Annotated in this window: 60 protein-coding genes and 1 other annotated feature (1 of these 61 running past the window's edge); of the genes, 56 read left to right on the top strand and 4 right to left on the bottom strand. The window is 47.6% G+C overall.

Annotated elements, in window-relative coordinates:
* From Q0785_RS04885 to Q0785_RS04725, 33 genes are all read left to right on the top strand, one after another.
* Positions 1-663, top strand: the 3' end of a protein-coding gene (locus Q0785_RS04885) for a penicillin-binding transpeptidase domain-containing protein (RefSeq protein WP_298826353.1). 1,686 nt of this gene lie to the left of the window's left edge; only the last 663 of its 2,349 coding nucleotides appear in the window; its start codon lies beyond the left edge, outside the window; it ends in the stop codon at positions 661-663.
* A 25-nt stretch (positions 664-688) separates the two neighbouring features.
* Positions 689-1,657, top strand: coding sequence for a phospho-N-acetylmuramoyl-pentapeptide-transferase (gene mraY, locus Q0785_RS04880; protein ID WP_298826350.1), 969 nt, complete (start codon positions 689-691; stop codon positions 1,655-1,657).
* On the top strand, positions 1,658-3,022 hold the full coding sequence (gene murD / locus Q0785_RS04875) for a UDP-N-acetylmuramoyl-L-alanine--D-glutamate ligase (protein ID WP_223633451.1): 1,365 nt from the start codon (positions 1,658-1,660) through the stop codon (positions 3,020-3,022).
* A gap of 19 nt (positions 3,023-3,041) precedes the next feature.
* Positions 3,042-3,827, top strand: a complete 786-nt coding sequence (locus Q0785_RS04870; RefSeq protein WP_298826347.1) for an FtsQ-type POTRA domain-containing protein — start codon at positions 3,042-3,044, stop codon at positions 3,825-3,827.
* A complete protein-coding gene (locus Q0785_RS04865; protein ID WP_223633447.1) occupies positions 3,805-4,530 on the top strand; it encodes a DUF881 domain-containing protein in 726 nt (241 codons plus the stop codon). Before Q0785_RS04870 ends, Q0785_RS04865 begins: the two co-directional genes overlap by 23 nt.
* Before the next feature lie 16 nt (positions 4,531-4,546).
* Positions 4,547-5,263, top strand: coding sequence for a DUF881 domain-containing protein (locus tag Q0785_RS04860; RefSeq protein WP_223633445.1), 717 nt, complete (start codon positions 4,547-4,549; stop codon positions 5,261-5,263).
* A 2-nt stretch (positions 5,264-5,265) separates the two neighbouring features.
* A complete protein-coding gene (locus tag Q0785_RS04855; RefSeq protein ID WP_146556527.1) occupies positions 5,266-5,628 on the top strand; it encodes a small basic family protein in 363 nt (120 codons plus the stop codon).
* Between the two features lie 102 nt (positions 5,629-5,730).
* Positions 5,731-7,014: a cell division protein FtsA gene (gene ftsA, locus Q0785_RS04850; protein WP_223633443.1), complete on the top strand. Its 1,284-nt coding sequence runs from the start codon at positions 5,731-5,733 to the stop codon at positions 7,012-7,014.
* Positions 7,015-7,073: 59 nt separating this feature from the next.
* Complete coding sequence (ftsZ, locus tag Q0785_RS04845) at positions 7,074-8,267, top strand: cell division protein FtsZ (RefSeq protein ID WP_223633441.1); 1,194 nt, start codon at positions 7,074-7,076, stop codon at positions 8,265-8,267.
* 110 nt (positions 8,268-8,377) lie between these two features.
* A complete protein-coding gene (locus Q0785_RS04840) occupies positions 8,378-9,049 on the top strand; it encodes a YggS family pyridoxal phosphate-dependent enzyme (protein ID WP_223634869.1) in 672 nt (223 codons plus the stop codon).
* Positions 9,046-9,525 carry a cell division protein SepF gene (locus tag Q0785_RS04835; RefSeq protein WP_223633439.1) on the top strand — a complete coding sequence of 160 codons (480 nt, stop codon included), beginning with the start codon at positions 9,046-9,048 and terminating at the stop codon, positions 9,523-9,525. Before Q0785_RS04840 ends, Q0785_RS04835 begins: the two co-directional genes overlap by 4 nt.
* A gap of 20 nt (positions 9,526-9,545) precedes the next feature.
* Positions 9,546-9,809, top strand: coding sequence for a YggT family protein (locus Q0785_RS04830; RefSeq protein ID WP_142826624.1), 264 nt, complete (start codon positions 9,546-9,548; stop codon positions 9,807-9,809).
* A 66-nt stretch (positions 9,810-9,875) separates the two neighbouring features.
* Positions 9,876-10,661, top strand: coding sequence for an RNA-binding protein (locus tag Q0785_RS04825; RefSeq protein WP_298826321.1), 786 nt, complete (start codon positions 9,876-9,878; stop codon positions 10,659-10,661).
* A 94-nt stretch (positions 10,662-10,755) separates the two neighbouring features.
* The gene (locus Q0785_RS04820; RefSeq protein WP_223633435.1) at positions 10,756-11,277 is read left to right on the top strand and encodes a DivIVA domain-containing protein; all 522 of its coding nucleotides are present in this window, start codon (positions 10,756-10,758) and stop codon (positions 11,275-11,277) included.
* A gap of 37 nt (positions 11,278-11,314) precedes the next feature.
* Positions 11,315-11,529 (top strand) — a binding site (T-box leader).
* A gap of 42 nt (positions 11,530-11,571) precedes the next feature.
* Positions 11,572-14,334 (top strand): isoleucine--tRNA ligase, encoded by a 2,763-nt coding sequence (ileS, locus tag Q0785_RS04815; protein WP_298826312.1) that lies wholly within the window; start codon positions 11,572-11,574, stop codon positions 14,332-14,334.
* A gap of 127 nt (positions 14,335-14,461) precedes the next feature.
* Positions 14,462-14,938, top strand: coding sequence for a signal peptidase II (gene lspA, locus Q0785_RS04810; protein ID WP_223633431.1), 477 nt, complete (start codon positions 14,462-14,464; stop codon positions 14,936-14,938).
* Entirely contained in the window at positions 14,938-15,849 is a 912-nt protein-coding gene (locus Q0785_RS04805) for an RluA family pseudouridine synthase (protein WP_298826304.1), read from the top strand. The genes lspA and Q0785_RS04805 overlap by 1 nt, the downstream gene beginning before the upstream one ends.
* A gap of 194 nt (positions 15,850-16,043) precedes the next feature.
* Positions 16,044-16,580, top strand: a complete 537-nt coding sequence (gene pyrR, locus Q0785_RS04800; protein WP_298827306.1) for a bifunctional pyr operon transcriptional regulator/uracil phosphoribosyltransferase PyrR — start codon at positions 16,044-16,046, stop codon at positions 16,578-16,580.
* Between the two features lie 27 nt (positions 16,581-16,607).
* Entirely contained in the window at positions 16,608-17,894 is a 1,287-nt protein-coding gene (locus Q0785_RS04795; protein ID WP_298826301.1) for a solute carrier family 23 protein, read from the top strand.
* Positions 17,895-18,027: 133 nt separating this feature from the next.
* Positions 18,028-18,897 carry an aspartate carbamoyltransferase catalytic subunit gene (locus Q0785_RS04790; RefSeq protein ID WP_298826298.1) on the top strand — a complete coding sequence of 290 codons (870 nt, stop codon included), beginning with the start codon at positions 18,028-18,030 and terminating at the stop codon, positions 18,895-18,897.
* Position 18,898: 1 nt separating this feature from the next.
* Positions 18,899-20,176 (top strand): dihydroorotase, encoded by a 1,278-nt coding sequence (locus tag Q0785_RS04785; protein WP_298826295.1) that lies wholly within the window; start codon positions 18,899-18,901, stop codon positions 20,174-20,176.
* Positions 20,173-21,270 (top strand): carbamoyl phosphate synthase small subunit, encoded by a 1,098-nt coding sequence (locus tag Q0785_RS04780; RefSeq protein WP_298826291.1) that lies wholly within the window; start codon positions 20,173-20,175, stop codon positions 21,268-21,270. Before Q0785_RS04785 ends, Q0785_RS04780 begins: the two co-directional genes overlap by 4 nt.
* Positions 21,263-24,451: a carbamoyl-phosphate synthase large subunit gene (gene carB / locus Q0785_RS04775; RefSeq protein ID WP_298826288.1), complete on the top strand. Its 3,189-nt coding sequence runs from the start codon at positions 21,263-21,265 to the stop codon at positions 24,449-24,451. Before Q0785_RS04780 ends, carB begins: the two co-directional genes overlap by 8 nt.
* Positions 24,448-25,215 (top strand): dihydroorotate dehydrogenase electron transfer subunit, encoded by a 768-nt coding sequence (locus Q0785_RS04770; RefSeq protein ID WP_298826285.1) that lies wholly within the window; start codon positions 24,448-24,450, stop codon positions 25,213-25,215. Before carB ends, Q0785_RS04770 begins: the two co-directional genes overlap by 4 nt.
* Positions 25,212-26,126 carry a dihydroorotate dehydrogenase gene (locus Q0785_RS04765; protein WP_298826282.1) on the top strand — a complete coding sequence of 305 codons (915 nt, stop codon included), beginning with the start codon at positions 25,212-25,214 and terminating at the stop codon, positions 26,124-26,126. The genes Q0785_RS04770 and Q0785_RS04765 overlap by 4 nt, the downstream gene beginning before the upstream one ends.
* On the top strand, positions 26,123-26,812 hold the full coding sequence (gene pyrF / locus Q0785_RS04760) for an orotidine-5'-phosphate decarboxylase (protein WP_298826279.1): 690 nt from the start codon (positions 26,123-26,125) through the stop codon (positions 26,810-26,812). Before Q0785_RS04765 ends, pyrF begins: the two co-directional genes overlap by 4 nt.
* Positions 26,809-27,432, top strand: coding sequence for an orotate phosphoribosyltransferase (pyrE, locus tag Q0785_RS04755; protein WP_298826276.1), 624 nt, complete (start codon positions 26,809-26,811; stop codon positions 27,430-27,432). Before pyrF ends, pyrE begins: the two co-directional genes overlap by 4 nt.
* A gap of 164 nt (positions 27,433-27,596) precedes the next feature.
* Positions 27,597-27,941 (top strand): PadR family transcriptional regulator, encoded by a 345-nt coding sequence (locus Q0785_RS04750; RefSeq protein WP_298826273.1) that lies wholly within the window; start codon positions 27,597-27,599, stop codon positions 27,939-27,941.
* A complete protein-coding gene (locus tag Q0785_RS04745) occupies positions 27,925-28,599 on the top strand; it encodes a DUF1129 family protein (protein ID WP_298826270.1) in 675 nt (224 codons plus the stop codon). Before Q0785_RS04750 ends, Q0785_RS04745 begins: the two co-directional genes overlap by 17 nt.
* 85 nt (positions 28,600-28,684) lie before the next feature.
* Positions 28,685-30,025 (top strand): D-serine ammonia-lyase, encoded by a 1,341-nt coding sequence (locus Q0785_RS04740; RefSeq protein ID WP_298827302.1) that lies wholly within the window; start codon positions 28,685-28,687, stop codon positions 30,023-30,025.
* Complete coding sequence (locus tag Q0785_RS04735) at positions 30,026-30,322, top strand: hypothetical protein (RefSeq protein WP_298826267.1); 297 nt, start codon at positions 30,026-30,028, stop codon at positions 30,320-30,322.
* Positions 30,322-30,603, top strand: coding sequence for a TIGR04104 family putative zinc finger protein (locus Q0785_RS04730; protein ID WP_298826264.1), 282 nt, complete (start codon positions 30,322-30,324; stop codon positions 30,601-30,603). The genes Q0785_RS04735 and Q0785_RS04730 overlap by 1 nt, the downstream gene beginning before the upstream one ends.
* A gap of 100 nt (positions 30,604-30,703) precedes the next feature.
* Entirely contained in the window at positions 30,704-31,114 is a 411-nt protein-coding gene (locus tag Q0785_RS04725; protein WP_298826262.1) for a VOC family protein, read from the top strand.
* A 41-nt stretch (positions 31,115-31,155) separates the two neighbouring features.
* Here the strand turns inward: Q0785_RS04725 and Q0785_RS04720 are convergent, their stop codons facing one another.
* The 3 genes from Q0785_RS04720 to Q0785_RS04710 form a co-directional block, all read right to left on the bottom strand.
* The gene (locus tag Q0785_RS04720; RefSeq protein WP_298827299.1) at positions 31,156-31,836 is read right to left on the bottom strand and encodes an ABC transporter permease subunit; all 681 of its coding nucleotides are present in this window, start codon (positions 31,834-31,836) and stop codon (positions 31,156-31,158) included.
* A 12-nt stretch (positions 31,837-31,848) separates the two neighbouring features.
* On the bottom strand, positions 31,849-32,670 hold the full coding sequence (locus Q0785_RS04715) for a transporter substrate-binding domain-containing protein (RefSeq protein ID WP_298827296.1): 822 nt from the start codon (positions 32,668-32,670) through the stop codon (positions 31,849-31,851).
* A gap of 236 nt (positions 32,671-32,906) precedes the next feature.
* A complete protein-coding gene (locus tag Q0785_RS04710; RefSeq protein ID WP_298826259.1) occupies positions 32,907-34,571 on the bottom strand; it encodes an NFACT RNA binding domain-containing protein in 1,665 nt (554 codons plus the stop codon).
* A 122-nt stretch (positions 34,572-34,693) separates the two neighbouring features.
* On the opposite strand from Q0785_RS04710, the gene Q0785_RS04705 reads away from it, so the two are divergent.
* The 13 genes from Q0785_RS04705 to Q0785_RS04645 all read left to right on the top strand — a co-directional run bounded on the left by Q0785_RS04705 (position 34,694) and on the right by Q0785_RS04645 (position 47,271).
* The gene (locus Q0785_RS04705; RefSeq protein ID WP_223633350.1) at positions 34,694-34,963 is read left to right on the top strand and encodes an extracellular matrix/biofilm biosynthesis regulator RemA family protein; all 270 of its coding nucleotides are present in this window, start codon (positions 34,694-34,696) and stop codon (positions 34,961-34,963) included.
* 1 nt (position 34,964) lies between these two features.
* Positions 34,965-35,585, top strand: a complete 621-nt coding sequence (gmk, locus tag Q0785_RS04700; RefSeq protein ID WP_298826255.1) for a guanylate kinase — start codon at positions 34,965-34,967, stop codon at positions 35,583-35,585.
* Positions 35,585-35,809, top strand: coding sequence for a DNA-directed RNA polymerase subunit omega (gene rpoZ, locus Q0785_RS04695; RefSeq protein WP_223633335.1), 225 nt, complete (start codon positions 35,585-35,587; stop codon positions 35,807-35,809). The genes gmk and rpoZ overlap by 1 nt, the downstream gene beginning before the upstream one ends.
* Before the next feature lie 74 nt (positions 35,810-35,883).
* The gene (gene coaBC, locus Q0785_RS04690; protein ID WP_298826247.1) at positions 35,884-37,089 is read left to right on the top strand and encodes a bifunctional phosphopantothenoylcysteine decarboxylase/phosphopantothenate--cysteine ligase CoaBC; all 1,206 of its coding nucleotides are present in this window, start codon (positions 35,884-35,886) and stop codon (positions 37,087-37,089) included.
* A complete protein-coding gene (priA, locus tag Q0785_RS04685) occupies positions 37,079-39,475 on the top strand; it encodes a primosomal protein N' (protein WP_298826244.1) in 2,397 nt (798 codons plus the stop codon). Before coaBC ends, priA begins: the two co-directional genes overlap by 11 nt.
* 19 nt (positions 39,476-39,494) lie before the next feature.
* Positions 39,495-40,004, top strand: a complete 510-nt coding sequence (gene def, locus Q0785_RS04680) for a peptide deformylase (protein WP_298826241.1) — start codon at positions 39,495-39,497, stop codon at positions 40,002-40,004.
* Positions 40,001-40,933 (top strand): methionyl-tRNA formyltransferase, encoded by a 933-nt coding sequence (fmt, locus tag Q0785_RS04675; protein WP_298826238.1) that lies wholly within the window; start codon positions 40,001-40,003, stop codon positions 40,931-40,933. Before def ends, fmt begins: the two co-directional genes overlap by 4 nt.
* A complete protein-coding gene (rsmB, locus tag Q0785_RS04670; protein WP_298826235.1) occupies positions 40,930-42,282 on the top strand; it encodes a 16S rRNA (cytosine(967)-C(5))-methyltransferase RsmB in 1,353 nt (450 codons plus the stop codon). Before fmt ends, rsmB begins: the two co-directional genes overlap by 4 nt.
* Before the next feature lie 33 nt (positions 42,283-42,315).
* Positions 42,316-43,065: a Stp1/IreP family PP2C-type Ser/Thr phosphatase gene (locus Q0785_RS04665; RefSeq protein ID WP_298826232.1), complete on the top strand. Its 750-nt coding sequence runs from the start codon at positions 42,316-42,318 to the stop codon at positions 43,063-43,065.
* Positions 43,066-43,067: 2 nt separating this feature from the next.
* Positions 43,068-45,041 carry a Stk1 family PASTA domain-containing Ser/Thr kinase gene (gene pknB, locus Q0785_RS04660; RefSeq protein ID WP_298826229.1) on the top strand — a complete coding sequence of 658 codons (1,974 nt, stop codon included), beginning with the start codon at positions 43,068-43,070 and terminating at the stop codon, positions 45,039-45,041.
* A gap of 25 nt (positions 45,042-45,066) precedes the next feature.
* Positions 45,067-45,963, top strand: a complete 897-nt coding sequence (gene rsgA / locus Q0785_RS04655) for a ribosome small subunit-dependent GTPase A (RefSeq protein WP_298826227.1) — start codon at positions 45,067-45,069, stop codon at positions 45,961-45,963.
* Positions 45,956-46,621, top strand: coding sequence for a ribulose-phosphate 3-epimerase (rpe, locus tag Q0785_RS04650; RefSeq protein ID WP_298826225.1), 666 nt, complete (start codon positions 45,956-45,958; stop codon positions 46,619-46,621). Before rsgA ends, rpe begins: the two co-directional genes overlap by 8 nt.
* Entirely contained in the window at positions 46,618-47,271 is a 654-nt protein-coding gene (locus Q0785_RS04645; RefSeq protein WP_298826222.1) for a thiamine diphosphokinase, read from the top strand. The genes rpe and Q0785_RS04645 overlap by 4 nt, the downstream gene beginning before the upstream one ends.
* Positions 47,272-47,413: 142 nt before the next feature.
* Here Q0785_RS04645 and rpmB read toward each other — a convergent pair whose 3' ends face one another.
* The gene (rpmB, locus tag Q0785_RS04640) at positions 47,414-47,602 is read right to left on the bottom strand and encodes a 50S ribosomal protein L28 (protein WP_049693306.1); all 189 of its coding nucleotides are present in this window, start codon (positions 47,600-47,602) and stop codon (positions 47,414-47,416) included.
* 220 nt (positions 47,603-47,822) lie between these two features.
* Between rpmB and Q0785_RS04635 the strand changes: the two genes are divergently transcribed.
* From Q0785_RS04635 to Q0785_RS04590, 10 genes are all read left to right on the top strand, one after another.
* A complete protein-coding gene (locus Q0785_RS04635; protein ID WP_146556566.1) occupies positions 47,823-48,185 on the top strand; it encodes an Asp23/Gls24 family envelope stress response protein in 363 nt (120 codons plus the stop codon).
* Positions 48,186-48,203: 18 nt separating this feature from the next.
* Positions 48,204-49,856 carry a DAK2 domain-containing protein gene (locus Q0785_RS04630; RefSeq protein WP_298826188.1) on the top strand — a complete coding sequence of 551 codons (1,653 nt, stop codon included), beginning with the start codon at positions 48,204-48,206 and terminating at the stop codon, positions 49,854-49,856.
* 134 nt (positions 49,857-49,990) lie between these two features.
* Positions 49,991-50,653, top strand: coding sequence for an L-serine ammonia-lyase, iron-sulfur-dependent subunit beta (gene sdaAB, locus Q0785_RS04625; RefSeq protein WP_223633299.1), 663 nt, complete (start codon positions 49,991-49,993; stop codon positions 50,651-50,653).
* A 17-nt stretch (positions 50,654-50,670) separates the two neighbouring features.
* Positions 50,671-51,570, top strand: coding sequence for an L-serine ammonia-lyase, iron-sulfur-dependent, subunit alpha (gene sdaAA / locus Q0785_RS04620; RefSeq protein WP_223633297.1), 900 nt, complete (start codon positions 50,671-50,673; stop codon positions 51,568-51,570).
* Positions 51,560-53,602 (top strand): ATP-dependent DNA helicase RecG, encoded by a 2,043-nt coding sequence (gene recG / locus Q0785_RS04615; RefSeq protein WP_298826181.1) that lies wholly within the window; start codon positions 51,560-51,562, stop codon positions 53,600-53,602. The genes sdaAA and recG overlap by 11 nt, the downstream gene beginning before the upstream one ends.
* Positions 53,603-53,692: 90 nt before the next feature.
* Positions 53,693-54,277, top strand: a complete 585-nt coding sequence (fapR, locus tag Q0785_RS04610) for a transcription factor FapR (RefSeq protein ID WP_298826178.1) — start codon at positions 53,693-53,695, stop codon at positions 54,275-54,277.
* Positions 54,274-55,272 carry a phosphate acyltransferase PlsX gene (gene plsX / locus Q0785_RS04605; protein ID WP_298826176.1) on the top strand — a complete coding sequence of 333 codons (999 nt, stop codon included), beginning with the start codon at positions 54,274-54,276 and terminating at the stop codon, positions 55,270-55,272. The genes fapR and plsX overlap by 4 nt, the downstream gene beginning before the upstream one ends.
* A complete protein-coding gene (fabD, locus tag Q0785_RS04600) occupies positions 55,262-56,200 on the top strand; it encodes an ACP S-malonyltransferase (RefSeq protein ID WP_298826174.1) in 939 nt (312 codons plus the stop codon). The genes plsX and fabD overlap by 11 nt, the downstream gene beginning before the upstream one ends.
* Positions 56,197-56,943, top strand: a complete 747-nt coding sequence (gene fabG / locus Q0785_RS04595) for a 3-oxoacyl-[acyl-carrier-protein] reductase (RefSeq protein WP_298826169.1) — start codon at positions 56,197-56,199, stop codon at positions 56,941-56,943. Before fabD ends, fabG begins: the two co-directional genes overlap by 4 nt.
* Before the next feature lie 40 nt (positions 56,944-56,983).
* Complete coding sequence (locus Q0785_RS04590) at positions 56,984-57,220, top strand: acyl carrier protein (protein ID WP_223633286.1); 237 nt, start codon at positions 56,984-56,986, stop codon at positions 57,218-57,220.
* Positions 57,221-57,671: the final 451 nt, after the last annotated feature.

The raw sequence follows: 57,671 nt of genomic DNA, 5'->3' as shown, positions 1-57,671 counted from the left end.
CTGCCAGCTGATGAATATGGTTCGGTGCCGGTTGCGAAAATCTTTACTTCCGTCATGGAAAACAGTTTGAAGTACTTGAACATAGAGCCGGAAAACATGGCTGAAGCGACAACAAGGCCAGTTGATGATTATACAGGGAAATCAGCCGCTGAAGCTTCTGAAGCGTTGAATGGCTTAGGGCTCGAAGCTGTCGTTTCCGGAGATACAGATAAAGTCATCTCCCAATACCCGGCGGCTGGCGATACCGTACTTGAAGGCGGACTGGTCATCCTGAAGACGGAGGGGAAAACTACCTTGCCTGATTTTACAGGATGGTCTAAGCGGGAACTCCTTGCGTATCAATCCTTGAGTGGCTTAGCGTTGGAAATTGCTGGTCAGGGATATGTTTTGACGCAAAGCATTGCAGAAGGTGAAGTAATAACGGATAATGAGCCAGTAGTAATCGAACTCCATCCACCTGAGATCTATTACCCTGCACGGGCGAAAACCGAAGCAGCTGAAGAGGGTGCAGAAGAAGATCAGGATGCGTTGGAAGAATCCGATTCTCAAAATAATGAAGAAGCAACAGAAACAGAAACATCAGCTGAAGAACCAACAGAAACACCGACAGAGGAAACAATAGAAGAAACAACAGAAACACCGACAGAAGAAACAACCGAGTAATCTCGTGTTTAAAGGAGCTCTCTAAATGAACGTATATATAGTAATGGGTCTTGGAATTGCTTTGCTCTTAACAGTTGGATTGATGCCGATTTTTATTCCGTTGTTGAAACGGATGAAATTCGGCCAAAGCATCCGCGAAGAAGGGCCTGAATCACATATGAAGAAAACGGGCACTCCCACTATGGGCGGGTTGGTTTTCTTAATCTCCATCATCATCACAGTCCTGCTAGTTGCCTGGGTTGCTGGTCTATTGACCGCTAAAGTACTTATTCTATTGCTGGTGCTTTTCGGATATGGAATGATCGGCTTTTTGGATGACTTCATCAAAGTTGTATTAAAGCGGAATCTGGGATTGACTTCTTTACAGAAGTTGATCGCGCAGATCGTCATAGCGGTCATATCTTTCTTTGTTTTAAGCGGCATCGATTTTGAAACGGGACTCAGCATCCCTTTTACAGCTATTACAATTGAGTTATCATGGCTGTATGTGTTCTTTATTGTCTTTTGGCTGGTTGGATTTTCTAATGCAGTCAATTTAACGGATGGCCTCGACGGCCTGGTTGCCGGTACTGCTTCTATTGCGTTTGCTGCATTTGGAGTATTGGCGATCCATCAGGATGAAATCGGTATTGCGATTTTCACTTTTTCCGTAACAGGCGGTTTGCTTGGGTTTTTGATCTTCAATAAATACCCTGCAAAAGTCTTTATGGGCGATACAGGTTCACTGGCTCTAGGTGGCGCACTCGCAATGGTTTCCATCTTGTTGAAACAGGAATTGCTGCTGTTGCTGATTGGACTTGTTTTCGTCATTGAAACAGCGTCAGTCATTTTGCAGGTTGGCAGTTTTAAATTGCGGCAAAAACGAATTTTTAAAATGAGCCCAATTCACCATCATTTCGAATTGAGCGGCTGGTCAGAGTGGAAAGTAGTCATTGTATTCTGGACAGTCGGTCTAATCAGTGCGGCAATCGCAGTCTTTTTGGAGGTAATGTAAATGAAAGAGGTGCCACAATTATATCAAAAGAAAATCCTGGTTCTCGGATTGGCAAAAAGCGGTTTTACAGCCGCCCGCATTCTTCATAAGCTTGGTGCATTTGTAACTGTCAATGATTCCAAGCCATTTGAAGCGAATCCGGAAGCACAGGAATTATTAAATATGGGCGTTACCGTCATTTGCGGTAGACATCCCGAAGATTTACTTGAGGAAGGTTTTGAGCTGGTTGTCAAAAACCCAGGAATTCCCTATACTAATATATTGATTGAATCAGCTATCGAAAAAAATATTCCGGTATGGACTGAAATTGAATTGGCTTATTTAATCAGTGAAGCTCCATTTATCGGCATCACCGGTTCTAACGGCAAAACAACAACGACCACTCTACTGTTCCATATGCTCAATCAGGATAATAAGAATCCGCTGATTGCCGGAAACATCGGAACTGTAGCGAGCGGTGTGGCAGAAAAAGCGAAAGCGAAAAATGTCATCGTCACTGAACTGTCTTCGTTCCAGCTGAAGGGCACTGTCGCTTTCCGGCCAGAAATCGCGATCATCACGAACTTATACGAAGCGCATTTGGATTACCATGGAACGATCGAGGATTACCGTGCTTCCAAAATGAAGCTTACAGAAAATCAAACAGCTCAGGATTATTTCATCTACAATGCTGATCAGCCATTATTGGTTGAACATGCGAAAAGCTGCAAAGCGCAGCTGGTGCCTTTCACATTGAAAGGTCGTACCGCCACCAGCATCAGTGCAGATGCTGAATTTGTATACTGGCAAGGCGAAAAATTGATTGAACGTTCAAGAATCATGTTGGGCGGCCAGCACAATCTGGAGAATATTCTAGCCGCAACGGCAGCGACTTTGCTTTGTGGGGGAACCAAAGAAACCATTATCCGTGTGCTGACTTCATTTACAGGCGTGAAGCACCGTTCCCAATTTATAGTGGAATGGCAAGGACGTAAATTCTACAACGACTCGAAAGCCACCAACGCACTGGCAACGAAAAGTGCGTTGGAAGCTTTTCCCGAAAAAATCATCTTATTGGCAGGCGGATTAGAACGTAATCATTCTCTGGAAGAAATCCGGCCATTTATGGACCGCGTCAAAGTCCTGGTCACGTTTGGTGAAACTGCACAACGCTTTAAAGCATTTGCAGAGGACTGTGGTGTATCGGTAATTATTCAGGCGGGCAAGATGGACGATGCAGTGGAGAAAGCGATCAAGCAGTCCGAGAACGGAGATACGATCCTATTATCCCCTGCCTGCGCAAGCTGGGACCAATACGATAGTTTCGAAATTCGGGGAGATGCTTTCATATCCGCAGTCCAGCAGATGACGGAAGCGAATGAATAAAAGATAAGGGGCAGCAATTATGGACAAAGTGATTGACATCGAAGAACGCATCCCGACGCTCCGCGAGCGCCGGAAAAAAAGAACCAATCGCAAGTTCGTGACGCTGCTGTTCATTTTTCTCACTTTGCTTGCCGTACTTTTATACAGCCAGTCGAAGTACAGTGAAATCCAGACCATCACTATCGACGGCGCTGTTCTTTTCGACCAGGAAAGCTACCAGGCAGCGAGTGGATTGAACATCGGGGATTCGATGTGGTCCTTTGATGCGGGAACTGTTGCGCAGCAATTGGAAAAGCTGGAATGGATAGAAGAAGCATCAGTCAATAAAAATTGGTTGACCGGTGTTGAAATCAATTTGAAGGAATACGTTCAGATGGGCTATCTGGACCGCGGCAACAGCTACCAGATTGTCCTGTCGAATAACCTGGCTCTGGATCAGCCCGTCGCTGATGTGGACGGTCCGATTTACATGAATTTTGAAGATGAAGAGAAGCGGAAGAAACTGATTGAACAATTAATTGGAATTAATCCTGAAGTTCTTCAGTTGGTTTCTCAGGTTATTTTGGATCCTGACCAGGAAGACGCGGATTATGTGACTCTATACATGAATGATGGAAATGAAGTGCATGGAATTTTAAGTACGTTAGCGGAAAAAATGAATTATTACCCGTCCGTCATCGCCCAATTGGAAGATGGCCAGCAAGGGGTAATTGATATGGAAGTGGGAATCTTCTTCCGCTCTTATGCGGATGTTTATGGCTTTGCGAAGGAAGGTGCCGAAGATGAAGACCCCGAAGAAGAATAATCGTAAGAGTTTCAGTAAATCGATTGTCTTCTCTCTGGTATTTCTGGTGCTGGGATTTATCATGGCTTATTCCTATAGTTTATCGAATGCGACGAAAGAGACAGAGGGATTTACCGGCGGCGCATTTTTCGAACAGGAAGACCGCTATCGGAAAGAATTGATCGACCAGCAGGAAGGCAATAAAGGTCTGCGAAATGAGTTGCAGGAGAAGCAGGGCGAGGTTCAGGAATACGAAAAATCATTTGCTGACGGAGAAAACCGCTACACTGAATATGCGGCGGAAGCTGAAGAACTGCGAAGATACCTCGGGCTGGTTCCTGTAGAAGGGAGCGGCCTGAAAGTTACTTTGCAGGACGGCGATTACAATCCGAACTCGGTCAACCCGAATGATTATATTGTTCATGAAAGCCATGTTTTCCAAGTGATCAACGAATTATATATTTCAGGCGCCCAGGCCATTTCAATCAACGGCCAGCGGATCCATGGAAATTCATATATTGTCTGTACAGGACCGGTCATAACGGTAGATGGCGTCCAATATCCGGCTCCTTTTGTCATTGAAGCTATCGGCGAGCCTGAGGTATTGACCTCTTCAATTGAGTTGACCGGTGGGATTATGGATCAATTATTGAATGATAATATCATCGTCACTTTAGATGAGGGGCAAATCATTGAAATGCCTGCTTTGCTGACAGAATCATGAGTGAGGGGGGGATTGCATGAAGAAAAGGATTCTTACCCGATTTACAGTGATTATGTTTGTCATAGGCTTGATGACGGCTATTCAATATAACACGATCAATGAACCCGATATCCGGGATACACGGGATGTTTGGGAGATTAGGCAGGAACTGGCGAGGGAAAAGCAGCTTCATTCTCAATTGTTGTCGGAAATCGAGTCACTTGACGATACATTGAACAAATACAAAGCAACTGCAGATGCCAGCCCCGAACAAGCCTTGCGCGAAACCGCCGGCGAGCTGAGAAGTGCAGCAGGTTTGACGGAGACGGCGGGGCCTGGAATTGAAGTTTTTGTCGAACCTTCGATGGAAGCGGTTGCGATGGGACTTGAGATTGAAGGGATTTCACCGGATCTGCTTATTCGTTTGGTCAACGAAATCAATCGTTATAATGGCTTGTATGTTTCCATTGACGGTAAACGAATCATCAATACAACCGCGATACGGGATATCAATGGCCAAACGACCGTCAATACAAAACCGGTGGATACACCACCATTTTCCATAAAAATCATCTCTGAGTCGATGGAAGACTCAGAAAAGCTGTATAATCATTTATTAGCGTCCCGTATTCTGGATGACTTTTACATCGATAACTTGACGTTGACGGTTTCAGAGCCAAAAGATGATCTGATCATCGAAGCATACGACGGCACGATAGACACCAATTATTTACAGGCATCAGAGGGGGAATAGCGATGTGGCTGTCCATTTTAGGTTTAATACTCGGAATATCGCTAGGGCTTCTCACAGATATTCAAATTCCGCCGGAATATGCCAATTACCTGTCGATAGCCGTATTGGCATCACTCGATACCCTTTTCGGAGGGATTCGGGCTCATTTGCAGCAAGTCTATGACGATAAAGTATTTGTCTCCGGCTTTTTCTTCAACATCGCGTTGGCGGCCGGCCTTGCTTTTCTTGGTGTCCATTTAGGAGTAGATTTATACTTGGCTGCAATTTTCGCATTCGGTGTACGGCTATTCCAGAACATTGCCGTCATTCGACGCATCATTTTGGCGAAATGGGCTGAAAAGAAAGAAGTTAGAGAGACTATTTGAACAATTGAAGGAAATTTTTCTAAGTTTTGCGATTTTCTTAGACAAGGTGCATGATATACAATAGAATATAAGTACAGCAGTTTAATAAGGAGGTGCCACGAATTGAGTCAATCAGAATTATACGTTAGTCTAGATATCGGTTCGTCATCCGTTAAAGTTTTAATCGGGGAAATGGCCAACAAGTCGCTGAATGTAATCGGCGTCGGAAATGTAAAATCTAATGGGATTAAAAAAGGTGCGATTGTTGACATAGATGCAACGGTGCAGTCCATTAAAAAAGCAGTCGATCAAGCAGAGCGCATGATCGGTAAATCCATCCATGAAGTTGTGCTTGGAATTCCAGCGAACAAAGCAGTGCTGCAGCCTGTTAAAGGAATCGTAGCAGTGAACAGTGAAAACCGTGAAATTACCGATGACGATTTGGATCGTGTATTGGAAGCGGCTCAAGTCATGTCGATTCCACCGGAACGGGAATTGGTCAATATCATTCCTGAACAGTACGTGGTCGATCATTTAGGCGAAATCAAAGATCCACGGGGCATGATTGGTATCCGTCTCGAAATGGATGGTACAATGGTGACAACTTCAAAAACAATTCTGCATAACGTACTCCGCTGTGTGGAGAGAGCAGGGCTTGAAATACGTGATATTTACGTCCAGCCACTTGCTGCAGGAAGTTACGCATTAACTGAAGACGAGAAAAATCATGGCACGGCGTGTATCGATATCGGTGGAGGTTCTACTTCTATTGCCATCTTCCAAGACGGCCACTTGACCGCTTCTTCCGTAATTCCGGTTGGAGGCGACCACGTTACAAAAGATTTGTCCATCATTTTAAAGACACCGACAGATCAAGCTGAAAAAATCAAACTTGAACATGGCCATGCATTTTTTGAGGATGCTTCAGAAGATGAAGTCTTTGAAGTTCCTGTCATTGGTTCGGATTCAACAGAACAATATAACCAAAAATACATATCTGAAATAATCGGAGTTCGCCTGGAAGAACTCTTCGAACTGATTTTAGATGAGTTTTACCGTTTAGGTGTCCAAGACCTTCCAGGAGGAGTCGTTTTAACCGGTGGTATGGCTAAATTGGATGGACTTCCTGAACTTGCACGGAATATCCTGCAGACGCGTGTTCGTCTATTCACACCAGAATTTATCGGCGTCCGGGAACCTCAGTACACGACGGCAGTTGGCCTGATTCAATATGCATACATGGAAGATGTCTTCTATGGCCGTGTTGGAAATGGTGCAGCTGTATCAGGAAATGCGAAAATTGAGCATCAGGAAATACAGCAACCTAAGAAGCAAAAGCAGCCAAAACAAAATTCTGAAGGTGTCGTAACTAAAGCCAAGAAGATGTTTGATCGATTCTTTGAATAAAATCAACATTGTATCTAGCTTGCAACTATAAAAGCTGAGCAATTTTAGGAGGAAAAAGAATGTTGGAATTTGATACAAATATTGACGCACTGGCCGTAATTAAAGTTATCGGTGTAGGCGGCGGCGGAAATAATGCTGTTAACCGCATGATCGAACATGGAGTCCAAGGGGTAGAATTTATTGCAGTAAATACGGATGCACAGGCTTTGAACCTGTCCAAAGCAGAAGTGCGCCTTCAAATCGGTGGGAAATTGACACGTGGACTTGGTGCCGGTGCTAACCCTGACGTAGGGAAAAAAGCAGCTGAAGAAAGCAAAGAACAAATCGAGGAAGCTCTTCGTGGAGCGGATATGGTTTTCGTTACAGCAGGAATGGGCGGCGGTACAGGAACTGGTGCAGCACCGGTTATTGCTGGAATCGCTAAAGAGCTTGGTGCTTTGACTGTAGGCGTGGTTACGCGTCCATTTACATTTGAAGGCCGCAAACGTTCAACTCAGGCAATCGGCGGTATTTCTACGATGAAAGAATCAGTGGATACATTGATTGTCATTCCGAATGACCGTTTGCTTGAAATCGTCGACAAAAATACACCGATGCTTGAAGCATTCCGTGAAGCGGATAATGTTCTTCGCCAAGGTGTTTCCGGTATTTCCGATTTGATCGCCGTTCCTGGATTGATCAATCTGGATTTTGCCGATGTAAAAACAATCATGTCGAATAAAGGTTCTGCATTAATGGGAATCGGAGTTTCTTCAGGAGAAAATCGCGCTTCAGAAGCTGCTAAAAAAGCTGTATCAAGCCCATTGCTTGAAGTTTCAGTTGATGGAGCAAAAGGTGTCCTGATGAATATTACAGGTGGTTCAAACCTAAGCCTTTATGAAGTTCAGGAAGCAGCTGATATCGTAGCTTCAGCTTCAGATGAAGAAGTGAATATGATTTTCGGTTCAGTCATCAATGATAACCTCAAAGATGAAATCATCGTTACGGTAATTGCTACTGGCTTCAATGAGGAGCAGCTTCAGCCAAGAACGCCTAGAGGATCTGGATTGAATTCAAGCCGTGTGCAGTCGATTCAACAACAGGCTCCAGCGCCTTCAATCCGTGATGCACGCCGTGAAGACCAACGCCGCGACGAGCAGCGCCGTGAAGAACAGCCGCCTTACTACAACCAGGAACCACAAAGACAAGAAAAAAATAACGACGATGCATTGGACATCCCGACGTTTTTACGTAATCGTCAAAAGAGACGTTAATCCGAACAGCTGCCGGTTGGGCAGCTGTTTTTTTTAGGATAGGGCTTAATTGATAAATCAGCCAAAACTTGATACAATATATTGGACTTCTATAGAAAAGTTGTGAATGCATGAAACCCATTAAACCGGTATTTGAAGAGATCACCGAGCAGTTGAATGCTGTGAAGGATAACATACAAGTGATTGCTGTCACCAAACAAGTTGGTGTAGAACGTACGAAAGAAGCGATCCAAGCTGGAATCCGCCACTTGGGGGAGAACCGTCCGGAAGGATTGGCGCAGAAACTTGAAGCGATTGACGAAGATGTGTCCTGGCATTATATTGGTAATCTGCAAACCAGAAAAGTAAAAGACGTCATCAATGAAATTGATTATTTACATTCCTTGGACCGTTTAAGTCTGGCGAAGGAAATTCAGAAACGGGCAAACCGGCAAGTGAACTGTTTTGTGCAGGTGAATGTTTCCGGCGAAGAGTCTAAAAGCGGGATTGCACCTGATGAAACAATGGAGTTCATCAAATCGCTGGAAGCTTATGATAAAATCCAGGTAGTCGGATTGATGACGATGGCACCGAATACAGAAGATGAACGCATTATTCGTGAAGCGTTCAAAGGATTAAAATTACTCCAACTCCAAGTATCAGAGAAACACTGGACCCATGCACCATGTACAGAATGCTCCATGGGCATGTCCAATGATTACTTAATCGCTGCTCAGGAAGGGGCAAGTTTTGTCCGGATTGGAACAGCGTTAGTCGGGTCGGAAAGCGAGGCAAAGCCATGAGCATGAAAAACAAATTCAAAAATTTCTTTTATTTAGATGAATACGAAGAAGAACGCGTACAGGAGCAGCCTGTACCACAACAAAAACCAGCACCGCGGTATGAAAAGCCGGCTGCAATGCAAGAGCCGAAAAAAACACCGAAAGAACGGCGCCAGAAAGTGGAGGAGACCATTGTGCCTAATTTAGTCAGTTTGCAAAGTGCGGCAAAATCTTCAAAAGTCAGCTTGGCAGAGCCTAGAGTCTACGCGGAAGCGCAGGATATCGCAGAAAGTCTGAAAAGCAAACAGGCTGTAGTTGTTAACCTACAGCGCATCGAAAAAGATCAGGGACTTCGGATCATCGACTTTTTAAGTGGAACAGTTTACGCCCTTGGCGGAGATATTCAACGTATTGGAACTGACATCTTCCTATGCGTACCAGACACTGTTGAAGTGGATGGCGCCATTTCAGATTATTACTACGATGATCAACAATAAGAGGGGTGCCATAAAATAATATGATAGTTCTTGTGAATCTATTACTTTCGGCCATTAATATTTATTTTTATATCTTGATAGTCAGTGTCTTCATGAGCTGGGTGCCGAGTATCAAAGAATCGAGCTTCGGACAAATGATCTCCAAAATTACAGATCCGTATCTGGATATCTTCAGACGTTTTATTCCGCCGATCGGCATGATTGATATTTCACCGATTGTTGCAATCTTCACATTAAGCTTAGCAAGCCAAGGTATCGTTGTATTGGCTGGTTATCTCATTTAACTCAAAACCTCACGTGATGTGAGGTTTTTTTCTTGAAGAACTGATCACACATGAAGGAGCATTTGTATGGAAGAGATATTTCAGCATTTCAGAAAAGAAGAGCAGCAATTTATCGAACAAGTATCAGGGTGGCTTCGGGAAGTGGAAGACCGCTATTCACCGAAGCTGACGGATTTCCTCGATCCGCGCCAGCGTTTTATTGTGGAAGCAGTGGTGGGCTCTAGTGAAGTGAAGATGATGTCTTCAGGACTATTCAAAGATGCGGAAAGACAGCGGGTATTATTGTATCCGTCTTACTTTGAACCGGAAGAGGAAGATTTCAACATGACCGTTTTCGAATTGAAATACCCATCAAAGTTTGTCAATCTGCGCCATCCGGACATCCTGGGCTCTTTGATGTCCCTTGGACTGGACCGCAGCAAGTTCGGGGACATCCGCATCGATAATGAGCGGGTCCAACTGGCTGTAATGAATGAAATCAGCCCTTATCTGCAAAGTAATTTTGTCAGCGCTGCAAAAGTGAAAGTTCAATTGAATGAAGTGGCGGATGCGGAACAATTGATCGAGACAAGCGAGGAATGGACAGAAGAGTCGTACACGGTCAGCTCGATGAGACTGGATACGGTGATGAGTTCGGTTTATAATATTTCCCGCCAAAAAGCATCCGCATTGATTCATGGAGGCAAAGTGAAAGTTAACTGGACCCTTCAGGAGCAGCCATCGTTTGAGTTGCACGAATCGGATATGATTTCTTCACGGGGTTATGGCCGTGTGAGGTTGATCATGATTGAAGGACGGACCAAAAAGGACAAAGTTCGCCTGCAGATAGGCCGCCTGGAAGCGAAAAAGTAGGCGGCTTGTAAAAAATACGAAATAATACTGAAATTTAGAGCCATGAACTGTATAATAGGAAGATAAGATGACAAGTTAAGGAGAGGTTTACTCAATGCCATTATCCCCGTTAGATATACATAACAAAGAATTCAGCCGAGCATTCCGAGGATATCAGGAAGATGAAGTAAATGAATTCCTGGAACAGATCATGAGAGATTATGAAATCCTACTGAAAGACAAGGCAGCGCTTGAAGAACGCCTAAAAACAACTGATGAGCGTGTTGGCCATTTCAATACAATTGAATCGACCTTGCAGAAATCGATTTTTGTGGCTCAGGAAGCTTCAGAAGAAGTTCGCCGCAACTCACAGAAAGAGGCGGAGTTGATCATCAAGGAAGCTGAGAAAAATGCTGATCGCATCGTCAATGAATCATTGACGAAAGCGCGCCGCATCGCAACAGAAATCGAAGAGTTGAAGAAGCAGTCACGCATCTTTAAAAACCGCTTTAAAATGCTTGTCGAAGCCCAGTTGGATTTAATTGAAACAGATGATTGGGAAACGCTTTTGGAGTACGATATCGATACACAGAATCTAGAGAAGATCGAGAAGGACAAAGAAGAGTCGAACTCTTGACTCTGAGACTTTCTGCTTCTATAATTACGACATACAAAAAAACGCGCTGACAGAGACAGTATGCTATGCAGGACGGTAAAGCGAACCAGGGACAGTGCAAGCCTGGCACGGACGCATAGACGAAAATCACTCTTGAGCAGAATTGGTGAACGACAGTATCCAATTCCGTCTACGCCACGTTACGGTGATCGAGTGGCAGCTATCTAGCTGCAACAAGGGTGGTACCGCGAGTCTAAGCTTCTCGTCCCTTTCCAGGGATGGGGGCTTTTTATTATGCCTACAGGAGGAATGGAAATGGAATACAAAGATACATTATTGATGCCGAAAACAGATTTTCCGATGCGCGGCAATTTGCCGAACCGGGAACCGGAAATGCAACAGAAATGGGAAGAGATGGATATCTATAAGAAAGTGCTGGACCGCACAGCAGGCCGTCCTTTCTTCGTTCTTCATGATGGACCTCCGTATGCGAACGGTGATCTGCATATGGGACATGCACTGAACAAAGTACTAAAAGATATGATCGTCCGTTCCCGCTCCATGATGGGCTTCCACGCGCCATACGTTCCAGGCTGGGATACACACGGATTGCCGATCGAACAAGCTTTGACGAATAAAGGCGTAAACCGTAAAGAAATGTCACTGGCGGAATTCCGAAAATTATGTGAAGAGTACGCGTATCAGCAGATTGACAGCCAGCGTTCTCAGTTCAAACGCATCGGTGTCCGCGGCGATTGGGAAAATCCTTACGTGACATTGAAGCCGGCATATGAAGCACGCCAAATTGAAGTATTCGGCAAAATGGCCAATAAAGGCTATATCTACAAAGGCTTGAAGCCGGTTTACTGGTCCCCATCAAGTGAATCATCACTTGCAGAAGCTGAAATTGAATATCATGATAAAAAATCTCCTTCCATCTATGTGTCTTTCCCTGTCAGTGACGGTAAAGGCGTTTTGGCTGAAGGAACGAAATTGGTGATCTGGACAACTACACCTTGGACCATCCCAGCAAACCTGGGAATTTCCTTGCATGCCAAATTGGATTATGCGGAAGTTTCTGTTAACGGCTCGCTGTATATCATTGCACAGGAGCTGTTGAAAGAAGTTGCCGAGCAATTGGGCTGGACAGATTTCGAAGTCGTACGCGTATTAAAAGGTGCTGAAATGGAACATATCCAAGCGAAGCATCCGTTATATGATCGGATGTCTCTGGTCATGCTCGGCGACCATGTAACGACTGATTCCGGTACTGGCTGTGTCCATACGGCACCTGGCCATGGTGAAGATGACTTCCTGATCGGCAAGAAATACGGATTGGATGTTCTTTGTCCGGTGGATGAGCGCGGAGTCATGACAGACGAAGCACCTGGGTTCGAAGGCGAGTTCTATGACAAAGCCAATAAATCCATCACAGAAGCGTTGGACAATGCCGGCGCTCTTGAAAACCTTTCGTTTATCACGCACTCGTACCCGCATGACTGGCGGACGAAAAAACCGGTCATCTACCGTGCGACGGCTCAATGGTTTGTATCGATCGATGCTTTCCGCGACCAGATCCTGAAAGCCATCAAAGAAACTTCGTTTACACCGGCATGGGGCGAAACTCGCCTGTTCAATATGCTGCGTGATCGGGGAGATTGGAATATCTCACGCCAGCGCGTATGGGGCGTTCCGATTCCGGTATTCTACGCTGAAAATGGCGATCCGGTCATTACAGAAGAAACGATTGCGCATATTGCAGACTTGTTCCGTGAAAATGGTTCGAATATCTGGTTTGAACGTCCGGCAGCAGAGTTATTGCCTCCAGGATTCACTCATCCGAGCAGCCCGAATGGCTTGTTCACAAAAGAGATGGATATCATGGATGTTTGGTTCGATTCAGGATCATCCCACCAAGGTGTACTGGTTGAGCGTGAAGATCTGCAGTACCCGGCAGACCTTTACCTGGAAGGATCTGACCAATACCGCGGCTGGTTCAACTCTTCGTTGACGACAAGTGTCGCAATCAATGGCATCGCGCCTTACAAAGGAATCCTGAGCCACGGCTTTACGCTCGACGGCAATGGACGAAAAATGAGTAAATCATTAGGCAATGTGATTGTGCCTTCGAAAGTGATGAACCAAATGGGAGCGGATATTCTGCGCCTATGGGTTTCTTCAGTGGATTACACAGCGGATGTGCGCGTTTCTGACGAGAACTTCAAGCAGGTTTCAGAAGTTTACCGTAAAATCCGCAACACACTGAAATTTATTCACGGAAACCTTGCTGATTTCAATGAACAAGAGCATCGCGTCGCGTTTGAAGATATGCGCGAAATGGACCAGTACATGGCGATGAAATTGCAGAAGATGGTGGAAACAGTACGCAAAGCGTATGAAACCTACGAATTCTCTACAATCTATCATGCCTTGAACAATTACTGTGCCAATGATTTAAGCTCTTTCTATCTGGACGTGGCGAAAGATGTCGTTTATATCGAAAGTGCGGATCATCCGCATCGCCGTGCCATGCAGACAGTCATGTTCGATTCGTTGATGGCGATCCTTAAGCTGTCGGCACCGATCATCCCGCATACGGCTGATGAACTGTGGTCATACTTGAGCTTTGTCGAAGAAGAAAGTGTTCAGTTGACTGACTTCCCAGAAGCGGTTTCGAACCCGGCCTTTGAAGGCCTTGATGAGAAATGGAGCCGTTTCATGGAGGTCCGTGACGATGTCCTGAAGGCATTGGAAGAAGCGCGTGCAGCTAAAACCATCGGGAAATCACTGGAAGCTAAAGTGACTGTATACGGCAATGAAGAGCTGGCGACACTGCTTGCTTCAACTGACGAGAACCTGGCTCAATTGTTTATCGTATCGAAATACGAATACGGTGGCACACAGGACCAGGCTCCTGACTATGCTGTGAAGCTGAACGAAGTTTCAGTGACAGTCGAAAAAGCTGAAGGCGAAAAATGTGAGCGCTGCTGGACGATTTCGGAAGAAATCGGCCAAAGTGAAGCACATCCGGCATTATGCCCTCGCTGTGCAAGCGTGGTAGAAACACAATACGCTTAACTTAAAACTGAAAATGTCAAAACATAGAAAAGGTCTGGAAAATCGGATAGCCGGTTTTTCAGACCTTTACTTTTTTTGCTGACATTGTGTTAAAATAGATTGACTGCTGAATTGACGGAGGATACGGATGTTTATTTATTATGGTATTGCGTTATTGATAATCGCATTAGACCAATGGACTAAATGGCTGGTTCTTAAAAATATGGAAATTGGTGAAAGGATTTCGGTGATCGACCCTTACATCGGATGGCTTTCACATCGCAACCGTGGTGCTGCCTGGGGAATGCTGGAGGGACAGATGTGGCTGTTTGCTATCATCACCGTGGCTGTCATCATCGGAATTCTTTATTATTTTCATAAACATGCGAAAGGGCAGCCTTTGTTCCAACTGAGTTTGATGGTTCTTTTAGGCGGAGCGGTCGGCAATTTCATCGACCGGATGCTGCGCGGAGAAGTCGTCGATTTTGTCGATGTGCTGATTCCAGTGATCAATTATGATTTCCCGATATTTAATGTTGCAGATGCCGCTTTGACGATCGGTGTCGTATTGATGATTATCTATATTATTTATGACGAAAAACAACAAAAGAAAAAGGTGTCTTAATGGAAGATTTAACGATTGAAATTACAGAAGAAATGACCGGCGAACGAGTGGATAAAGCCGTGTCATCAATAGATGAGGACTGGTCGCGTTCACAGATCGCCAACTGGGTCAAAGAAGGCGCAGTGAAAGTCAATGGCATTACCGTAAAGCCGAATTATAAAGTCCGCTTGCAGGATATCATCGTTGTTACGCCTCCAGAGCTTGTAGAGCTGGATGTCGTGCCGGAAGATTTGAATTTGGAGATTGTCTATGAAGACGAAGATGTCCTTGTAGTCAACAAACCGAAAGGGATGGTTGTACATCCAGCTCCAGGACATGCCAAAGGGACATTGGTGAACGGCTTGATGCATCATTGCAAGGATCTTTCCGGGATCAATGGTGTGGTACGCCCTGGCATCGTCCACCGAATCGATAAAGATACATCCGGCTTATTGATGGTCGCGAAGAATGACGCTTCACATACATCATTGGTCGATCAATTGGTGAAAAAGACCGTAACCCGTAAATACGTAGCACTTGTACACGGCCATATTCCTCACGATAAAGGAACGATTCAGGCGCCGATTGCACGCGATCCAAAAGAACGCCAGAACATGGCAATCGTCGACAAAGGAAAGCACGCAGTGACGCATTTCCGTGTATTGGAACGATTTGGGAACTTCACACTTGTAGAATGCCGCTTGGAAACAGGAAGAACCCATCAAATCCGTGTCCACATGAAGTATATCGGCTATCCGCTTGTCGGCGATCCGAAATACGGACCGAAAAAAACGATGGACGTCGGCGGACAGGCTTTGCATGCGGAAGTCATCGGATTTGTTCACCCGAAAACGAATGAATACATGGAGTATTCTGTAGAGCCGCCGGCTGAATTTGCAGAACTTCTGGAATCTCTTCGCGACAAGGATTGACAAACCCGGTTACCTTTCTTTATACTTGAAAAAACGAATCGAATAATGAACACCTTTAATAACAGTCCAGAGAGGCTGAGAAGGTATTTACGCAAGCCGGAAGTCTGTCTTCCGAGCTGAGATTTTCTGCGCATCTATCCTCTTGCCTCTCGGGCAAGAGGTTTTTTATTTGCAAAAAAGGAGCGGATTTCATGGTGGAAAAAGCGGATATTCTGGATGAACAGGCAATTAGCAGAGCCATTACACGGATTGCACACGAAATCATCGAACGCAACAAAGGCATCGATGAATGCATACTGGTGGGTATCAAGACACGGGGAGCTTTCATCGCAAAACGCCTGGCGGAAAAAATAGAGAAAATCGAAGGGCGTCCGATTATGAAAGGCGAACTTGACATCACCCTTTACCGGGATGACTTAAGCATCAAAACGAAAAACCAGGAGCCGTTGGTTCAGCAAGTGGACATCGAACACAGCATACTCGATAAAAAGGTCATCCTGGTGGATGATGTGCTTTATACAGGACGGACAGTACGGGCTGCGATGGACGCTGTAATGGATCTAGGCAGGCCGTCACAGATTCAGCTGGCAGTGTTGATTGACCGTGGCCATCGTGAGTTGCCGATCCGAGCGGACTTTGTCGGAAAAAATATTCCGACTTCAAGCGATGAACGCATTGTTGTACAAATGGTCGAAAGCGATCAGGTAGACCGGGTAGCCATCCACGAATAGAGAGATAGAGACAGGGGAGAACGGAAATTGAGCGAAGCCATTTTAGATGTACATGATAAACCGAAAACCGGGCAATGGATTTCATTAAGCCTGCAGCATATGTTCGCGATGTTCGGAGCGACGATCTTAGTGCCGCAGCTGGTGGGCTTGAGTCCAGCGATTGCGTTGTTGACAAGCGGGATCGCGACCATCATCTTCATCATCATCACGCAATTTAAAGTACCAGCGTATTTGGGATCTTCTTTCGCCTTTATCGTACCGATTACCATCGCCACTGAAACCGGCGGCATCGGATCGGCGATGATCGGAGCGATGTTCGTCTCAGCGGTCTACGCCATCGTCGCGCTGATCATCTGGAAAACAGGTTACAGGTGGCTCATGAAGCTGCTTCCACCGATTGTGGTGGGTCCTGTCATCATCGTCATCGGACTTGCTTTATCCGGTACAGCGGTGGACATGGCCATGACGATTCCAGCCGGAGACGGGTCAGCGTACAGCCTGCTGCATTTCTCGGCAGCCATCGTCACCTTGCTGACAGCGATCATCTGCAACATCTATTTTAAGAACATCATTTCATTGATGCCGATCCTGATCGGCATCATCTTCGGCTATGCTTACTCAGCAGCCATCGGCATCATCGACTTTACAGCAATCGGCGAAGCAAGCTGGTTCGCTGTACCGGAGTTTCTGATTCCAGGAGTGGATTATTCGTTCCAGGTTACTCCAACTCTGCTGTTCGTCATGGTACCAATTGCCATCGTCACGATTTCTGAACATATCGGACATCAGCTGGTACTCGGCAAAATCGTAGATCGAAATTACATAAAAGATCCGGGCCTGCATCGCTCGATTCTGGGTGATGGCATCGGAACTTTCATTTCTTCACTGGTCGGCGGTCCGCCAAAGACCACATACGGTGAAAACATCGGTGTTCTGGCCATTACGAAAGTATTCTCAGTCTATGTCATCCTTGGAGCGGCAGTGTTCGCCATCGCTTTTTCCTTCTTTGGAAAATTGATGGCAGTCATCGAGACGATTCCAACGGCGGTCCTTGGCGGGATTTCCATCCTGCTGTTTGGGATCATCGCTTCTTCCGGACTGCGCATGCTGGTGGACAATAACATCGACTTCGGCAACAACCGCAACTTGGTGATCTCGTCAGTTATACTGGTCATCGGAATCGGTGGAGCCAAGCTGGAGTTCAGCGAATCCTTCTCTATTGAAGGAATGGCGCTGGCTGCGATTGTCGGAGTGGTTTTGAACCTGGTGCTGCCGGGACTCAATAAAAACGAATTAGACGACGGAACTGAATAATCACCTTTTAATGAATGTCCAGAGAGGCATGGAAAGGGTTGAAGAATAGGGAGTACTCTACCCTTTTTTCCTCACACCTTCCTGCCCCTGGGAAGGTGTTTTTTTGTCTGAGGGATGAAAGGATGAGATGATTTTGCCGAACTTACTATCCATGAACAATCTGGAAAATAAAACGATCATGAGCTTGTTGGAGCGGGCTGGAGAATTTCAGCGCGGGGAAAAGGCGCCAATCGATGGTACAGTCGTCAATCTGTTTTTTGAACCGAGCACACGGACCAAGATGAGTTTTGAGATGGCCGAACATAAAATGGGGCTGGCTGTAATGCCATTTGAAACCGCCTTTTCCAGCATCCTGAAAGGTGAGACCCTGTATGACACGGTCAAGACGATGGAAGCCATCGGAGTGAACGCAGTCATCATCCGCCACGAAGAAGAGGAATATTACCAGCAGCTCGTAGGCTGTAATGTAGCAGTCATAAACGGTGGAGATGGGTCGGGTCAGCATCCAACGCAATCCTTGCTGGATCTGATGACGATCTATCAGGAGTTCGGCCGCATTGAAGGTATACACGTCACGATTGTCGGAGATATCGCGCACAGCCGTGTAGCGAAATCAAATGCAGCCGCTCTCCAGCAATTGGGGGCGGAAGTGACATTCATCTGTCCGGCGGAATGGAGCGGAGAGTACGAATCTTCAGAACACCTGGATGACTTTATCGAAAAGACGGATGTGGTGATGATGCTCCGGGTCCAGCATGAACGGCATGCGGTATCTGCCCTATTTTCAAAAGACAATTACCATGAGCAGTACGGCTTGACGATCGAGCGGGAGAAAAGGATGAAAGACGGTGCCATCATCATGCACCCGGCGCCGATCAATCGCGGTGTGGAAATTGCAGACTGCCTGGTTGAATGTGAGCGCTCACGAATTTTCAAACAAATGGCTAACGGAGTTTTTGTCCGGATGGCAGTACTTGAATACGCATTGAAAGGGAGAGATTGAATTGAATTTATTCATTAAAAACGTAAACATGCTGCAAAACGGAGAACTTGCTCCAACCAATATCCGCATTTCAGACGGCAAGATCGCCGAAATCGGGAAAGACCTGAAAGTGAACAGCGAAACGGAAATCGACGGCAAAGGCCGGATGATCGCACCAGGATTTGTGGATGTCCACGTGCATTTGCGTGAACCGGGCGGCGAGCAGAAAGAAACGATCGAAAGCGGGACAAAGTCAGCAGCAAAAGGCGGATTCACCACCATTTGCGCAATGCCGAACACGCGCCCTGTGCCCGATACGAAAGAAAATCTGCAGCTGGTCAACGGCTTAATCGAGAAAAATGCGCTTATCCGGGTTTTGCCGTACGCTTCCATCACCATCCGGGAAGCAGGGAAAGAACGCACGAACTTGCAGGAGTTGAAAGAAAATGGAGCTTTCGCTTTCACCGATGACGGTGTCGGCATCCAAGAGGCAGGCATGATGTACGAAACGATGCAGGACGCAGCAGAAATCGACATGGCGGTCGTTGCCCATTGCGAAGACAACAGCCTGATCTACGACGGGGTCATGCACGAAGGCAAGCGCAGCAAAGAACTTGGGTTGAAGGGGATTCCTTCGATTGCAGAATCGGTGCATATCGCACGCGACATCCTGCTTGCGGAAGCGGCAGGCGCACATTACCATGTCTGCCACGTCAGTACGAAAGAATCGGTCCGCGTCATCCGCGATGCAAAACGTGCGGGAGTTCGCGTAACTGCTGAAGTGACTCCGCACCATCTGCTGTTGACAGAAGAAGATATTCCAGCGGATGACGCAAACTACAAGATGAACCCGCCGCTCCGCGCCAAGGAGGACTGGGAAGCATTGCATGAAGGCTTGCTGGACGGCACGCTGGACTTTATTGCAACGGATCATGCCCCCCACACAGCGGCAGAGAAAACCAACGGCATGAACGGATCGATGTTCGGGATTGTCGGATTTGAAACAGCGTTTCCGCTTCTTTACAGCAAGTTTGTCGAAACCGGTACATGGAGTCTGCAGCAATTGATCGACTGGCTGACCATCAAACCGAGCGAAACCTTCAACTTGCCGTATGGCTTAGTGGAACCTGGCCAAACAGCTGATCTGGTCCTGTTGGATCTGGAAAAAGAGCAGGCGATCCAGGCAGACTCATTTTTATCTAAAGGCAAAAACACACCATTTGACGGCTGGAATTGCACAGGATGGCCGGTAATGACCATTTTTGGTGGAGAAATCGTATGGCAGGAGGAGACAAATTGATGAAACGTTATTTGATCTTAGAAGACGGTACGGTATTTGAAGGAACAGCATTCGGAGGCGAAGGTGCTTCAGTAGGGGAAATCGTTTTTAATACCAGTATGACCGGCTACCAGGAAATTTTGTCAGATCCTTCTTATTGTGGACAGATTGTCACGATGACTTATCCGCTGATCGGCAATTACGGCATCAACAGCGATGACTTCGAATCGATCGAACCGGCAGTTAAAGGAATGGTCGTGCGTGAAATCGCTGAGTTCCCATCCAATTTCAGAAATAACGCTACGCTCGATGAACTCTTCAAAATCAAGGACATTCCCGGAATCTCCGGTATCGATACGCGGAAATTGACGCGCCTGATCCGCTCAAAAGGCGCCATCAAAGGCGTTTTGACTGCAGCAGGAGAAGACGTACAAGTCGAAGAAGTCGTCAAGACGCTGCAGGCGACAGTCTTGCCAAGAAATCAGGTGGCACAAGTTTCAACAGCACGTCCGTATCCAAGCCCGGGCCGCGGCAAACGGGTCGTGCTGATCGATTACGGCATGAAGCACGGCATCCTGCGTGAGCTTAACAACCGGGACTGTGATGTGATCGTTGTTCCGTATAACACCTCTTCTAAAGAAATACTGGCGTGGGGACCGGACGGCGTTATGCTGTCAAATGGCCCAGGAGATCCAAAAGATGTAGAAGAATGTGTGGAAGTGGTTCGCGAGTTGCTTGGGGAAGTTCCGATTTTCGGCATCTGCCTTGGCCACCAATTATTCGCAAGAGCCTGCGGAGCAGATACTTTCAAGCTGAAGTTCGGCCATCGGGGAGGCAACCACCCAGTCCGTGATTTGAGTACCGGAAGAATTGAAATCACTTCCCAGAACCACGGCTATGCGGTGGATGAAGAAACATTGCAGGGCACACGCCTGAAAGTGACACATAGTGCATTGAACGATGGAACGAACGAAGGGCTGGCGCATCTGGATTATCCAGCTTTCACCGTTCAATACCATCCGGAATCCTCACCGGGACCGGAAGACTCGAACTACTTATTCGACCGCTTTATTGAAGTTATGAACGCAACTCGAAAGGAGCAACAACATGCCTAAAAGACAAGATATTCAAAGTATACTCGTCATCGGATCCGGACCTATCGTCATCGGGCAAGCAGCAGAGTTCGACTATGCAGGCACACAAGCCTGCTTGGCATTAAAGGAAGAAGGCTACCGGGTCATCCTCATCAACTCGAATCCGGCGACCATCATGACGGACACCGAAATTGCAGATAAAGTCTATATTGAACCGATCACGCTGGAATTCGTCAGCCGCATCCTCCGCAAAGAGCGTCCGGATGCACTGCTGCCGACATTGGGCGGCCAAACAGGGCTGAACATGGCGATTGAACTCGACGAATCGGGCATTTTGGACGAATTGAATATCGAAATCTTAGGGACCAAGCTCGAAGCGATCCATAAAGCGGAAGACCGGGACTTGTTCAGAACTTTGATGAACGAACTCGGGGAACCGGTTCCGGATTCGGATATCATCCATAACATGACAGAAGCGGAGAATTTCATCGCACGCGTCGGGTATCCGGTCATCGTCCGTCCGGCCTTCACCTTAGGCGGCACAGGCGGCGGGATCTGCCACAATTACGAAGAATTGAAGGAAATCGTTGCCAGTGGCCTGAAATACAGCCCGGTCACGCAATGCCTGCTGGAAAAATCAATTGCCGGCTTCAAGGAAATCGAGTATGAAGTGATGCGCGATAAGAACGATACGGCGATCGTCGTCTGCAACATGGAAAACATCGATCCAGTCGGCATCCATACGGGTGATTCGATTGTCGTGGCGCCAAGCCAGACCTTGTCGGACCGTGAATACCAGATGCTGCGGAATGTGTCATTGAAAATCATCCGCGCGCTGAAAATTGAAGGCGGATGTAACGTACAGTTGGCACTTGACCCATTCAGCTTCAATTACTACATCATCGAAGTGAATCCGCGTGTCAGCCGGTCCTCTGCACTGGCTTCGAAAGCGACGGGCTACCCGATCGCCAAACTGGCTGCAAAAATTGCAGTCGGCCTGACATTGGATGAAATGATGAATCCGGTCACTGGACGGACTTACGCTGCTTTCGAACCGGCACTGGACTATGTCGTAACAAAGATCCCTCGCTGGCCATTTGATAAATTCGAAGCGGCAAAACGCAATTTGGGGACACAGATGAAAGCGACAGGCGAAGTGATGGCCATGGGCCGCACGTTCGAGGAATCGATCCTGAAAGCGGTGCGGTCACTGGAAACGGGCCAATTCCACCTGGAGCTGAAAAACGCTGATGCCATGAGCGATGAATGGATACAGAAACGGATCTGCCGCGCAGGAGATGAGCGTCTGTTCTTTATCGGAGAAGCGCTGCGCCGTGGTGTGACGATTGAAACCATCAACGAATGGAGCCAAATTGATTTATTCTTCTTGAAGAAATTCGAAAACATCGTCAACTATGAAGAAGTATTGAAAAACGCAGCTTTCGATTACGATACAGCCAAACGCGCAAAACGTCTGGGCTTTGCGGACCGGACGATCGCGAAACTGTGGAATACGACGGAACAGCAGGTCTATAACTGGCGCAAGGAAAACAAATTAATGCCGGTCTATAAGATGGTTGATACGTGCGCTGCAGAGTTCGAATCTGAAACCCCTTATTTCTACGGCACGTATGAAGATGAAAACGAATCGGTGAAAACAGACAAGGAATCGGTCATCGTACTTGGCTCGGGCCCGATCCGCATCGGCCAAGGAGTGGAATTCGATTACGCAACTGTGCATTCGGTCTGGGCAATCAAAGAAGCAGGCTACGAAGCGATCATCGTCAACAACAACCCGGAAACCGTCTCAACGGATTTCTCGATATCAGACAAGCTGTATTTCGAACCTTTGACAATCGAAGACGTCATGCACATTGTCGACTTGGAACAGCCGAAAGGCGTCGTCGTCCAATTCGGCGGACAGACAGCCATCAATTTGGCTGAGAAATTGGAACAGAACGGCGTCAAGATTCTGGGGACATCACTGGAAGATACGGACCGGGCTGAAAACCGCAACAAATTCGAAGCGGCGCTGCACGAGATCGGCATTCCACAACCTTTAGGGAAAACGGCTGTCAACGCAGAAGAAGCGATCATCATCGCGGCTGACATCGGCTATCCGGTATTGGTGCGACCTTCCTATGTACTCGGTGGCCGCGCAATGGAAATCGTCTACAACGAAGAAGATCTGAAACATTATATGGAACATGCAGTGGAAGCAAGTCCGGAACATCCGGTGCTGGTCGACCGTTACCTGACAGGCATCGAAATCGAAGTGGATGCCATTTCGGACGGTGAGAATGTCCTGATCCCAGGCATCATGGAGCATATTGAACGCGCAGGCGTCCATTCGGGTGATTCGATTGCAGTATATCCGACGCAAAACATCTCAACCGAATTATTGGATACGCTGGTCGATTACACTACGCGCCTAGCAAAAGGGCTGAACATCATCGGTTTGCTGAATATCCAGTACGTCATTTCCAAAGGTGAAGTGTTTGTTATTGAAGTCAATCCGCGCTCAAGCCGGACCGTTCCATTCATGAGTAAGATCACATCCATCCCGATGGCCAATATCGCAACAAAAGCGATTTTGGGCCAAAGCATCGTCGAGCAAGGCTTTACGCCTGGGCTAGCACCGATTTCAAAAGGCGTCTTCGTCAAAGTGCCGGTCTTCTCATTCGCGAAGCTTCGCCGTGTCGACATCACGCTTGGACCGGAAATGAAATCCACTGGAGAAGTCATGGGCAAAGATACGACGCTTGAAAAAGCTTTATATAAAGGCCTGGCAGCAGCCGGTATGGAAGTCAAAGATCATGGTACCGTGCTGTTGACGGTAGCGGATAAAGATAAAGAAGAAGCAGTCGGCTTGGCGAAACGCTTTAAAGCGATCGGCTATCAGATTATGGCGACCGGCGGAACTGCCAAAGCCTTCGAAGAAGCAGGCATCGTCGTTGCACCGATCGGCAAAATCGGTTCGGAAGGAAAAACCCTGCTGGATGTCATCCAAAATGGTGATACGCAACTCGTCATCAATACCTTGACGAGAGGCAAGCAGCCGCAGCGGGACGGTTTCCGCATCCGCCGCGAATCTGTCGAGAACGGCATTCCTTGCTTGACTTCACTGGATACGGCAGAAGCGATGCTGCGCGTCATCGAATCAATGACCTTCTCAGCGGAGGAAATGGGGGCTGGCGTATGATTAAACAAGAACGCATGCAAGTCATCAAACAGCAGGAGATCGCCAAGCATATTTTTGAACTGACGGTACAGGGTGGACTGGCTGATGAAATGTCAGAACCAGGACAATTTGTCCATATCCGTGTGGCAGACAGCTTTGAACCGTTGCTGCGCCGTCCAATCTCCGTAGCATCCATTGACTTGGAAGCTTCTCAATTTACGATGATCTACCGGGCAGAAGGCCGGGGGACAGGGCTGCTTTCAGAAAAGAAGCCAGGCGACACGCTGGATGTTCTCGGGCCGCTTGGCCATGGTTTTCTGGTTGAAGAAGCACAGAAAAAAGCATATTTGATCGGTGGAGGAATCGGTGTGCCGCCATTGTATGAACTTGCAAAACAGCTGAACGCACGCGGCATTGAAACTGTCCATATCTTAGGATTTGAAAGCAAGCAGGCAGTCTTTTATGAAGACAAGTTCAGGGCACTCGGCGACACGCATATCGCCACAGTCGACGGCTCCCATGGCACGCAGGGCTTCGTAACGCATATCCTCAACGAACTGCCGAGTGATTTCGATACGTATTACAGCTGTGGTCCGACGGCGATGCTTGAAGCGGTGCAATGGGCTTATCCACAGAAAAAAGGCTTTCTGTCCTATGAACAGCGGATGGGCTGCGGCATCGGGGCATGCTTTGCATGCGTCTGCCGGACAACGAAAAGTGAAACGGATTACATCAAGGTATGTTCAGACGGACCGGTATTTCCAGCAGGAGTGGTGATTTCATGACAGACTTAACAGTTAAACTTCCAGGACTCAATTTGAAGAATCCGATCATGCCGGCATCCGGCTGCTTCGGTTTCGGGAAAGAGTATGCGCAGCTGTATGACCTGTCGCAGCTCGGTGCCATCATGATCAAAGCGACGACCGTTGAAACGCGGCTCGGCAACCCGACACCGCGCGTAGCGGAAACAGCTTCCGGTATGTTGAACGCCATCGGCCTGCAGAACCCGGGCCTCGAAAAAGTGGCGGGACAGGAACTGCCTTGGCTCGAGCAATACGACGTCCCGATCATCGCCAATGTGGCTGGCACAACGACTGAAGATTATGTGGAAGTCGCGAAAGCCATTTCACAGGCTCCGAATGTCCATGCACTGGAAATCAATATTTCCTGCCCGAACGTTAAACTCGGCGGCATCACTTTTGGAACAGATCCTGACGTTGCACGCGAGTTGACGCGGGCAGTGAAGGAAGTTTCTGCAGTACCTGTCTATATCAAGTTGTCGCCGAATGTCACGGACATCGTTTCAATCGCCAAGGCGGTCGAAGAAGGCGGAGCGGACGGCATCACCATGATCAATACGCTGCTCGGCATGCGCATGGACACCAAAACGGGGCGCCCGGTCATCGCCAACATTACAGGCGGCCTGTCAGGTCCCGCCATCAAGCCGGTAGCCTTGCGGATGGTCTACGAAGTCAGCCAGCACACCAAATTGCCGATCATCGGCATGGGCGGCGTCACCAATGTAGATGATGTCATCGACTTCCTGTCAGCAGGCGCCAGCGCTGTCGCAGTCGGAACAGCCAATTTCGTCAATCCATTTGTTTGTCCCGAAATCATCGGACAACTGCCGGAACGCTTGCATGAACTTGGATTTGATTCAGTCGAACAACTTGTCGGAAGGAGCCACCGTCTGTGAATAAACCCATTATCGCGTTGGATTTTGCATCGAAGGAACAAGTAGAAGAATTTCTGGGACAGTTTTCTGAGCCGCTTTTTGTAAAAGTGGGCATGGAGCTTTATTTCCAGGAAGGGCCGGAACTGGTCCGTTACATCAAATCACAGGGACATGAAATTTTTCTGGATCTGAAACTGCACGATATCCCGAATACGGTCGAATCCGCTATGCGCGGCTTGGCTAAACTGGGTGTGGATATGGTCAATGTCCATGCCGCTGGCGGGCTGGAAATGATGAAGGCGGCAAAACGCGGATTGGCAGGCAGTGACACAAAACTCATCGCTGTGACGCAACTGACTTCGACGAATGAAGAAGAAATGCATGAAGATCAACTCGTTTATGTCAGCCTTGAAGAATCGGTGCTGCATTATGCGAAGCGGGCTATGCAGGGAGGGTTGGACGGAGTGGTCTGTTCGGTGCTTGAAGCTGAGGCTATAACAAAAGTCTGCGGACCTGATTTCCTACGTGTTACGCCCGGCATCCGTCCAGCAGAAGTTTCAGCTGATGATCAGAAGCGGGTGGCGACGCCAGCAGAAGCTCGTATAAAAGGCTCCAGTCATATTGTAGTCGGGCGAGCCATTACGAAGTCTGCAACCCCATCAGAGAGCTATGCCCAGATTTCAGCAGAATGGAGTGGACAATCTTGAAAAATGAAATTGCGAACCATTTATTATCCATTGGAGCGGTGGAACTGCGCCCGCAGGATCCATTTACGTGGGCTTCCGGCGTCAAATCACCAATCTACTGCGATAATCGTCTGACCATGTCTTACCCGGCTGTACGTAGAGATATTGCCGCCGGATTAGCGGCAACAATCAAAGAATCCTATCCTGAATGCCAAGTAGTTGCTGGAACGGCGACAGCTGGCATTCCACATGCTGCATGGGTCAGCGATCTGCTTGAATTGCCGATGATCTATGTCCGGTCTAAGGCGAAAGAGCATGGCCAGACGAATATGATCGAAGGCAAAGTTGAGCCGGGCAAAAAAGTGGTTGTCGTGGAAGACCTGATTTCCAAAGGCGGTTCGGTGCTGCAAGCGGCACAGGCACTCGAAGCAGCAGGCTTTGAAGTGTTGGGCATTGTAGCGATCTTCACCTACGATTTGCCGCAGTCAATAGAGGCGATTGCGGAAGCAGGATACACTTTCCATACACTGACGGATTTTCCGGCACTTGTTGAACAGGCATTAAGTACAGGTGCGATCCGTGAAGAAGATATGCCGATGCTCGCTGACTGGCATGAAAAATTGAAAGCAGGAACTTTGTAAGCCGGCCTCTTGGTCGGTTTTTTATTTTGAAGTTTTGTGTTCTATGTGACTATTGACAGAAGAGGTGGAATTGAATACAATAAAAAAAACTAACTGGTGATGCAAGGTAGTTATTTTTTTAGATAGCTATCTTGTATAACCTAGTACCGTGAGGAGGAACAGGCATGGCTCTCAGAAGCCAATTGCTGAAAGGGGTTTTGGATGCTTGCGTTATGGCGGTAGTGGAAGAGCAGCCGGTCTATGGCTATGAACTGTCGCAGAAACTGCAGGGAATCGGTCTGCCGGACATCAGCGACGGCACTATTTACCCGGTGTTGCTGAGACTGCAGAAAAACGGCTTTATCCGCGGGGAAATGAGGCCTTCTGCATCAGGGCCGAACCGAAAATATTATTTTTTGACCGATGAAGGAAAGGCGGAGCTGGATCAAATTTCTGCTGAATGGCTGGAAATTGCCAAACCGGTCAGCCAATTACTGAAAAGGGGTGGAGAAAATGAGGAAAACAGCTGAATTGATTGAGGAGAACAATGAGAAAAGAGGATTACTGAACCATGACAATGAAAAAGTATACGAAGATATACTTTTGTATTTAAGGACCGATCTCCGAATCGATGAACATGCTGGAGAAGAGATACTCATGGACCTCTTGGACCATTTGGTGGAGGCGCAGGAAGATGGCAAGTCTGCGAAAGAGTTGTTTGGGGAGTCTCCTCAGAAATACGCAGATGAACTGATTGAAAATTTGCCGAGTGAAAACCGACGAAATGTTTTATGGTTCAGCGCTTCACAGGTCATCGGTTTAACGGGCTGGTTTGCGGCCACCTTTGGAGTCATTAGCCTGGTTGTTTCGTTTTTTCGGCCGGTGGATAACGGCATTGCGCTCGGCAACTTGCTGCTCATGCTGCTGTCGGTGATTCTGGTGGCAGTCATCGGCGTTACAGTCATTTTTAAAATTGTCCGTTCATCTGTATTTCAAAAGGATAAAAAGAAATGGCAAGCTTATGTGAAAGCTGGGTTATATGGTGCCGGAGCTTTTGCGTGTGTTGCTTTGATAGCTTGGCTGTTCGAAGATTTCGGCCCAGTCATCAAATTGGAATGGTGGATTTTCCTACTCATCGGTTTGGTTTTTCTGGCGGTCAACAAATTAATGGATAAAAGGGGAGCATAGAATCTTCTGGACAAAAACTGAAATTTTTAGGCTCGTCCTGTATGATGAAATTAACAGCACGAATGACTGAGGGGAGATTTGGATGATGAGTATGGCACAACAGAAATTAAACAGCTTGATCGAAAAATATCCATTGTTGAAGAACATCATTGACCTGGAGCCGGTAGTCTGGCTGAATCCGAACCTCCGGAAGACGGCTGACATGTCCGGCCTGCCAGTCGGCCTGGAAGATATGGAGCATGCAGAACAGCTATGGCAACGGTTTGCACCTTATCTGGCAGCTGAATTTCCGGACACGGCAGCAGAAAAAGGCATTGTCGAATCGCCGCTGCGCGAAATTCCTGGGATGAAAGAGCAGCTTAACGACTTTTATGGTGGAGACATTGCGGGCAAGCTTTTTTTGAAATGCGACAACGAATTGCCGATTGCGGGGTCCATTAAAGCTCGCGGTGGCGTCTATGAAGTACTGCATCATGCGGAAAAACTGGCCATTGGCGCCGGCCTGTTGGAATCCGGACAATCTTACGAACAATTTTCATCCGACCGATTCCAGCAGTTTTTCAAGCACTATTCCATTGGTGTAGGCTCTACAGGGAATTTGGGCCTTAGTATCGGCATCATCAGTGCCAAGCTTGGATTTCAAGTATCCGTCTATATGTCTGCGGACGCCAAGCAATGGAAAAAAGATTTGTTGCGTGATAAAGGAGCGACAGTGGTCGAATTCGAAGGGGATTTCAGCGAAGCCATTTTGGCAGGGCGCAAGGAAACACTCACCAAGCCGGATGCGTATTTCGTGGACGATGAAAAGTCTAAGCACTTGTTTTTAGGCTATAGTGTTGCTGCTTTTCGCCTCAAACGCCAATTGGAGAATGCGAATATCCAAGTGGATTCCAAGCATCCGTTATTTGTCTATTTGCCGTGCGGAGTGGGCGGAGCTCCGGGAGGAATTGCGTTCGGTCTGCGGCAGGTCTTCGGTGACGCAGTCCATTGCTTTTTCGTGGAACCGACCCATTCGCCTGCAGTGCTGATCGGTTTGATGACCGGCGAAAAAAACAAGGTCAGCGTCCAGGATTTCGGCATCGACAATGTGACGGAAGGGGATGGACTGGCGGTCGGCAGGCCTTCGAGCTTCGCCTCGGGCATCAGCGAAAAAACCATCAGCGGCATCTACACTGTGGAAGATCAGGAGCTGTTTAAATTATTGGCGCTGCTGGCGGACAGTGAAGGCATTTTCGTCGAACCATCTGCTACTGCGGGATTGCTGGGTCCGTTGAAAATACAGGCGACAGATTACGCCGAAACGAATCAAATCCGCATGTCGACCGTTAATCACGTCGTCTGGTCAACAGGTGGCGCTTTGGTGCCGAAAGAGGAAATGGACGGATTTTATCAACGCGGCAAAACCTATTTGAGAGGTGCTGAGTAAATGGATTCATCTTGGATACTGATTGTACTTGGAGCTGTTCTAGTGTTTGGCTACATCTTTTACAATGCTACGGAACAGCGGGTGAAAGCTCTGGAAACGAGGGTCAGGCATGTGGAGAAACTTCTCCAGAAATCTACACAAGGACAAAAAATAGCAGAACCCGAAATAAATGAAGAAATTCGGCAACTCTTACAGCAAGGGAAGATGATCGAAGCCGTCAAACGTACCAGACAGGAATTCGGTTGGTCTTTACTGGAAGCAAAACAATATGTCGATGAATTGAAGACCGGCAATTGATGCAGCGATGTGTAAACTGCCGGACGTCATTTACCTGGAAGCAAATCAACAAATCATTATGGCTGGCCTACAAGCCGGTAGCCTGCCTGAATTGCGGCATGCTCCATAAAGTGCAGTTCCTATCACGCATTCTCGCTTCAATGATGATGGTGGGACCACTTTTTATATTGAACTTTCTTTCGCCTTTTGCCGGCGCCTGGAACTTCATCATCAGTGTGCTGCTAGTAATGCCTACAGTTATATTGCTGTTGCCGTATATAATGCGGTATCGGCTTGCCTGAAAGATCCTCTCCGTGAGGATCTTTTTTTCATGGGGCAGGATATTTGAACCCGATGGCGAATAATGGAAGTAACAAAATCAAAAGAAAGGAGGGAGAAAATATGAGTGTCCAATCCAGCCATATTTTCGTCAATTTGCCGGTGAAGAATCTGGAGCGGTCCAAAGCTTTTTTCGAAGAAATTGGATTTGGGTTTGATGAACAGATGACAGATGAAAAAGGAGCCTGCATGATTATCGGACCTTCGATTTATGGGATGCTACTGACGGAAGATTTTTTTAAGAGCTTCTCAAAAAGGGAAATAGCCGATACCGCAAGCAGTGCGGAAGTGATCACGGCCATTTCTGCAAACAGCAAAGAAGAAGTGGATCGACTGGTCGACGCTGCGTTTAAAGCAGGTGCCCAGCAAGCAAGTGAGAAAATGGATGATGAATTTATGTACCTCAAGAGTTTCAAGGATTTGGACGGGCATATGTGGGAAGTTCTCTATATGTCCGGGGAAGAAACAAAATAAAGACAAAAAAGCATCCGGGAGAAAATATCTCCGGATGCTTTTTATAGATAATCTGCATAACGTTTTTCAAGATAGTTCTGCAGAATTGTCATCGCTGAACAGATGGCCCAATAGATCAATGCCACCAGGATCAGCATGGTCAACAAATCATATTCACGGGCACCGACGATCCGTGCCTTCTGGAAAATCTCCGGAACGGTGATCATGGCAGCCAAAGAAGAAGCTTTGATCAAGTCCAGATAAACGTTCGATAAAGGCGGTACTGCAATTCGCACAGATTGTGGAAGGATGATGCGGCGCATAGTTTGCCAATAGGTCAATCCCAACGCTGTTGAAGATTCCCATTGGCCTTTATCAACCGATGCAAGGGATGAACGGAAGACTTCGGCAATATAAGCTGCACTATTGATGGTGAAGCCGATCAACGCCGCCTGCACAGCTGTGAATTCGATGCCGATGACCGGCAGGGCGAAATACAGCAGAAACAGGATGACCAGAATCGGAACACCCCTCATAAAGGAAATATAGAGGCGTGCCGGAAATTGCAGGATCTGCAACCGGGAAGTGCGGGCTAGGGAAAGGAAAAAGCCGATGATCATCCCGAAGAACATGCTGACCATCGATATCAGCAAGGTATAGCCGATGCCTTCCAGTACGTACGGCAGGGATTCGATAGCTAAGGCAGGGTCAAAAAGCAATCCCCATTCAATGTCATTCATCAGACAACCTCCTGCTTAATTTTCTTCAATATCCGGTTTGACCGAGACATCTGCACCGCCGAAGAATTCTTCTGAGATTTCTGTGATGGTGCCGTCTGCAAGCATCTCTTCCAAGGCTCTATTGACATTTTCCGCAAGCTCGGTGTTGTCTTTGTTCATGACAAGCCCGACCTCGGACGGTGCATATTTGATATCCGGATGGATAGTGATATTCAGTTCAGGAAAAGCTGCAACACCGAATGTCGATAAATAATAGTCATTCAGGATGACATCCGTGCGCCCGATTGACACATCGCGTAAATACACTTCGTTCGTAGCATTGTCATAGGTCACTTCCTCAGCGCCGTAATCGCGGGCAATTTCCATATAGATCGATGTAGAAGCCCCGGCCGCTTTCTTGCCTTCTAAGTCTTCAAGGGTTGCTATACCGGATAAATCATCTTTTCGGACAACCGCGGTGCCATAAGAATGCTTGATCGGCGTTGAAAAGATGAACTCTTCTGCGCGATCTTCAGTGATTTCAATATCATTGGCGGCCAGATCGATCTGGCCAGTATTGACACTTGTCAGCATTTCGTCAAATCCAAGCTCCTTAAAGTCGATATCCAGCTCCAGGCGTTCGCCGAGCTCCCGTACCACTTCAACTTCGAAGCCAGTCAATTCATCAGAATCCGCGTCACGGAAAGAAGTGGCGAGCAAGGTCCCGGATGTGGCGACAGTCATTGATCCCTGCTCCTGGATTTCATCCCAAGCAGTTTTCGTTTCTTCGGTCTTGCTTTCTTCGCTGCCGCACCCTGCGAGCAGCAAGGTTGCAATGGCACCAGTGGCCAATAGCATCTTGTGTTTTGTAGCATATGTATACACGTGTAAAGCCCCCTTATAGTTAAGTCCTTTAAGAACATAGCATTTACCACTGGGGAGAGCAATGGGTTGAGCCTAACTTATGGGAAAACTCTTTTATTTCATAATATAATTATTATGTAAACTAATAGCCCTTTTATGTTAAGAGCGCAAAAAGGGCTATCACCAAAAGTCATTTTTTATGACCTTTTGGGACAGCCCTTTTGCTACCGTTATTTCTTCAATTTAATCACAAGTTCTTCGTCTGGTGTGACAAATACCGTTTTCTGTTCGAAATAAATGACAAATCCAGGTTTCGAGCCGTTCGGTTTTTTGACCTGGCGCACTTCCGTGTAGTCGACAGGGACGGAAGACGACTCACGTGCTTTACTGAAATAAGCGGCGATGGTAGCTGCTTCCAGAATCGTCGTCTCATCCGGATTGCTGTCGTGGATGATGACGTGTGAACCGGGTATATCTTTGGTGTGCAGCCATGTATCTGATTTAGAAGCCACTTTGAATGTCACGTAATCGTTCTGCTTGTTGTTTTTGCCGACAGAAATCGGTGTGCCCGTAGAAGACACATAAGGTTCGACAGAAGGTTTTGTCGGCTTTTTCTTTTTCTTTGACTTTTGGGCTTTCATAAAACCTTGCTCAGCGAGCTCTTCACGGATTTCTTCAATATCAGAAATGCCTGCCTGCTGGACCTGTGACATCAAGGTTTCGAAATACTCGATGTCTTCTGTGGTCTTGTCGATCTGTTCCTGGGTTTTGACAACTGCTGTTTTCGCCTTCTGATAGCGCGAATAATAACGCTGCGAGTTGTCGATCGGCGTTTTCCGAGGATCCAGGGTGATGGTCACTTTTTCATCGTTGTAGTAATTATCGACTTCAATTTCCTTCATGCCTTTGGTGATGCGGTGAAGATTGGCCATAATCAATTCGCCGTTTAATTGAAGCAAGTCGCGTTTTTCTGCCTGGTCCTGCTCTTTCTTCAATTTCTTCAACTTAAGTTTCAGTTTGGAAATTTCATTTTGCAGCCATCTTTCCAGATCACCGGCCTGCTGTTTGACGCGATCGCGTTCAGCCTTGGCATAATACATCCGGTCGAGCAGTTCGCCGAGTGATGGAAATTTCATCCCACTCTCGCCTATATGGGTCAGCGGAGTGGCAGAGAAGAAGCTTTTTCCTTCATGCTCGACATAATGGCCTGTTGGCTGAGTCTTAAGGAAATCCGACAGAAAGGCGTTGGCAGTTTCGGATTTGTTATCCGAAGTTTCCAGGCGAAAGGCAAGTTCCCGTGCATTCAATGGGGAAAAGCCGGAAAATTGGCCGACGATTTCTTTCGGATCGGTGTCGGTTAATTCATCGATCGCACTAAACGGGTCTTTTTTCTCCTGGGACGGTGGGAAGACATACGGCTGTCCAGGCAGAATGGTGCGGAATGAATTGACGCTCGGCGGCAAATGCTTCAGGCTGTCGAGAATCATCGTCCGTTCTGCGTCTATCAGGATGACATTCGAATGCCGTCCCATCATTTCGACATGCAGTTCGCGTTCGATGTCATCGCCGATTTCATTTTTTGCTTTGATCTTCAACATGATCAGGCGGTCCATCCCGTATTGGGAAATCTCCGTGATGACGCCACCTTCGATATGCTTGCGGAGCAGCATGCAAAACATGGGTGGTTCTGACGGATTGACGTTTGCCGCGGCCGTCAAATGGATCCGTGAATAAGACGGGTGGATCGAAATCAACAATTTATGGTTTTTTCCTTGGGCACGTATATGTAGAAGCAGTTCAAGCTGATTGGGCTGATGAACTTTTGAAATCCTGCCGGTGACCAGCTGTTGCAGTTCGCTGGTCATCGATTTTGTGAATAATCCATCAAATGCCATTAAATATCCCTCTTTCAAATCGTTTTGTTCCATCTTATCATTTTCTCGGTGTATTATGATATAATAAGACAGTTAGTTAGAAAACGAAGAATAATGATCAGCTGTGAACGGTGGTGAGGAGTTTGGCGAAAAACGTAAAGTTTATTTCACTTGGCGGAGGCAATGCAGTTTCGGTCAGCCGGATTGTGGCAGTCATTACACCAGATTCTGCACCGGCAAAGCGGCTGATTCAGGAATCGCGCAGCAGAGGATTGCTGGTTGATGCGACCAGCGGGAAAAAAACCAGGTCGATTTTTATTATGGACAGTGACCATGTGGTGATTTCTGCGGTATCTGCAGAGACAGCGCTCCTGCGTTTAGAAGAAAATGATGATGAGGCAAATGAGGGATAAAATGAGAAACCAACGTGGACTGCTGATCGTCCTATCAGGGCCTTCGGGTGTTGGCAAAGGCACGGTACGAAAAGAGCTGTTCTCACAGCCGGATACAAATTACGAATACTCCATCTCGATGACGACAAGAGCGCCACGGGAAGGGGAAGTTGATGAAGTCGATTATTTCTTCAAGACACGGAGTGAGTTTGAAGAATTGATCGAACAGGATCAGCTGCTTGAATACGCGGAATTCGTAGGGAATTATTACGGTACACCGCTTGAGTATGTGAACAAGATGCGGGATGCGGGCCGTGATGTATTTCTGGAAATCGAAGTTCAGGGCGCCGCCCAGGTCCGTTCGAAAGTTCCTGATGGCTTGTTCATCTTTTTAGCGCCGCCGAGTTTATCGGAGCTGGAAGAACGGCTGGTGGGCCGCGGCACGGAATCGGATGAAGTCATCGCTTCCAGGCTGTTGGCTGCCCGCCAGGAATTGGAAATGATGAATTTATATGATTATGTTGTTGAAAACGATGAAGTTGAAAATGCCTGTGACCGAATCAATGCCATCATCATTGCAGAACATTGCAAGCGTGAACGTGTTGAAAAACGATATTTTGATATGCTAAAGGAGAATGTCTGATGTTATACCCATCCGTTGATAAACTGAAAAGCCGAATTGATTCAAAATACTCGCTGGTGGCGCTTGCTTCTAAACGCGCACGCCAATTGCACGAACACGGTGATGAGAAATTGGACTCATATACTTCAACGAAATCGGTCGGAAAAGCACTGGAAGAAGTGGCTGCCGGCGTGTTGACGCAGGAAAAACAAGATGAATTCGCAGTATACGAAGACGAAATTTAACCATTAATTGCAACAGACGACTCCCAGAGCAAACTTGTTCTTTGGGAGTTTGTTGTTTAGAAAGGGTGTTTGGATTGTTGGAGAATCGTAAAATCCTATTGTGTGTCAGTGGAGGAATTGCTGTCTATAAGGCGGTTGCACTTGTCAGCAAACTGTCGCAAGCCGGTGCTTCCGTAAAAGTGATCATGACCCGTTCGGCGCAGCAATTTGTGCAGCCGCTGACGTTTCAGGTCATGTCCAGAAACGATGTCTACACAGATACATTTGATGAAAAGGATTCTTCTGTCATTGCGCATATCGATCTCGCGGATTGGGCAGATCTGATCATCGTAGCTCCGGGGACCGCCAATGTCATCGGCAAATTGGCAAACGGCATCGGTGATGATATGGTCACAACGACGTTACTGGCAGCAACAGCCCCTATTTGGATTGCTCCGGCGATGAATGTCCATATGTATGACCATCCTGCGGTGAAACGCAATATCCAGCAGCTTCATGAAGACGGAATCCGCTTTATCGAGCCATCCGAAGGCTTTTTGGCCTGTGGATATGTCGGCAAAGGCCGCTTGGAAGAACCGGAAAAAATTACGGAGCTGGTCAAAGGGTTTTTTTCACGTGAACATAAATTGGCAGGCAAAAAAGTGGTTGTGACGGCAGGACCGACACGCGAGCGAATCGATCCAGTCCGGTTCCTGACGAATTTCTCAAGCGGAAAAATGGGGTATGCCATGGCTGGTGCCGCAGCGGAAATGGGCGCAGAAACAATTTTGATCAGCGGTCCTGTTTCATTGCCGGTACCGAGCGGTGTCACACGGATTTTAGTGGAAAGTGCAGAAGACATGCTTCAGGCAGTCGAAGCTCAATTTGATACGGCAAATTATGTCATTAAAACTGCGGCAGTAGCCGATTACAGACCCAAGACGGTTGCCGAGCAGAAAATGAAGAAACAGGAAGGCGGTTCGACTATCGTTCTCGAACGGACAGTCGACATCCTTCAGCATCTTGGCCAGCACAAGAAAAATCAGGTGTTGATCGGTTTTGCTGCTGAAACCAACAATGTTGGACAGTACGCCCAAGATAAATTGGAACGTAAGAACGCGGATTACATCATCGCCAATGATGTAACAGAAGCACAGGCAGGATTTGAATCGGATACAAACCGGGTGACGGTCTACGGCAAAAACGGTTTTGAAAGGGCTTTTGAAATGATGTCCAAACAACAACTGGCGCGCGAATTGCTTGAAATGATCACGGATAAGGAAGAGCCGCATGATAGCTGAAGTCATTGTGGACGTCGCCGCACATCCGATTGACCGCCCTTTTGATTATGCCATTCCAAAAGAAGTGGAAGTGTTGGCAGAGCCGGGGATGCGTGTGAAAGTGCCGTTTGGCAACCGCAAAGTGCTTGGATTCATCACCAAAATCAAACCATTTTCGGAGTTTGATCCGAAACGCCTGAAACCGATCCATGAACTCATGGACGTCGTGCCTGTATTGAATGAAGAGTTATTGAAAATGGCACAATGGATGAAAGAGCAGACAGTGTGCTTTGAAATCGACGCGCTGCAGGTCATGGTGCCGGCAGCATTGCGTGCAAAATACGAAAAACGCTTTGTGCTGAACGCACCGCTTGAAGAAATCGCTGCCCCCTTGCGTCCATATTTTGAAAAACGATCCTTTATTCGGCTGCAGGATGCAGTGGATGTCTACGGCTTGTTGAAGAAGGAAATGGAAAAAGGCACGATTCTTGCTGATACTGATATCCAGCAGCAGACTGCTGTGAAAAAAGTCCGTATGATCCATATCGCTGACAGCACCGAACAGTTGGAGGCGATTGAAATTCGAGCCAACGCCAAGCAGCAGTTCAAGCTGATGGAATTTTTCCTGGAAAATTCGGGCCGTTCAATCGAATCTTCGCAGCTTCAGAAAGAAGCAGCTGTATCACTGCCGACGATTTACAGTTTAGTGGAAAAAGGAGCGGCACAGATTTCCAATATGGAATCCTACCGGGATCCGCAATTGCTGACAGCGATTGAGCAAAAGTCCTCTCTGGAACTGACAGGAGCACAACAAATCGCTTTTGATTCGATTGAAAGCGCGCTGAACACACCGAAAACGTTCCTGTTGCATGGCATCACGGGCAGCGGAAAAACGGAAATCTACCTGCAGACGATCGATCAGGTGCTGAAGCAGGGCAAAGAAGCGATCATGCTGGTGCCGGAAATTTCGTTGACACCCCAAATGACCATTCGCTTTAAAGAGCGTTTTGGAGACCAGGTCGCGGTTCTCCACAGTGGATTATCGGCTGGCGAAAAATACGATGAATGGCGAAAAATCCAACGGGCAGAAGTGAAAGTCGTTGTCGGGGCCCGTTCGGCCATTTTTGCGCCGTTTCAGAACCTGGGATTGATCATCCTCGATGAAGAGCATGAATCGAGCTACAAACAGGACGACTCTCCTCGCTATCATGCCCGTGACATGGCTATTTGGCGCAGTGAGTACCATAATTGCCCGGTTATTCTGGGCAGCGCGACACCTTCGCTGGAGTCGTATGCACGTGCACAAAAAGGCGTCTATGAATTGTTGGTGCTGGAAAAACGGGCAAAAAACCAGCCTTTGCCAGAGGTTCATATCGTCGATATGCGGGAAGAGCTGCGAACCGGCAACCGCTCCATGTTTTCGCTGCAATTGGCGGAGGCTATCCGAGACCGCTTGGAGAAAAAACAGCAAACCGTTCTGTTCCTCAATAAACGGGGCTATTCGTCGTTTGTGCTATGCCGTGATTGCGGAACCGTCATGCAATGTCCGAACTGCGATATTTCCCTAACGTATCACCGGTCGAGTGAAACGATGAAATGCCATTATTGCGGCTACGATGAACGTGTACCGAAAACCTGTCCGGAATGTGAAAGTGAGCATATCCGGTTTTTCGGAACCGGTACACAGAAGGTCGAAGAAGAGCTGGCGAAAGTGGTGCCGGAAGCACGGGTTCTGCGGATGGATGTCGACACGACCCGCAATAAAGGCGCCCATGAGAAAATCCTTTCCGCTTTCGGTGAAGGAAAGGCAGATATCCTGCTGGGCACTCAAATGATCGCCAAAGGACTGGATTTTCCGAACATCACCTTAGTCGGCGTGCTGTCGGCGGATACGACCCTGCACTTGCCCGATTTCCGCGCAGCGGAAAAAACCTATCAGCTGCTGACACAAGTCAGCGGCAGGGCTGGAAGGGATATTCTCCCCGGCACAGTTTTTGTCCAGTCGTATACACCCGAACATTACGCCATTACGTTGGCAAAAGACCAATTGTATGAACCTTTCTATGAACAGGAAATGGCCATGCGCAGAGCAAGCGGCTACCCGCCGTATTATTACGTGGTCAACATCCAGTTTACCCATGAAGATTTGATGACAGTAGCGGAATATGCGGATCAAACGGTCCGTTACCTGAAGAATCACTTGTCTCCAAACACCTTGATCATCGGGCCTTCCGCCTCGCTGATCGCCCGTGTCAACAATAGATATCGCTATCAATGTTTGATAAAATACAAAAAAGAACCGAAACTGACCGATACCATGCAGCAATTGATCAAAATCCATCGGACGGAATGGCTGAAAAAAGGAGCCACGCTGTCGATTGATATGAATCCAACTTCGGTCATGTAACAGAAAAGAGGAAATGAATATGTCAATTCGAATGGTAATAAAGCACCCGAACGAAGTATTGGAGACGAAATGTCAGCCTGTCACGACTTTTGATAAGAACTTAGCGGTTCTTTTGGACGATATGCATGAAACGATGATTGAATCGGATGGCGTCGGCATTGCCGCACCTCAAGTGGGGGTGGCAGTCCGTGCCGCTATCGTGGATTTCCGTGAAGGCCAGGAGCCGATTGAAATGATCAATCCGGAATTGGTGCTGTTTGAAGGTGCAGAAACGGATATTGAAGGCTGCTTGAGCTTCCCGGGAATATTCGGCGAAGTAGAGCGCTATGACCATATCAAAATCAAAGCGCAGGAGCGCGACGGTTCTTGGTACGAGCTGGAAGCGGAAGGCTACGAAGCCCGCGCGATCCAGCATGAAATGGATCATTTGGATGGCATCCTGTTCACCAGCAAAATCACTAAATACGTCACGCAGGAAGAATTAGATGAAATGATCCGCCGGCAGGAAGAAGAGGAGGAACAGGTTTGACCAAAATCATATTCATGGGGACACCTGCCTTTTCGGCACCGATTCTGCGCATGCTCGTCGAAGAAGGCTACGAAGTCATCTCCGTCGTGACACAGCCGGATCGGCCTGTCGGACGCAAAAAAGTGATGACGGCGACACCGGTGAAAGAAGAGGCGATGCGTCTTGGATTGCCGGTGTACCAGCCGGAAAAACTGAAAAATCCGGAAGAACTTCAGCACGTACTCGATCTGGATGCAGATTTGATTGTCACAGCAGCTTTTGGTCAGATTTTGCCGAGCGAGTTGCTTGAAGCGCCCAAACTTGGTGCCATCAATGTCCACGCATCGCTGCTTCCGGCATACCGTGGAGGCGCACCGATCCATCAGGCCATTATGGACGGCCAAAAAGAAACCGGCGTCACGATCATGTATATGGTGGACCGTCTGGATGCAGGAGACATCATAACGCAGGTGACCGTGCCGATCGAAGAGCAGGATCACACGGGCAGCATGTTCGATAAATTGAGCGTTGCGGGGCGTGATCTTCTGAAGGAAACCTTGCCATCGATTATTGCGGGTACGAATGAACGCATTCCCCAGGACGAACAGAAAGTCACCTATGCGCGCAATATTTCACGTGAGCAGGAGCGGATCGATTGGTCGAAACCATCCGCAGCCATCTACAATCAGGTTCGCGGGCTCCATCCGTGGCCGGTCGCCTATACGACTTTCAATGGCGGCAATATGAAAATCTGGTGGACGGAGAAAAATTCGTCGACTGCAAGCGGCCAAGCAGGCCAAGTGGTCGGACTGACTGATGATTCCATATTGGTACAGACTGGCGAAGGCGTTTTGGCCATCACTGAACTGCAGCCTTCCGGGAAAAAACGCATGACAGCAAAAGAGTACTTAAAAGGACCTAAAATCCAGGCAGGAGATCTATTCGAATGAAAAACAAAAAACTTCAAGGCAATGTCCGCGACGCCGCATTCTCGATTCTGTGGGCAGTTGAAAACAAACAGGCCTACAGCAACCTATTGCTTCACCAAACCATCGAAAGCTATGGCATTGCAGCAAAAAACAGAGGCTTACTGACGGAAATCACATACGGCACGCTACAGCATCAAATGACACTGGATTACTACCTGGAACCGTATTTGAAAGGGAAAATCGAGCCATGGGTCAAAACCTTGCTGAGATTGTCCCTGTATCAAATCGTTTACCTTGACCGGATCCCGGCACATGCAGTCGTCCATGAAGCGGTGGAAATCGCTAAACGCCGTGGGCATGGCGGCGTCGCTTCTGTCGTCAACGGCGTGCTGCGTTCAGTGCAGCGCAATGGCGTCCGTTCGTTCAATACGATCAGCGATCCATATGAAAAAATTTCCATTGAAACGAGCCATCCGATTTGGATGATCAAACGCTGGGCAGAACAGTTCGGCTTGGAGAAAACACGTGAAATGGCGTTGGAAAACAACAAGACACCTTCGCAGACCGTGCGGGTCAATACGGCACGTGCAACTGTCGAAGAAGTGATTGAAATGCTCGAGTCCGAAGAGTTGGAAGCGGTACCGAGTAAATTGATTCCGGAATGTCTGATCGTCACAAATGGACAGCCTGCACGAACGGCGACATTCGAAAAAGGCTTTATCACGATACAGGATGAAAGCTCGATGCTGCCAGCATATGCACTGCAGGTCGAACCTGACATGACGGTGCTCGACATGTGTGCAGCACCGGGCGGGAAAACCACTCATATCGCTGAAAAGATGAACAATAGCGGGACGCTTTATGCACTTGACCTGCATCAGCATAAAGTGAAGCTGATTGATGAAACGGCCGAGCGTTTGGGCCATACGGTCATCGAAACTGTAGTGGGCGACGGCAAACAAAGCGTTGAGCGCTTCGGTGAAGAGAAATTCGACCGCATTCTTGTGGATGCACCTTGTAGTGGATTGGGTGTCATCAAGCGGAAACCCGATATCAAATATACGAAAAAAGAAGAGGATTTTGCACGTTTGCAGGAAATCCAAATTGAATTGCTGGACCAGGCAGCCCGTTTATTGAAAGAAGATGGCATTCTTGTCTACAGTACCTGCACAGTGGATGCAGTCGAAAACAGAGGCACGGCTGAACGGTTCTTGAAAGAGCATCCTGAAATGGAAAAAATTCAGGCGGCTTTGCCGGCGGCCATGGGCATCAAACATACAGGATTTGTCCAGGTATTCCCACAGGATTACGGAAGCGATGGCTTTTTCATTGCGGCTTTCAAAAAGACCCAAAAGACAGCAACTGCTTAAAGCAGGAAAAGATTAGAATCGGGGTGTCATGAATTGTTTCAGTATGTGGTTGAAAGTGATACAGGCAAAATTCGTGAAGTGAATGAAGACAGCGTAGCCGTACTAAAACGTCCGAACGGACTCATCCTCGCTATAGTGGCGGATGGGATGGGTGGACACAAAGCTGGAGATGTCGCCAGCAGAATGACTGTCGACCAACTGAGCAGCTATTTTTTGGAAGACGGGGAAGAGGCATTTTCAACACGCGATCACAAGAAAAAATGGCTTTCCGACCGCGTACAGATGATTAACCGCTCGGTGTATGACCACTCGGTGGAGAATCTGGAATGCAAAGGTATGGGAACCACGCTGATTGCTGCATTGATTGAGGGCAATGAAGGCATTTTATGCCATATCGGCGACAGCCGTGCCTACCTAATCAATGAATCGATCGAACAGATTACTCGGGATCATTCCTATGTCAATGTGTTGGTGGACAGCGGGGAAATCAGCCAGGAAGAAGCCGAAGAACATCCGAAGAAAAACTGGATCGTCCGGGCGCTTGGCACTGAAGCTGAGATCGAAAGGGAAATGATTGATTTCTCATTCGGTGAAGCTGCGTACCTCTTGATTTGTTCAGATGGCTTAAGCAATAAGATTTCGAAAGAAGAACTTGCCTCCATCGTCCGATCTGCAGTTCCCTTGTCCCAAAAAGGGCAGGAACTGGTAACCTTGGCCAATGATCTTGGGGGAGAAGATAATATTTCATTGATTCTTCTGTCCTCTGTGGATGAGGAGGTATAAACATGCTGATCGGTAAAAGCATCAATGGCCGCTATAAAATCAAAGAGTTGATCGGCGGCGGCGGAATGTCCAATGTGTATTTGGCACATGATATGATTTTGGATCGGGACATCGCCATCAAAATCCTCCGTTATGATTTTTCAAATGAAGAAGAGCTGCGGAGGCGTTTCCAAAGAGAGGCTCTGTCCACCACCAGCTTGGCGCATCCGAACATCGTCAATATTTTTGATGTGGGCGAAGATGGTTCAGTGCATTACTTGGTGATGGAATATGTTCCAGGAAAAACCTTGAAGGATTACATAATCGACCATTCACCTGTATCCCCTGAACGGGCTGTCGAGATTATGAAGCAATTGGCATCGGCATTGGCACATGCCCACCATAACCAGATTGTCCACCGGGACATCAAGCCGCAGAATATTTTGATGGATGCGGAAGGCAATGTGAAAATTTCCGATTTCGGTATTGCAATGGCTTTAAGTGCAACATCCTATACCCAGACGAATTCCGTGCTGGGAACTGTCCATTATTTATCGCCAGAGCAGGCGCGGGGCGGTACCGCCAATAAAAAATCCGATATCTATTCACTCGGAATCGTCATGTACGAATTGATTACAGGGAAACTGCCGTTTTCCGGCGAGTCGGCGGTATCGATTGCCTTGAAGCATCTTCAGACGGAAACCCCTTCTTTGCGGGACACAGTACCCGATCTGCCGCAAAGCCTTGAAAATGTCGTCTTGAAAGCGACTGCAAAAAATATACAGCATCGCTACCAGTCCGCAGATGAAATGGAAGAAGATCTTGCTACCGTTTTATTGCCGGAACGGTTGAATGAACCGAAATTCACGGTTCCTGTTGACCAGGACGAGACGCGGGCTATGCCGGCAATTAAAGACCCCGCGGCTTATACCAGCGTGGCAGATACAAAAACGATGCCATTGCCGTTGAATGAAATGAAAAAAGAACAGCCAGCTCCTGAAAAAAAGAAGAAAAAGAAATGGCCTTGGATTTTGGGCGTGTTAGCTTTCCTGCTGATTGGCGGATTGGTTCTGGCAATCGCTTTTCCTGGCCTGTTTGAACCGAGGCAAGTCGCTGTACCGGATGTTTCAGAGATGGAGCATAACGAAGCGGTGGAAGAATTGCAGGCCGCCGGCTTTATTGCCGGTGAAGAAACCGATGAATATTCGGAAGAAGTAGAAGCAAATCACATTATCCGAACAATTCCGGAAGCCGGCAAAATGCGGGACCGTGAAACAGAAGTGCAATTGTTCGTCAGTATGGGGAAAGAAAGAGCAGAAATGGCCGATTTTGTCGGAGATACGCTCGAAGAGGCCACAGAAGCTTTGAAAGATGAGAATTTCGCATCGGTGGAACCGACAGAAGAATTTTCTGAAGAACCGGTGGGAACCATCCTAAACCAGGAACCGGCAGCTGGAGAAGAAGTGATCGTCAGTGAAACGGATGTGGAATTTATTGTGAGCAAAGGGAGAGACATGCGCAATGTGGAGGATTTAGCCGGGTTCACTGAAGAGAACCTTAATGAATATGCCCGTTCTTCCGGCTTTAATATCCGCATTGTCTCAGAACAGGCGTCGGATGAAGTCGAGGCCGGCCGAGTCATGTCACAGACCCCTGCTGCAGGCGAACAACTGGAAGCCCGCAGCACAATTGAAGTGGTCCTGTCATCAGGCGAGGCAGAACAGCCGATGAAGACCTACATCCATACAGTGGAGATTCCTTATGAACCGGCTGAACCTGCGGCAGAAGGCGAAGAGCCGGTTGAGCAAACCGTCCAGGTTTATATTCAGGACAATACCCAGACCATGGTGGAGCCGTTTGAGGAGTTTACAATAACTGAGGATCAGTCCCATCGCATTGAATTGCAGATAGCTGAAGGTGAAAGTGCCTCTTATCGGATAGTCCGTGATTCGACCGTGATACTCGAAGAGACTTTTGAATACTCGAACGTCGAATAAAAACAGCAGCGAAAGGAATGAAAAGATGCCGAAAGGTCAAATCAGAAAAGCATTGAGCGGATTTTATTATGTATTGGATGAAGATGGTGAACGTTACATTCAATGCCGTGGGCGCGGAGTTTTCCGGAATCGCCAAATTACACCTTTGGTCGGGGATTACGTCGATTATAAAGCCGATAATGACCTGGAAGGAACGATCCTGCACGTCTATGAACGGAAGAACGAATTGGTGCGTCCGCCAATTACGAATGTTGATCAGGCAATTCTGGTATTTTCAGCCAAGCAGCCTGATTTTCATCCCTTGTTATTGGATCGATTTTTAACGGCGATCGAATCTAATTCGATTCAACCGATCATCTGTCTGACAAAAATGGATCTATTGGAAGAGTCGGAGAAAGAAAAAATTCAACACTATATAGAAGATTATGAAAAAATCGGTTACGAAGTGATTCCGACTTTCATTGATGATCCAGCTTTAAAAGACCGTCTGATGCCAGTTCTTGAAGGCAAAATCAGTGTGTTGGCAGGCCAATCCGGAGTCGGCAAGTCGACTTTGCTGAATACCATCCTGCCGTCATTGGAGCTGAAGACGGACGATATCTCCAAAGCGTTGAACCGAGGCAAGCATACGACGCGGCATGTGGAACTGATTGCCGTGAACGCCGGCTTGTTGGCCGACACGCCAGGCTTCAGTTCGTTTGACTTTGAAACGATGGAGCGGGAAGAACTTTCCGCCTGTTTTCCGGAATTCGCTTCACGCTCCAATGCCTGCAAATTCCGTGAGTGCCTGCATATGAATGAACCGAAATGCGCCATCAAAGCTGCCGTCGAGGCAAAAGAAATACCGGATTACCGTTACAAGCATTACCTGAAATTTCTAGAAGAAATCATGAGCCGAAAGCCGAGGTATTCAAATGATTAAAATTGCACCGTCTATTTTAGCAGCAGATTTCGCGAAACTTGGAGAAGAAGTTTTAGAAGTGGAGAAAGCAGGAGCGGATTGGATCCATGTCGATGTCATGGACGGCCATTTCGTGCCGAATATTTCATTCGGGCCGATTGTCTTAAATGCGATCCGGCCATTAACCAAATTGCCGATGGATGTCCATCTGATGATCGAAAACCCGGATCAATACATTGAAGAGTTTGCAAAAGCCGGCGCTGACTTCATCACCGTCCATGTAGAGGCCTGCCCTCATTTGCACCGGACCATCCAATTGATCCGGTCGCTTGGTGTCAAGCCGGGTGTCGTCTTGAACCCGCATACACCGATCGAAACGATTCAGCATGTACTTGAAGATATCGATCTGGTCCTGTTCATGACCGTTAATCCAGGCTTCGGCGGACAAAAATTCATCCATTCGGTTGTACCGAAAGTGAAACAACTGTCTGACATCATCAAGGAGAAGGGCCTGTCCATCGAAATTGAAATTGATGGCGGCATCAATGAAGAAACTATCATACCGTGTGCAGAAGCGGGAGCGACCGTCTTTGTAGCAGGTTCAGCCATCTACAGTAAAAAAGACCGGACGCAAGCGCTCCAGGCAATCAGGAAAGCAGGAGAAGAGGCGATTTCGTGAACGTCATTCTAATCGCAGGAGGTCCGGCAGGTGAACTGCCGGATTTCTCTTTTTTTCCGGAAGCCCTCTATATCGGAATCGATTCCGGGACGCTCGTCCTGTTGGAAAAAGGGATTCATCCAACGGCAGCGGTCGGTGATTTCGACTCGGTGACAGCTGAAGATTATGAGAAGATACTGGCGATATTTCCTGAAATGGCACGCTCCCCCTCAGAAAAAGAACAGTCCGATACAGAGCTGGGGCTTGAGGTGGCGATGTCACATCAGCCGGATCAGGTCATATTGGCCGGAGTGACAGGTGGGCGGCTGGACCATTATATGAGCGCTTTGCATATCGTGTATCAGTACCAGCAGGAATATCCCGCCACCCGTTTTGTCCTGTTGAATAACCAGAACCGCATCCGTTTCCTGAGTCCAGGCACGCATGCCGTTAAAAAGGATCCGCATTACCGCTACGTATCCTTTTATCCTTTTGCTGAAGAGATAAAAGGGTTGACCTTGACTGGATTTAAATACCCTGTCACAAATGAAGCCATCCCTTTCGGTACGACACGCTTTGTCAGCAATGAGCTTCTGGGAAGTGGAAGTGTGGCCATTCAAAGCGGCCAGTGCCTCATGGTGGAAAGTTCAGACGCTCAAAAGCTTCCTTAGAGTAAATAAAAACAGGCAACGAGAAGATGAATCTTTTCGTTGCCTGTTTCTATTTTAGTTGAATCAACCTGTGCATGTTCTTCTTTAGGCAACGAAAAAATGCCGGGCTGATTAGATCAGCGCCGGCATTATCGATGAGCGATTATACGCGCTCAACTTTTCCTGATTTCATTGCTCTTGCAGAAACCCATACACGTTTCGGCTTGCCGTCTACAAGGATGCGAACTTTTTGAAGGTTTGCTCCCCATGTACGTTTTGTCGAATTCATTGCGTGCGAACGGGCATTTCCCGCACGAGCTTTACGTCCACTAATTGCACATACTTTAGGCATGTAAGTCCCTCCTCACAAGTGAAGCTGAAAATTATAATAGAATTCCAGTTCGTTTTTCGTTTCACATACTTTAATAATTTACCACAGACATATTGGGTTTGCAACTATATTTGGAGGTGTTTAAAGAAAAAAACCTTTACACCCCCAAACGGCGGCTTTTCTTCTATAAAGGTTTAAGGTAGAATGAAAAGAGTGAAATAGGACTCAAGGAGGAATTTCAATGTCGATTGAATTAAAGAACGAATATGGTCAAATCGATATTTCCAATGATGTAATTGCTCAAATAGCAGGCGGTGCCGCAATTGAATGCTATGGTATTGTAGGTATGGCAACGAAACATCAAATACGCGACGGCCTGACAGATATCCTTCGCAAAGAAAACTTCGCCAAAGGAGTTCTTGTGCGCCAGGAAGATGAAGATTTGGTTGTAGACATGTATGTCATCATCAGCTATGGAACGAAAATTTCCGAAGTGGCTTATCAAGTCCAGTCCAAAGTAAAATACACGATTAACAAAACGTTGGGTATGTCAGTTAAAGCGGTAAACATTTTTGTCCAGGGAGTTCGTGTAACGAACCCGTAGGAGGAGGAAGAAACGGTTATGAAGTCATTAAACGGAGTGAAGTTCGCGGAAATGGTACAGATGGGGTCCCATCATCTTTTTCAAAATGCGGATTATGTAGATGCACTAAATGTTTTCCCGGTCCCTGATGGTGATACGGGAACAAATATGAATTTATCGATGACTTCTGGAGCGAAAGAAACAACCGCTCAAGCAGAAGAGCATATCGGCAAGACGGCGAGCGCTCTTTCCAAAGGGCTGTTGATGGGGGCACGCGGAAATTCGGGCGTTATTCTTTCACAGCTATTCAGAGGCTTCGGCAAATACATCGCGTCAGAGCCGGAATTGACAGCGCTTAAGTTTGCAGAAGCTCTACAGCATGGTGTCGAAACAGCTTATAAAGCGGTCATGAAACCGGTTGAAGGGACAATCTTGACAGTCGCAAAAGATGCAGCTGCCAAAGGCATGGAAGCGTCAAAAACGGAAGAGGACATCATCGTTTGGTTCGAAGCTGTCGTCACAGAAGCAAAAGCTTCTTTGGAGCGGACGCCAGATCTTTTGCCTGTCCTAAAAGAAGTGGGTGTCGTCGACAGTGGTGGACAAGGCCTTGTTTATGTCTATGAAGGTTTTCTGGCTTCATTGAAAGGTGAAGAGCTTCCAGAGAAACACGCACACAATTCAATGACGGATCTGGTCAGTGCAGAACATCACAAGAACATCGCCAGTTTTATGGATACGGCCGATATTGAATTCGGTTATTGCACGGAGTTCATGGTGAAGTTCGAAGATGGCAAAAAAGAGTTTAACGAAGCTTTATTCCGTTCTGATTTGAGTGAGTATGGGGATTCGTTGCTGGTCATCGCGGACGACGAGATTGCGAAGATCCATATCCATTCGGAAGAGCCAGGAAAAGTGCTTACATATGGCCAGGACTACGGAAGCTTGATCAGCATGAAAATAGAAAATATGCGCCAGCAGCATATCGATATTGTCGGCGAAGACTTCCAAAAAAATGCGCCAAAACAAGAAGCCGTGCACCCTTATGCCGTCGTGACGGTTGCAATGGGCGAAGGAATCGCTGAATTGCTTCGCAGCATCGGCGCATCGTATGTCATCGAAGGCGGACAGACCATGAACCCTTCGACGGAAGATATCGTCAATGCGGTCAAGTCGATCGGTGCGGAACGTGTACTGATTTTGCCGAACAATAAAAACATCATCATGGCTGCAGAACAGGCAGCTGAACTTTTGGATATCGAAGCGGCTGTTGTGCCGACGAAAGATGTGCCCCAAGGCATGTCAGCATTGCTGGCTTTTAATCCTGGCGCATCCGTGGAGGACAATCAAAGTGCCATGGCGAGTGCTTCAAAACACGTGAAGTCAGGTTCAGTGACATTTGCGGTCCGTGATACATCAATCGATGGAGTCGGCATCAAAAAAGATGACTTCATGGGTATTTCCGAAGGCAAGATCGTTGTCTCTGACAGCAGCCTGGAACGAGTTACAGAAGAGCTGGCTAGAAAACTAGTGGACAGTGAAGCCGAAATCGTGACGATCCTGTTTGGAGAAGACGTTACAGAGGCGGATGCTGAAAAACTGGGTGAATTCATCGAATCGCTCAACAGCGAAGTTGAAGTCGAAATCCATAACGGCAAGCAGCCTTTGTATCCATTTATACTTGCTGTAGAATAGTTTTTATCCTCAAATGAACAGTCTGAAATTACAGTTGAGGCGCATACGAATGTATGCGCTTTTTTATTTTTGTTTAATATGCCGAAATCATGTAAACTATTGGTATACGTAACCGAAAGTGAGGGGTTTGAGCCATGAAGTTCAAATCTGTTTTTGATATAATCGGTCCAGTCATGATCGGACCATCTTCTTCGCATACTGCGGGAGCAGCCCGCATCGGAAGAGTAGCGAGGGATTTATTTGGTAGACAGCCGGAATGGGCAAGAGTACATCTTTATGGTTCATTCGCGGAGACTTATAAAGGGCATAGCACGGATGTCGCCATCATTGGAGGCTTATTAGATTACGATACCTTTGATGAACGCATCAAAACCTCGTTTGAGGAAGCGCAAAAAGCAGGGATGTCCTATGAATTCATTCCTGAAACGGGGCATGTCGACCATCCGAATACAGCGCGCATCGTCATTGGGGACCAAGAATCCGAGATGTCGATGATGGGCATTTCGATTGGCGGCGGAAAAATCGAAATTACAGAGCTGAATGGTTTCCCGCTTCGCCTGTCGGGTAATCACCCGGCCATTCTCGTCGTCCATGAAGACCGTTCAGGCTGCATCGCGAATGTCGCGAACTGCCTATACAAATATGATATCAATATCGGACATATGGAAGTGTCCCGCAAAGAAAAAGGACATATGGCGCTGATGGTCATCGAAGTGGACCAAAATGTGGATAAAGAAGTGATGGATGAATTGACGGAACTTCCGAATATCACGCAGGTGACAAGAATCGCCGATTAAACTGGAGGGTTATAACAATGGAAGCTTTATTCCGTAATGTTAGAGAATTGGTTGAACGGGCTGAAAAAGAGCAGAAGCTGATTTCAGAAATCATGATAGAGCAGGAAATGCTCATGACGGACCGTTCGCGTGAAGATATCATGATTCAGATGGACCGGAATTTGACGGTCATGGAAGAGGCTGTGGAAAAAGGACTGAAAGGTGTACATTCAGTTTCCGGTCTGACAGGCGGCGATGCCGTGCTGTTGCAGGCTTATCGTGAAAAAGGCAATACACTGTCCGGAGATCTGTTGATTGACGCAGTCAGCAAAGCGGTGGCGACTAATGAAGTCAACGCAGCAATGGGCACCATCTGTGCGACACCGACAGCAGGATCTGCTGGAGTTGTGCCAGGCACATTATTTGCTGTGCAGAATAAATTGAATCCGACAAGAGAGCAAATGATCCGTTATCTATTCACGGCAGGAGCTTTCGGGTTCGTTGTGGCAAATAACGCATCGATTTCAGGAGCTGCCGGCGGTTGCCAGGCAGAAGTGGGTTCAGCTGCAGGAATGGCGTCAGCAGCTATTATTGAAATGGCCGGCGGCACACCGCAGCAAAGTTCGGAAGCATTTGCAATTACGATGAAGAATATGCTTGGCCTGGTCTGCGATCCAGTGGCGGGATTAGTGGAAGTGCCATGTGTGAAGCGCAATGCGATGGGAGCAGCCAATGCAGTAGTGGCTGCGGACATGGCGTTAGCCGGTGTCACCAGCCGCATCCCGTGTGACGAAGTCATCGGTGCGATGTTTGAAATCGGCCAATCCATGCCGAGTGCGTTGAGGGAAACCGCAAAAGGCGGACTTGCCGCAACTCCTACCGGAAAATGGCTCGAGTCCAAAATTTTCGGGGGAGCAGTTGTCGGAAGTGGGCAGTAGAGATTCTGTCGCCACATTAAAAGGGGTAGGCAAGCAAGCCGCAGAAACCTTGCAGGAAATGAAAATCGAAACCATCCATGACTTGATCATGACATTTCCGTATCGCCATGAAGACTTTCAACTGAAAGATTTGGCGGACACGCCTCATAATGAACGCGTTACCGTGGAGGGAAGGGTTGAAAGCGAGCCTTCCGTCCTTTTTTTAGGCAAGAAAAAATCACGAACTCAAGTTCGTGTATTGGTAGGCCGCCATCTGGTCAAAGCGATCTTCTTCAACCAGCCTTATGTAAAAGCCAAATTGCATTTGGGTGAAATCATCACTTTAACCGGAAAATGGGACCGCGGACGTCAAGTGATTACCGTATCCAGCCATTCCATCGGTCCGCGTACCGATGGAGCGGATTTTGAACCCGTCTACAGCCTGAAAGGCAGCATCCATCAAAAAACTTTCCGTAAACTGATGCGGCAGGCACTTGATCTTGCGAAAGAAGATATAGAAGATTGCCTGCCGACAAGTTTCGTTGAAGCCTATCAACTGGCTCCGATTCAAGATGCCTTGGAATGGGTTCACTTTCCTCCGGACGGTGAAGCGGTCAAACAAGCACGCCGGCGTTTTGTCTATGAAGAATTGTTGATGTTTCAGTTGAAGATGCAGGCGCTGCGCAAAAAAAACCGTGAGGAAGAAGGCGGCTCTTTCATCGACTATGACCTGAATCGCTTGAAGGCTTTCATTGAAGATCTGCCTTTCGATTTGACAGCGGCGCAAAAACGTGTGGTCAATGAAATCTGTAAAGACATGAAAGAGCCGTTCCGCATGAACCGCCTGCTGCAAGGGGATGTAGGTTCCGGTAAAACGGTGGTGGCGGCAATTGCGTTATACGCAGCCCACACCGCGGGACTTCAGGGCGCCTTAATGGCACCGACTGAAATACTGGCTGAACAGCATGCTAATACATTGGAACAGTGGTTCCGGCCATTTTCCTTGAATATCGCGCTGTTGACAGGTTCTGTTAAAGGGAAAAGGCGGCAATTGATCCTCCAGCAGTTGGCTGCTGGAGAAATTGACCTGTTGATCGGCACCCATGCGTTGATCCAACCCGAAGTGCAGTTCCATAAACTGGGGCTCGTCATTACGGACGAGCAGCATCGTTTTGGGGTGGATCAACGGCGTGTGCTGAAAGACAAGGGCTATAATCCCGACGTGCTGTTTATGACGGCGACGCCGATTCCACGGACCTTGGCGATTTCTGCCTTCGGGGAAATGGACGTGTCCGTCATCGATGAGATGCCGGTTGGCCGGAAAGAAATTGAAACCTACTGGATGAAAAAAGATATGTTCGGAAAAATTGTCGGCCGTATGGAAAAAGAGTTGTCGGCTGGACGGCAAGCTTACGTCATCTGTCCGCTGATAGAAGAATCGGATAAACTCGATTATCAGAACGCAGTGGACCTATTTCAGCAGCTTGCAATGTATTTCAAGGATCGGTTTACGGTCGGTTTGATGCATGGCCGTCTGCATTCAGATGAAAAAGAACAGACGATGCGTGAGTTCACAGAAGGCAAGATCGATGTATTGGTGTCAACGACGGTTGTAGAGGTCGGCGTCAACGTGCCGAATGCTTCGTTTATGCTGATCTATGATGCTGAGCGTTTTGGCTTGTCCCAGTTGCACCAGTTGCGGGGACGTGTCGGACGGGGCAGCGAACAGTCCTATTGTGTGCTGCTGGCGGATCCGAAAACAGAAATTGGAAAAGAGCGGATGACCACCATGACCGAAACCAATGACGGTTTCGTGCTGGCGGAGAAGGATCTGCAGCTGAGAGGCCCGGGTGACTTTTTCGGCCGTAAGCAAAGCGGAATCCCGGAATTTAAAATGGCTGATTTGGTCCATGATTACCGGGCGCTTGAAACAGCCAGGAAAGACGCTGAGAAATTGATCGGCAGCGAAGAATTCTGGCATGCTGAAGAAATGCGTTGTCTGCGGCAGCAAATAGAGCAATCAGGTGTATTGTCCGGTGGCAGATTGGATTAAGGATGCAGGGATCATGATTTTCCTTGCATTCTTTTTTTGTTATTTATATACTGATGTTAGTACCAAGTGCTAATAGCGGGCGGTGACATAGTGAGAAGACCTAAAAAACAACGGCAACAGGCGTTGAAAGACTCTATAAAAGATAATCCATTTGTGACGGATGAAGAACTGTCGGTGGAATTTGATGTCAGTGTTCAGACGATCCGCTTAGATCGGATGGAGCTTGCCATTCCGGAATTGCGGGAACGCATCAAACACGTAGCCGTGAAGACATTTGAAGATGAAGTAAAATCTTTGCCGATCGATGAAGTGATCGGAGAGATTATCGATATTGAACTGGATAACAAAGCGATTTCAATTTTCGATGTAAAACCGGAGCATGTTTTTCAGCGCAATCAGATTGCCAGAGGCCATCATTTATTTGCACAAGCCAATTCTTTGGCAGTAGCTGTGATGAATGAGGAGTTAGCACTTACCGTGAAATCGGAGCTGCAGTTTCTGCGTCCGGTAACAGCAGGACAGCGTGTTGTTGCAAAAGCGGAAGTGATCGAGAGCCAGCCTGAAAAAAACAGGGCGTTTGTGAAAGTGGTATCTTCTGTCGAACAACAGACGGTTTTTATCGGCACATTTGAAATGTACCGAATGACAGAGCAAAGTGAAGGTGACGAAAAATGAAAATAGCTGTAGATGCAATGGGGGGAGACAACGCCCCAAAGGAAATCATCGCAGGGGTCTATAAAGCTTTGGAGGAATTTTCGGATATCGAAATCCAACTTTTTGGCCATCAGGAGAAGATGCAGGAATTCCTGAAGGAACATGAACGCCTGACAATCGTCCATTGTGAAGAAGTGATTGAATCGGAAGATGATCCTGTCCGTTCAGTGAAACGGAAAAAAGACGCTTCCATGGTTCGTATGGCACAGTCGGTAAAAGATGGCCAAGCAGATGCCTGTGTTTCTGCAGGCAACACAGGAGCGCTTATGTCAGCAGGTCTGTTCATCGTAGGCCGCATTGAAGGCGTGGACCGGCCGGCACTTGCTCCAACATTGCCGACCATCGACGGAAAAGGATTCGTCATGCTGGATATGGGCGCCAATGCAGAAGCACGGCCGGAACATCTTGTGCAATATGCCGTCATGGGAAGCATCTATGCTGAGAAAGTCCGCGGCATACAAAATCCGACAGTCGGTTTACTGAATATCGGAACAGAAGAGAAAAAAGGCAATGATTTGACGAAAGCTGCTTTTCCTTTATTGAAAGAAGCGCCGGTCAATTTTATCGGCAACGTGGAATCGCGTGATTTGCTGAACGGCGTGGCGGATGTAGTGGTCACCGACGGTTTTACCGGAAATATGGTGTTGAAGACGATTGAAGGCACGGCAATGAATGTCTTTTCGATGATCAAAGATGTCTTCATGACTTCTGCCAAGACAAAAGTGGCGGCTTTCCTGGTCAAAGACAATATCAAGGGCCTGAAAGGCATGCTGGATTACAGCGAATATGGCGGCGCAGGACTGTTCGGCTTGAAGGCGCCTGTCATCAAAGCGCATGGTTCGTCAAATGCTACGGCCTTATTCAATGCCATACGCCAAACACGCACGATGGTGGAGTTCGATGTAACGGGCACAATCTACAGTACGTTGAAAAAGGAGACATTACATGAAGACTAAAATTGCATTTATTTATCCCGGACAAGGATCGCAGACAGTCGGAATGGGCGAAAGCTTTTTGGCGGATGACACGAGCCGCAATTTTTTCGAAAGTGCAGATCAGGCGCTTGATCTTAAATTGTCCAAGCTGATGCTTGAAGGGCCACAGGAAGAATTGACACTGACATATCATGCCCAACCGGCTTTGTTGACCGTCAGTTCGATGATTACGGAACGGCTGATCCGCGCGGGCATCAGACCCGATTATACAGCTGGGCACAGCCTTGGTGAGTACAGCGCATTAGTGACTTCAAATGTGATGGAATTTCCGATGGCGGTCAATATTGTACATAAACGCGGTTTGTTCATGAATACCGCTTTTCCGGCTGGAGAAGGAACGATGGCAGCCATTTTGGGAATGGAAAGTGATGAGCTGGAGAAAGTGACGAACGAAGTCACGGACACAACAAGTGTCGTTCAGTTGGCCAATCTAAACTGTCCCGGGCAAATCGTCATTTCCGGAACAAAAGCAGGAGTGGAGCAAGCCTGTCTGGTTGCTAAAGAGCGCGGTGCTAAACGGGCAATTCCGCTTGATGTCAGCGGACCATTCCATTCTGAATTGATGCGTTCAGCGTCTCAGGATTTAGCGAAAGAATTAAGTAATTCTTTTCTGTTGGATGCGAAAGTGCCGGTGGTCTCGAATGTCACCGCAAAAGCGGAAACCAACGCTACTCAAATCCAGGATCTTCTTGTTCGACAATTGTATTCACCGGTACTGTGGGAACAGTCAGTCCGCGAAATGATTGATCTTGGTGTCACGGTATTCATTGAAATCGGTCCAGGAAAAGTGTTAAGCGGCCTGGTGAAAAAAATTGATCGCTCAGTGAAAACTTTGCCGGTCTATGACTTGGAGTCATTTGAAAAAGCGGTAGAGGAGTTGGCGAAATGAGTAAACTGACAGGGAAAACAGCCATCATTACAGGAGCATCACGCGGAATCGGAGCGGAAATCGCCCGTAAATTTGCAGCTGACGGCGCCAAAGTGGTCGTCAATTACAGCGGCAGCCAGGAAAAAGCAGAGGCGGTTGTTGCCGAAATCCAGGGAAATGGCGGAGAAGCGATTGCGGTCAAAGCCAATGTTTCGGATGCTGAGTCCGTCAAAGCAATGGTCGATGAAACGATGAAAACTTTCGGATCAGTGGATATTTTGGTGAACAACGCCGGAATCACCCGTGATAATCTCATGATGCGGATGAAAGACGATGAATGGGACGATGTCATCAATACCAATTTAAAAGGCGTTTTTGTCTGTACAAAAGCAGTAACGCGCCAAATGATGAAACAACGAGCTGGACGGATCATCAATATCGCATCCATCGTAGGCGTCATGGGCAATGCAGGGCAGGCAAACTACGTCGCGTCTAAAGCTGGAGTCATCGGTTTGACTAAGACCACAGCACGCGAATTGGCGACTCGGGGCATTACGGCAAATGCTGTAGCGCCTGGATTCATTACAACGGATATGACGGACCAGTTGACTGAAGAAGTCCAAAAAGCTATGCTGGGTCAAATTCCGTTGGGACGTTTCGGAGCTCCTGAAGATGTTGCGAAAGCAGCGCTCTTCCTGGCTTCTGACGATGCGTCCTATATGACGGGCCAAACACTCCATCTGGATGGCGGCATGGTCATGTAAGAAAGTTTTTTGTATACTGATTTGAGGGGAGGTGACGACATTGTCAACAGTATTAGAGAGAGTAACTAAAGTAATCGTGGATCGTCTAGGTGTAGAAGAGAGCGAAGTGAAACTTGAAGCTTCATTTACCGGTGACCTAGGTGCAGATTCATTGGACGTAGTGGAATTGGTTATGGAACTTGAAGATGAATTCGATATGGAAATTTCTGACGAAGACGCTGAGAACATGGCTACAGTAGGCGACGCAGTAACGTATATCGAGAAGAAACAGGCATAAGCAAGAAAAGCTGAAGCGCCCATGTAGCTCTGCCGGGCATAAGACAGACCGGCGAAGCGGCGTTCTTTGCCGCACAGCCGGGTTGGCTTATGACCCAAAGAGCTGGGCGCTGAAGCTAGACACCAAGAAAAGTGGAAGTGCCTGTTCAGCTCTGACAGGTGTAAGGCGCGCTGGCGAAGCGGCGTTTCTTCAGCCGTACAGCCAGAGTGACTTACATCCCGAAGAGCTAGGCACTGCAACTGGACAGCAAGAAAAGCGGAAGCGATCGTTAAGACCCGACAGGCATAAGGCGCGTTGACGAAGCGGCGTGTTTTTGCCGCATAGTCGACGTGACTTATGACCCCGAGGGTCTGATCGGTGAAGCTGGACATCACGAAAAGCGGAAGCGATCGTTAAGACCCGACAGGCATAAGGCGCGTTGACGAAGCGGCGTGTTTTTGCCGCATAGTCG

This window comes from uncultured Planococcus sp., assembly GCF_947501725.1.
GTDB classification, from domain to species: Bacteria; Bacillota; Bacilli; order Bacillales_A; family Planococcaceae; genus Planococcus; species Planococcus donghaensis_C.
This window is presented reverse-complemented; position numbering and strand designations above follow the sequence as displayed.

Bases quoted from the DNA above. Each gene is read 5' to 3' on its own strand.
- mraY (WP_298826350.1), top strand. From the start codon at position 689: ATGAACGTATATATAGTAATGGGTCTTGGAATTGCTTTGCTCTTAACA.
- murD (WP_223633451.1), top strand. From the start codon at position 1,658: ATGAAAGAGGTGCCACAATTATATCAAAAGAAAATCCTGGTTCTCGGA.
- Q0785_RS04870 (WP_298826347.1), top strand. From the start codon at position 3,042: ATGGACAAAGTGATTGACATCGAAGAACGCATCCCGACGCTCCGCGAG.
- Q0785_RS04865 (WP_223633447.1), top strand. From the start codon at position 3,805: ATGAAGACCCCGAAGAAGAATAATCGTAAGAGTTTCAGTAAATCGATT.
- Q0785_RS04860 (WP_223633445.1), top strand. From the start codon at position 4,547: ATGAAGAAAAGGATTCTTACCCGATTTACAGTGATTATGTTTGTCATA.
- Q0785_RS04855 (WP_146556527.1), top strand. From the start codon at position 5,266: ATGTGGCTGTCCATTTTAGGTTTAATACTCGGAATATCGCTAGGGCTT.
- ftsZ (WP_223633441.1), top strand. From the start codon at position 7,074: ATGTTGGAATTTGATACAAATATTGACGCACTGGCCGTAATTAAAGTT.
- Q0785_RS04840 (WP_223634869.1), top strand. From the start codon at position 8,378: ATGAAACCCATTAAACCGGTATTTGAAGAGATCACCGAGCAGTTGAAT.
- Q0785_RS04835 (WP_223633439.1), top strand. From the start codon at position 9,046: ATGAGCATGAAAAACAAATTCAAAAATTTCTTTTATTTAGATGAATAC.
- Q0785_RS04830 (WP_142826624.1), top strand. From the start codon at position 9,546: ATGATAGTTCTTGTGAATCTATTACTTTCGGCCATTAATATTTATTTT.
- Q0785_RS04825 (WP_298826321.1), top strand. From the start codon at position 9,876: ATGGAAGAGATATTTCAGCATTTCAGAAAAGAAGAGCAGCAATTTATC.
- Q0785_RS04820 (WP_223633435.1), top strand. From the start codon at position 10,756: ATGCCATTATCCCCGTTAGATATACATAACAAAGAATTCAGCCGAGCA.
- ileS (WP_298826312.1), top strand. From the start codon at position 11,572: ATGGAATACAAAGATACATTATTGATGCCGAAAACAGATTTTCCGATG.
- lspA (WP_223633431.1), top strand. From the start codon at position 14,462: ATGTTTATTTATTATGGTATTGCGTTATTGATAATCGCATTAGACCAA.
- Q0785_RS04805 (WP_298826304.1), top strand. From the start codon at position 14,938: ATGGAAGATTTAACGATTGAAATTACAGAAGAAATGACCGGCGAACGA.
- carB (WP_298826288.1), top strand. From the start codon at position 21,263: ATGCCTAAAAGACAAGATATTCAAAGTATACTCGTCATCGGATCCGGA.
- Q0785_RS04770 (WP_298826285.1), top strand. From the start codon at position 24,448: ATGATTAAACAAGAACGCATGCAAGTCATCAAACAGCAGGAGATCGCC.
- Q0785_RS04765 (WP_298826282.1), top strand. From the start codon at position 25,212: ATGACAGACTTAACAGTTAAACTTCCAGGACTCAATTTGAAGAATCCG.
- Q0785_RS04750 (WP_298826273.1), top strand. From the start codon at position 27,597: ATGGCTCTCAGAAGCCAATTGCTGAAAGGGGTTTTGGATGCTTGCGTT.
- Q0785_RS04745 (WP_298826270.1), top strand. From the start codon at position 27,925: ATGAGGAAAACAGCTGAATTGATTGAGGAGAACAATGAGAAAAGAGGA.
- Q0785_RS04740 (WP_298827302.1), top strand. From the start codon at position 28,685: ATGAGTATGGCACAACAGAAATTAAACAGCTTGATCGAAAAATATCCA.
- Q0785_RS04735 (WP_298826267.1), top strand. From the start codon at position 30,026: ATGGATTCATCTTGGATACTGATTGTACTTGGAGCTGTTCTAGTGTTT.
- Q0785_RS04730 (WP_298826264.1), top strand. From the start codon at position 30,322: ATGCAGCGATGTGTAAACTGCCGGACGTCATTTACCTGGAAGCAAATC.
- Q0785_RS04725 (WP_298826262.1), top strand. From the start codon at position 30,704: ATGAGTGTCCAATCCAGCCATATTTTCGTCAATTTGCCGGTGAAGAAT.
- Q0785_RS04715 (WP_298827296.1), bottom strand. From the start codon at position 32,670: ATGCTATTGGCCACTGGTGCCATTGCAACCTTGCTGCTCGCAGGGTGC.
- Q0785_RS04710 (WP_298826259.1), bottom strand. From the start codon at position 34,571: ATGGCATTTGATGGATTATTCACAAAATCGATGACCAGCGAACTGCAA.
- gmk (WP_298826255.1), top strand. From the start codon at position 34,965: ATGAGAAACCAACGTGGACTGCTGATCGTCCTATCAGGGCCTTCGGGT.
- rpoZ (WP_223633335.1), top strand. From the start codon at position 35,585: ATGTTATACCCATCCGTTGATAAACTGAAAAGCCGAATTGATTCAAAA.
- priA (WP_298826244.1), top strand. From the start codon at position 37,079: ATGATAGCTGAAGTCATTGTGGACGTCGCCGCACATCCGATTGACCGC.
- def (WP_298826241.1), top strand. From the start codon at position 39,495: ATGTCAATTCGAATGGTAATAAAGCACCCGAACGAAGTATTGGAGACG.
- rsmB (WP_298826235.1), top strand. From the start codon at position 40,930: ATGAAAAACAAAAAACTTCAAGGCAATGTCCGCGACGCCGCATTCTCG.
- pknB (WP_298826229.1), top strand. From the start codon at position 43,068: ATGCTGATCGGTAAAAGCATCAATGGCCGCTATAAAATCAAAGAGTTG.
- rsgA (WP_298826227.1), top strand. From the start codon at position 45,067: ATGCCGAAAGGTCAAATCAGAAAAGCATTGAGCGGATTTTATTATGTA.
- rpe (WP_298826225.1), top strand. From the start codon at position 45,956: ATGATTAAAATTGCACCGTCTATTTTAGCAGCAGATTTCGCGAAACTT.
- rpmB (WP_049693306.1), bottom strand. From the start codon at position 47,602: ATGCCTAAAGTATGTGCAATTAGTGGACGTAAAGCTCGTGCGGGAAAT.
- Q0785_RS04635 (WP_146556566.1), top strand. From the start codon at position 47,823: ATGTCGATTGAATTAAAGAACGAATATGGTCAAATCGATATTTCCAAT.
- Q0785_RS04630 (WP_298826188.1), top strand. From the start codon at position 48,204: ATGAAGTCATTAAACGGAGTGAAGTTCGCGGAAATGGTACAGATGGGG.
- sdaAB (WP_223633299.1), top strand. From the start codon at position 49,991: ATGAAGTTCAAATCTGTTTTTGATATAATCGGTCCAGTCATGATCGGA.
- sdaAA (WP_223633297.1), top strand. From the start codon at position 50,671: ATGGAAGCTTTATTCCGTAATGTTAGAGAATTGGTTGAACGGGCTGAA.
- plsX (WP_298826176.1), top strand. From the start codon at position 54,274: ATGAAAATAGCTGTAGATGCAATGGGGGGAGACAACGCCCCAAAGGAA.
- fabD (WP_298826174.1), top strand. From the start codon at position 55,262: ATGAAGACTAAAATTGCATTTATTTATCCCGGACAAGGATCGCAGACA.
- fabG (WP_298826169.1), top strand. From the start codon at position 56,197: ATGAGTAAACTGACAGGGAAAACAGCCATCATTACAGGAGCATCACGC.